Origin of the sequence: Kitasatospora sp. CB02891, assembly GCF_002803145.1 — a bacterium.
GTDB lineage: Bacteria > Actinomycetota > Actinomycetes > Streptomycetales > Streptomycetaceae > Kitasatospora > Kitasatospora griseola.
Genome location: NZ_NNBO01000003.1, coordinates 402,068 through 459,738 on the forward strand (window position 1 = coordinate 402,068; position 57,671 = coordinate 459,738).

A 57,671-nucleotide genomic window follows, 5' to 3' on the forward strand; every position below is an offset into this window, starting at 1 on the left:
CATTCCCCCGCGTGCTCACCTGGAGCGCCCCCATGCGTCCACCCACGCCCCGCACCCTGCTGCACGCCCTGGCGGCGTTGTCCCTCGCGGCCTCCGGCCTCACGGCCGTCGCCGCCTCCGCCGCCTCCGCCCCCGCCGCGGCCCTCGACAACGGCCTCGCCCGCACTCCGCCCATGGGGTGGAACTCCTGGAACAGCCTGGGCACCGCGGTGACCCAGCAACAGGTCGTCCAGACCATCGACTTCATGTCGTCCAAGGGCCTGGTGGCGGCCGGCTACGACACCGTCACCATCGACGACGGCTGGTCGCTGTCCCACCGCGACGGCCAGACCACCGACCTCGTCAAGAACTCCTACGGCGCGATGCAGCTGTACGACGCCGACCGCAACCCCACCAGCGGTCTCGACGGCACCGGCTTCGACCTGACGACGGGCCACCTGATGCCGGACCCGGCCCACTTCCCGGCGCACACCGTCAACGGGCAGACCCTCAACGGCATCCAGTACCTGTCGTGGTACGCCCACAGCAAGGGCATGAAGTTCGGCCTCTACGCCACCGACACCTACACCACCTGCCAGGGGCACCCGGGCAGTCTCGGGCACGAGTCGACCGACGCCGCCGACTTCGTCGCCTGGGGTGTCGACTTCGTCAAGTACGACGACTGCCCCTACGGCCCGCCGATCACCGGTCCGGACGGGTACAACTACGGAACCCAGGGCGAGGGGCGGGAGTTGACCCGCTCCATCTACGCCCGCACCCAGGACTTCCAGCGTGCTCTGGACGCCGCCTCGGCCGCCCGGGGCCGACCGCGCGTCGTGCTGAGCGTGTCCGCCCAGCCCGTGCACACCGGTCTCCCGTACCTGCTGGCCGGTGACGACCCCGCCCGCACCGACCCGGTGGTCGTCGCGGCCGGCACCCCTGCCCGGCAGGCCCCCGGCTACGCGCCGACCGGCGTCTGGTGCGGTCAGGTCGCGAACCTCTGCCGGATCGGCGGCGACCGCGGCCCGGACCTGGAAGGCGTGCTCTACAACGGCCAGTTGCAGACTGCGCTGCAGTACCCGGGCAATGTCCGGCCGGGCAGCTGGAACGACATGGACATGATGTTCGCCGGCTGGCTCGATCCGTACGGCCTCTACGGCACCACCGACACCTGCACCTGCCACAAGCCGATGAACGACACCGAATCGCGCAGCGAGATGTCGATCCTCGCCATGACGGCCGCCCCGCTGATCTCCGGCGCCGACCTGCGCACCGCCGCCGACTCCCAGCACAGCGACAGCGGTTACACCTGGTCCACGGGTATCAGCGACTCCGCGCTCGCCGTCTACAAGAACGCCGACGTCATCGCCGTCGACCAGGACGGCCTCGCCAAGCCCGCCACCCTGGTCGGCGACCCGCCGAACAGCCCCACCGCCCCGCTGGTCCTCAAGCGGCAGCTGGCGAACGGCGACACCGCCGTCCTGCTGGTCAACCAGGACCCGAATTCCGCCCGGACCGTCTCCACCACCCTGAGCGCGCTGGGACTGACCGGCCCCGGCTACTCCTCCAAGGAGCTGTGGACCGGCGCCACCGGCGACGTCACCGGCACGCTCGGCGCCTCGGTCGCCCCGCACGGCGTGGCCATGTACCGGCTCAAGGCCCTGCCCGTCACCGTCCCCGCGACGGTGATCGGCGACGGCCGCTACCACGGCATCAGCGCCGGCGGCACCGGCGGCCAGGTCCTGGAGGTCCGGGGCACGTGCAGCGCCCCCGACGGCTCGACCACCGACGTCAACACCTGGTGGGACTGGCACACCTCGGAGCGGTGGCGCTTCGACGCCAACGGCGACGGCACGGTGCACATCACCGACGACTGCTTCACCGACACCCAGGTCCACGGCACCCTGACCGGACCGGCCGCGCCCGGCGGCCCGGCGTGGGTCCTCAACAGCTACGACCCCAACAGCCCGTACCAGAAGTGGCGCGTCGTCCAGAACACCGCCACCGGTGCGCTGACCGTCACCAACGTGGCCACCGGCCTCGCCCTGGACGCCCCGCAGTCCACGCCCACGTCCGCCGTCGTCCTCAGCCGGCCCGACGGATCGGCCGCAGGCCAGTCCTGGAGCCCGGTGTCCTGACGCGGCGGACCCATCAGCCCGGAGAGTGCGGGGCGGCGCCGCCTTGGGCCCCCGCACCCTCCGTCGAGGAGCCGCCCGACTCCGCCCGCTCCGCGCCACGGTGTCGGCGGACCGTGCGACGGCTCCTCCTCGACCCGCGTCTCCGTGCGGTCGACTTCCGCATGTCCCGTTCCCGGGGAGGAACCTTGCAGTCCTTACGCGCGAAGCTGTCCCGCCGCGTCAGTGCGGCGTTGACATCCCTCACCCTGCTGGCCGGCGGCGGCGCGCTCGCCGTCGGCACCCAACTCGCCACCGCCCCACCGGCGTCGGCGCTCGACAACGGCATCAACCTGACGCCCCAGATGGGCTTCAACAACTGGAACACCACCTGGTGCGGGTCCCAGTTCAACGAGGACCTGGTCAAGGGCATGGCCGACCTGTTCGTCAGCAAGGGCCTCAAGGCGGCCGGCTACCAGTACGTCAACCTCGACGACTGTTGGGTGCTGCCCGCCCGGGACCTGTCCGGCAACCTGGTGCCCGACCCGGTCCGGTTCCCGCACGGCATCAAGGCGCTCGCGGACTACGTCCACGCCAAGGGCCTGAAGTTCGGCCTCTACTCGAGCGCCGGCACCCACACCTGCGACGTCCAGGGCTTCCCCGGCGGCCTCGGCCACGAGCAGCAGGACGCCGACCTGTGGGCCTCCTGGGGCGTCGACTACCTCAAGTACGACAACTGCAACAACATGGGCGTCGACGCGCAGACCCGCTACAAGACCATGGGCGACGCGCTGAAGAAGACCGGCCGACCGATCCTCTACAGCATCTGCGACTGGGGCTCCAGCGGCCCGTGGAACTGGGCGCAGCCGGTCGGCAACTCCTGGCGCACCACCGGCGACATCAGCGACACCTGGCAGAGCATGATCTCCATCGCGCACGCCAACCAGGGACTGTCCGCCTACGCCAAGGCCGGCGCCTTCAACGACCCGGACATGCTGGAGGTCGGCAACGGCGGCATGACCGGCACCGAGTACCGCACGCACTTCAGTCTCTGGGCCGAGATGGCCGCACCACTGCTGATCGGCGCCGACCTGCGCACCGCCCAGCAGGAGACGTTCGACATCCTCACCAACGCCGACGTCATCGCGATCGACCAGGACCCGCTGGGCAAGCAGGGCTCGGTGGTCTCCAGCGACAACGGCCTGGTCGTCATGTCGAAGCCGCTGGCCGACGGCAGCCGTGCGGTCACCCTCACCAACGAGGGCTCCTACGACGCCGCCATCACCACCACCGTGCAGGCCGTCGGCATCGCCGGCGCGCCCTCGTACACGGTCAAGGACCTGTGGTCGAAGAAGACCATCACCAGCACCGGGGCGATCAGCGCCACCGTCCCCGGCCACGGCACCGCGATGTTCCGGGTCACCCCGAGCACGCCCGTCCCGCCGCCCACCGGCATGAGCCACCTGAGCGACCTGCCGTTCCTCGCCCAGACCAACGGCTGGGGCCCGGCCGAGCGCGACCACAGCAACGGCGACTGGGCAGCCGGCGACGGCCGCACCCTGGCCATCCGCGGCACCACGTACGCGAAGGGCATCGGCACCAACGCCCCCAGTGACATCAGCTTCAACCTCGGCGGCACCTGCAAGAACCTGGTGACCAGCGTCGGGATCGACGACGAGACGTCCGGCAACGGCTCCGCCGTCTTCCAGGTGTTCAAGGACGGGACTCTCGCCGCCGACAGCGGAAGGCTCACCGGCAGGGACGCGGCCAAGAAGCTCACCGTCGACCTCACGGGCGCCGCCGTGCTGCGCCTGGTGGTCACCGACGGCGGCGACGGCACCAGCTGGGACCACGCCGACTGGGCCGGAGCCAGGATCGCCTGCGGCAACGGCCCCGCCGCCGGCGCCCACCAGCTCTCCGACCTCACCTGGACCTCCGCGAGCAACGGCTGGGGCCAGGTCGAGAAGGACATGAGCAACGGCGACAACCAGTCCGGCGACGGACGCACCATCACCATCAACGGCGCGACCTACGCCAAGGGCCTGGGCACCAATGCGTTCAGCGAGATCGTCTACTACCTCGGCGGCGCCTGCACCTCGCTGACCACCGATGTCGGCGTCGACGCCGAGGCCATGGGCCGCGGCACCGTCGCCTTCCAGATCTGGAAGGACGACACCAAGGTCGCCGACAGCGGCGTGCTGAACGCCGCCGCCGGCGTCAAGCACCTCACCGCCGACCTCACCGGCGCCGACGAGCTGCACCTCGTCGTCACCGACGGCGGCGACGGCAACAACAGTGACCACGCGGACTGGGCGGGTCCGGTCCTCACCTGCTGACCGGTCCTCCACAGCCGTGCGGTGCCGGACGATCCGTCCGGCACCGCACGCCCGTTCGGAGCGGCGGGCGCCGGTGCGCCTCAGGGCAGGCGGGAGTGCGGGGGCCAGGCGCCGTCCGGCGCGTCGTAGTCGCTGGAGACCAGGAGGAGGACGGTCGCGCGCGTGGTTCCCAGGGAGCGGAGTCGGTGCGGCGTGGTGGCCTTGAAGTAGGCGCAGTCGCCCGGGTCGAGCGTGATCGCGCGCGAGGGGAGGACCAGTTCGACCCGTCCCGCGTGGACGAAGACGAACTCCTCGCCGGGGTGGTCCCGGAAGGCGGCGGGGCCGTCGTCGAGCGGCGGGTAGAGCATGAACGGGGTCATGCCCTTGGCGCCGGCGCCGAGCGCCATGCCCTCGTAGCGGGTGCCGGGCTCGTCCGGGGAGGTCAGGGCCTGGCGTTCCGCGGCCCGGGTGACGGTGACCTCGCTCAGTTCGTCGGCGTCGGCGAACAGGCTGTCCAGGGGGACTTCGAGGGCCTTGGCCAGGGAGGCGCACACGGCGATCGAGGGAACGCTCTGCCCGCGTTCGACCTTCGACAGGTAGCTCTTGGTGACGCCGGACCGCTCGGCCAGCGCCTCCAGGGTCATCAGCCGTTCCTTGCGCAGCCGGCGTACCCGGTTGATCACTGGCGTCTTCCTCTCCCGTGCCCCTGAACCGACGGGGCCGTGCGGTGCCGAGCGCGTCCGCTCCTGATGACACCTCGTGTCCTATGGCGAACAAATGCTACGCCGCGGCGCGACCGGCAGGCCCGGGAGGTGTGGCCCGCCGGCGCCTGTCGCGGACTTCCCCTCGGTGCGCCGGGGCTGCGGACGTCCGCCTCGGGGCTCTTGCGACAGGAAACCTTGTGTCCTATGGTGAACAATGTTTCCTCCGGGGCTGCGGCTCCGGACGCAGGCCGTGCCGCCGGGGCAGGGTCGGAGAGCGGGAGCAGAGACACATGGCGAAAACACTGCAGGACTCGAAGGACGTCCTCGTCGACCGCGCCGAGCGGCAGATGGACCGGCACTTCGGGGACTCGAAACTGACCACGCGCCAGAAGCTGGCGCTCACCTGCCGGATCGCCTACGACGGCGGCCACGACTCGGGCCTCGCCGGGCAGATCAGCTTCCGCGGTCGGGAGCCGGGCACCTACTACACCCAGCGCCTCGGGCTGGGCTTCGACGAGATCACCGAGGACAACCTGCTGCTGGTGAACGAGGACCTGGAAGTCCTGGAGGGGGAGGGCATGCCCAACCCCGCCAACCGCTTCCACTCCTGGATCTACCGGGAGCGCGCGGACGTCAACTGCATCATCCACACGCACCCGTTGCACACGGCCGCCCTCGCCATGCTGGAAGTGCCGCTGGTGGTCTCCCAGATGGACACGACGCCGCTGTACGACGACTGCGCCTTCCTCAAGGACTGGCCGGGCGTGCCGGTGGGCAACGAGGAGGGCCGGATCATCTCCGCCGCCCTCGGCGACAAGCGGGCCATCCTGCTGGCCCACCACGGCCAGCTGGTGACGGGCTCCACCATCGAGGAGGCGTGCACCCTGGCGCTGCTCATCGAACGGGCCGCCCGCCTGCAACTGCTGGCGATGTCGGCGGGGACCATCCAGCCCCTGGACCCGGCGCTGGCCCGCGAGGCCCACGACTGGACCTCCACCGACCGGCGCAGCAGGGCGAACTTCGAGTACTACGCGCGCAAGGCGCTGCGCAATCACCCCGACTGTGTGACCGGACAGGTGGAACTCTGATGGCCAACCCGCCCCTGAAGGGCATCATCTCCTACCCGGTCACCCCCTTCGACGCCGTCACCGGCGAGGTCGACCTGCCCGCGCTGCGAAGCCTCACCGGCGACCTCGTCGCCGCCGGCAGCCACGCCGTCGCTCCGCTGGGCAGCACCGGTGAGAGCGCCTACCTGACGGACCGGGAGTGGGACGCGGTCTGCGAGACCACCCTCGACACCGTGGCCGGCCGGGTGCCGACCCTCGTCGGCGTCTCCCACTGGAGCACCGAGGGCACGGTCCGCCGCGCCCGCGTGGCCGCCCGCCACGGTGCCACCGCGATCATGGTGCTGCCCCAGGTGTACTGGAAGCTGACCGAGGACGAACTCGCCCGCCACTACGGCGAGGTGGCCCGTGCCACCGACCTGCCGATGATGCTCTACAACAACCCCGGCACCAGCGGCGTGGACCTGCACCCCGAAGCGGTGGTCGCGCTCGCCCGGAAGATCCCCAACCTCACCATGGTCAAGGAGAGCTCGGGCGAGGTTTCGCGCTTCCGCGCCATCCGTGAGCTGTCCGACGGGGAGCTGTCCGTCTACAACGGCAGCAACCCGGTCGCCCTGGACGCCTTCCGCGCCGGAGCCGTCGGCTGGTGCACGGCCGCCCCCTGCCTCGTACCGGAGTGGGTGCTGGCGCTCCACGCCGCAGCCGTCGGCGGACACGACGACCGCGCCGACACGCTGCTGCAGGAACTGCTGCCCTTCCTGCGGTTCATCGTCGACCACGGCCTCCCCCGCGCCATCAAGGCGGGCCTCGACCTCCAGAACCGCCCCTCCGGCCCGCCGCGCCCGCCGCTGCTGCCCCTGCCCCACGACGAGACGGCCCGGCTGCGGGACCTGCTCAACCACCTCCACCCCGACCGACTCCCGCCGTCCGCCGCCTGACGGCGCGAACTCCCACACCGCCGCCCCCCGCGCCGACAACCGGCGCAAGGGCCCGGCCGCCGACCTCCGAGCGGAGGCCGACCGCCGGGCCCTTGCGGTGTCAGGTGAGCGCGCTCCGACAGCTCGTAGTTCTGATCGAACATGCCTATGACCTGCGAAAACATGGTCCGCTGGGAAGAGCGCTTCGCAGCCAGTGCACACGCGGTGCCTTCAGCAGATGAGATGCGTCGAGAAGGACTGGATGGTGAGCAGGGGGCGCATTTGCTGCTCGCCGCGGCGCGCTGCGCAGCGCTATCAAGCGTCGAACCGGCTCATGCAATCTCCAGGTCGGTCGAGTCGCGCAGTGAGCCGGTGTGCGGTTGCTCTGCTCGTAAAGATGGACGACAGCCTCAGTCGCCAGGCAGAGCCTGCACAGCATCGGCTGGGCGAGTGGTTCCGAAGTCGTTGGGTTTGCCGATTCTGCTCCAGATGCGCGGGGTGGGCGTCCACGTTGTCCCCGCCACAGCCGTCGGCGATGCCCAGCGCTACTGCACTGCCGTCCTCCCCTCACCGGGGCCACGGTTTGGCCCGCTTGATGAAGGCTGCCGCCATCCTCGCCGCCTGCGAATGCCACCCCCACATGCGCCACGTCAACGGTGCCCTCGGCCACCTCCCTGATCCACCTGGTCCAGGAGTATCAACTCGACCTCTGACCCCAGGGCCTGCGGAGACGGACGAATGTCTCCGCAGGCCTCGTCACGGGGTCAGGAGTCGTCCACTCCGAGGGTGAAGGTGTACGCGGCACGCTCGTCCATGCCGATGGCCCGCATCAGCTCGAGGGTGGGTACCCGGTACTTGTTGCCGATCCGCAGGATCTTGCAGGGGAAGACGTCCTCGCGGGCGAGCCGGTACGCGGTGGTCAGGCAGATGCCCAGCGCCCTGGCCGCCGTCGGGACGTTGACCACGACCGGGAGGTCGAACGCCTCCATGAAGCTCAACGGGGTCCGGTCATCCGAGCTCATCGGCGCACCACCCTGCGGGGCGGGCGTCCGCCCGTCAGGTGGCGCCCATGGTCGGTGTCCTGGGCCCGACGGAGGCTTCCTTGTTGTCCGGTCGTCTCCTCGAGCGCACTCAGGGCTTGGTACCCCGCGCTGCCGGGAGAGACGGTGAAGCGAAGTTCGGCCCGCAACCCGTCGGTGTGTCCGTGCCGGGTGACCTCCATCCGGAGGGGCTGGGCCGGGTCGGACTCGCGCGGGTCCTCGTCCGGTGCCACCAGGTCGTCCGCCCGGTTTTCCAAGGCGGCGGATGCGGTCTCCCTGATTCCGGCCCGGGCGTGATTCCATGCCCGGGTGCGCGCGGCCTTGAGCAGGTCGTCGACCGACCCGTCCTCATCGGTCTGCAGGCCCTCCAGCAGACCGAGCACCATCTCCGCCTCCAGGTCGGCTCGGTCGGCTCGCAGGCGGCGGCAGATGCGGAAGACGGTGCCGATCAGCCTCGGCGTGGCCAGCCAGACGAGCAGCAGCTGCCACTGTTCGGCGGACGCTTGCATGCTCCGGGCGGCATGCAGCGTCGCTCGCCAGACAGGGGCGGTGAGGGCGGGGTCGGGGGTCGGCCCGTAGAGGGCCTCCCATGCCTGTGCGGGCGTCAGCAGCACCGGCACCTGGTTGTCCGGGTGGACGCTCAGGTGGAGCGCCTCCGTGGTCCGGGGGTCGTCGAAGTATCGTGCTACGGCGTTGAACACGCTGCTGGTAGTCGCAACGGTCAAGGTGCAGTCCTCTCTTGGCGTCCGTCCGGACGCTGAACTGGTGAGGAGTGGTACCGCGTATCACGCAGTGGTACTGCGTGCCGTCCCGTGAACTTGGGGAACCGGAACGGCAGAAGGACGAGGTCCTTCCGGAGGGTGCCCACCTGTTGGTGGGCACCCGTTTTGGTATGGCCGCCGGGTCTAGACCGAGGGCGGTGCCGGGTTGTCCGGGGTCGGGTCGGGCAGGGCGGCCGGCGCCGGCGGCACGTCCTTCTCACGGATCCGGCGCTTGCTGGTCGGCGGGAACCCGCCGGAGGTCCGCTTGGTGCGGCCCCCTCGGCGGGCGGGCATGCGGTTGCTCATGGATTCGTCCTTTCTCGTTCCTGGCATTCCGTGGTCGAGCTGTCGCAGCCGGTCCGGCAGGCGACTGACTTGATGCTGCCTGAGGGAAGGGGGGGCCGTCGGGGGTGGAACTGAGGGATTTCTGAGGCGCATCTGAGGGGCGCATAGGAGCACGCCGGTGTAAACAGTGGGCCGGCTACGTACAGATCTCTGTGTCCAAGGCCCGGCCGAAAGGGTCGCTGCGGAGCGGAGGAAATCGAACATGGATGGACGTGTGCTCGGAGTGGTGGCGGTCAAGCCCTCGGCGCTGTCCGACGGTCCGGTGGTCAGAGGTACCAAGAAAGCAGCCGCGTTGTTCGCCCTGATGGTGACCTCGCCTCACAGACAGTGCCGCGCTGACGAGCTGTTCCACTGCCTCTGGCCCGAAGAGGAGTTCTCATCCGGCAGGCTCTACCGAGCCATGTCGGATCTGCGCCCGGCCATGGGAGGTAGGGAATTCCTGACCTATGAATCGGGAATTTGTTCCATTCATGCGCCGAGGGATCAGATCGATCTCTACCGTTTCCGGGATCTGCTGATCAGCGCTCAGAGTCAGTTCGGGAAGGACCGGTTCGGAACCATCACTGCGGCGTTGGCGGAGTGGCCCGAAGCGGGGGAGGCATTGAGCGGCCTGACGGGTACCTGGGCCGAACTGCGCCGAGGGGAGTTGCGGGCCGAGTGGCTGAAGGCACTGCGGGCCCAGTTCGAAGCTGCGCAAGGTGCGGGGCTCGAAGAGTGGCTCCAGACCGAGTCGGACCGGTGGCACGGCGAGTTTCCGAAGGAGCCCTGGTTGTTCCGGCACTACCTGCAGCAGCACGTGGGCAGGCTGCCGTTGGCAGAACGGGAGCGTGCGATCAAGCGATTGATGAAGAAATTCCTCGGGCGGACGGATGACGTCCTGCAGGACACCATCGACCGGTTGTGCGGGAGGCTCGTCCTTCCGCGACCCGCCTCGACCTCCGTCCCGAACCAGTTGCCACCACGCGGGCGTGCGGCGCTCGGCAGGGAGGAGATGATCCGCGACGTGGTGGAGACGGTGCGACGACAGGAGCCGGGTAGGCCCGCCTTGGCCGCGATCAGTGGCATGCGGGGTATTGGTACCAGCCTGGCAGGCAATCATGTCGCTCACCAGTTACGGCCTTACTTTCCGGACGGGGCGCTCTACGCCGACTTTGGCGGTCCCGAGGGGAAGGAGGAGCAGTGCGCCGACCCCGAGTACGTCATCGACCGGTTCCTGGCCGAGTTCCCGCTGCCCACTTCGCCGTCCGGACTCGCAGAGAAGAGCGCGGCACTGCGGTCGGTCCTGGCGAACCGGTCGGTGCTCATCCTGCTGGACAACGTCTGGGATGCCGCCCAGGTGCTGCCGTTGCTCCCCGGCACGGGTAGCAGCGCGGTGCTGATCACCAGTCACCGGCGGATGGAGGACCTGCAGACCCGGCATGAGGTGGCAACCTGGACGCTGGGCACGCTGGACGATCGGACCGCCACAGCCTTGCTCCAGGAGTACATCCCCGAGGCCGACCACCGGAAGTCCAGCCAGGAGGTCAAGGCCCTCGTCGAGTTCTGCGGCGGCCATCCGCTGGCGCTGACCATCGCCGTCCAGCGGTTCAAGGGGCATCCGGTTGCGGCCATCCAGGATCTGCGTCGTCAGCTCAAGGAGGAGGAGAAGCGACTCGACGCACTGGAGCATCTTCCGACGCAGCTGTCAGTACGCGCCGCCTTCGCCTGCTCGGTAAACGCCCTGTCCGAGGCGGCCAGGTGTCTGCTCTGGCAACTGGCCCTGCACCCCGGCCCCTTGATCAGCCGAGCCGCACTGCTGGATCTCGGCCGGGCAGCCGAAGGCGCGCACCCCGACCGGGCGGCGGAGGAACTGCTGGACCTCCACCTGGTGGAGGTGGAGTCGGATCGCTACCGCATTCACAGTCTGCTGCGGACCTTCGCCCGCCAGCGGGTGCACCCCGAAGCATTGGTTCCGGGCTCCGGTTTCGAGGAGGCCACGGTCCGTCAGGTTCTGGAGCACCAGTTGCAGAATGCCTGGGCCTGCGACCAGTGGCTCGACGGGCAGAGGTGGTTGCCGGTCGGTGAGCCGCAGGGCGTCATGGTGGATCCACCCGCGGATCTCGGTCAGGCCCTGGAAGTGCTCGACCAGGACTACGACACCCTCGTCCGCGGCATCGAAATGGCGGTCGACCGCGCGTGCTCGCGTTACACCTGGCTGCTGCCGATGGTGCTGGTCACCTACCAGTGGCGACGCCATCGGTTCGCCGATGCCCAGCGCTTCCTGGGCCTGGCCGCCGACGCCGCCGAGAGATGCGAGGCGGATCCGGTCGACCAGGCCATGATCTGCCGGATGCGCGCCGGGACCTGCTGGTACCAGCGAGACTTCTTCCGGGCGGTCGGCCATCTCCTGCGTGCGGTCATGCTGAGCGAGCAAGACGACAGTGCGCGGGGGCGGTTGAGTCTCGCCAGGTCCCAGCACACGCTGGCCCTCACCTGGCGCAAACAGGAGCGGGAGGTAGATGCGCAGCGAGCCCACCGGTCGGCCCTGGAGCTGTACCGGGGACTCGGTGACGACGCGGGAGCGGCCGCGGCGTTGAACGGCCTGGGGACGATCCATCAGGACCGCGGCGAACACCTCGAAGCCCTCCAGCTCTGCACCAAGGCGTTCGAGTTGGTCCGTGAGACGGTGGACCGCAGTGGAACAGCCGATGTGCTACGCACCCTCGCCGGTATTCGATTCTCCCTGGGTGAGTGGGAGTTGGCGCCGCTGCTGTATGAGGAGGCGGTCGGGATCTACCGGGAGCTGGGTTCGTGGATCGACGAGGCCCGGGCGCTGTGGCTCCTGGCCGACGTCCTGGTGCCGCTCGGCCGGACCTCGGAGGCGGTGGTGGCGCTGGAACGAGTGGTGGTGCTCCGGGAGCGGATGGGGGCCGAGGACCTCGCCGATGCGTGCGTCCGGTTGGAGTCACTGCGGTGACCCCCGCGTCACCAACGGTGGGGGTGGGTCCGGTAGTACTCCGTCGGATCGGCCGCTTTGAGCGGCTTCAGCGGTGGGCGGCCTCCGACCTGGGGCAGCAGGTCGCGGAGACCGTCGTAGACCTCGCGCATCGAACCGGGGCGCCTCTCCGGGTCGAGTTCCACCATGGAGAGGGCGAGCTCCGCGAACGGGGGTGGCAGGAGGTCGAGCTTGTCCTGCGGAAGGACGACCGGGTGCTCGCAGGTCATGCCCTCCCGGCACCCGTCGTAGGGAAGGGCGATGACGGTCATCTCCAGGAGCAGGCAGCCCAGAGCGAAGATGTCGGCCCGGGCCGACACACCGTTCGGGGCCGCGCCGAGCTGTTCGGGAGGGGCGTAGCCGATCGTCCCGCAGCCGCGGGGCGTGCGCTTTCCCACGCCGATGGTGAGCCCCAGATCGAGCAGCCGTACCCGCCCATCCGGTTCGAGCATGATGTTCTCGGGCTTCACGTCCCGGTGGACGAAGCCGCGGTCGTGCATGTCGTCCAGGGCTTCGCAGAGTTGGCCGATGATCGAGGCGACGGTCTGCTCCTCCCTGATCGGCCGGTCCTCGTTGATCACGTCCCACATCAGGGCACCGTCGACGTATTCCAGGATGATGCACCGGTGGCCTCGGTAGTTGCCCGCTCCGAACAGCCGCAAGGTGGCACAGGGGCCTGCTGAGATGAGGCGCTGGTAGGTCCGGCCCTCCCGGCTGATGGTGCGCGCCAGGCTGGCGAAGGTCCGTGCTGACTCGAACTCCCGCTCCCGCTGCACTTTGACGGCCACCCACTCCCCGGTCTCCCGGTCCCGGCCGAGGCGGAGGTCCGCCTGGGCACCGTGGCCGATGTGGTCGAGCACCTCGTAGTGGTCCTCGACGTCGCCGAACTCCCTGATCTTCCGCGTCATGTTCTTCTTTCCGTTCCCAGAGACATGGAGTCACTATGTCCGATTCATGGCTTCCCCCGGACGGTGTCGTCCGGGTGTCCCCCCGCATCAAGGTTTCGATCGGCATGTTCAAGGGCAGTGAGTTCCGCTGCCCGGCAGCGGACGCGCTCAAGGCACGTGACTACCGGCCGGCGATGTCTGTCCATCAACCCCAGGAGAAAATGGAGCAGTTCGCCTTCGGTCCGTTCATGGCCGCCTGCGACGCCCGGAGCGGGAAAGTGAGTGGCTCGGCCGGCCGGACGTCGCCTGGGCGGCCAGGCCATGACGGCTTGAGGCAGTGGACGGCACATGCGTTGAGCACCTACGCCGCGGCCTTCCCGGAGGACCCGGACTCCCCGATGACGGAGGTCAGTACCCCTTGGTGCTACAGCCACGCGGTGGCGGAGGCCGACTCCCGAGGGGCCGGCGAGTACCAACTGACCGTCTGGGGCCGCTGCTTGCGGTCCCTGGATGGAACGGTGCGTGAACTGCGGCTTCCTGTGAACCGGTTGGGAGAGTTGCCGCCGCCGACCGGTTTCGCAGCCGCTGCCGCGCTGGTGCTCGCCGAGGGAGCCCCAGGGCCCCGGCCCCGGCACGTCCGGATCGTCGAGTTCGCCCTGCTGGACGGGCGGGTCCGTACGGTCTTCGAAGGGAGTCGGGACGAAGCACTGGCCCTCTACCGGCTGCACGGTCGCACGGCGCTGGCCGAGCTGCTGGACGGTCGGCAGTACCGTCCCGGTGCGGTCTGTGCCAGCTGCCCGTACACAGCCGCCTGCCCGGTGCTGCGGAGGGCCCCCGGTTTGCTGGAGGCCGCCCGCCCCGGGCGGACCAGGCGCTGGTGGTCTGTCACCAACGGCCGTAACCACCGGGCATGTCCGGCCCGCGACCAGATGCGTCGGCTCCACCTTCCGACGGAGGACGGGATCGACCGTTCTGCTGCCGCTGAGCGTGGTCGCGCCCTGCACGCCTACCTTGCCGAGCGCCACGGGGGCGGCGGGCTGCGCCCGTGCACCGTGAGGGTCCCCGAACAGTGGGTGCCCGAGGGATTCCACCTGCCGGAGCAGGAGCGGGCCCTCGGAGCGGCGTTGCTGCGCGGCCATGCTGCGGTCTGCCCGATGCGGCTGGTGCGGGACGCCAGCGATGTCCGCAACGAGCCGCGAGTGGTGCGGTACGACACCGAGGCCGAGGTGGTGGTGGTCGCCAGGCCCGACCTGCTATACCGGGATGACGGGGTCTGGGTGTGGCGCGAGACCAAGAGCACGACCCGGGACCGGGGTGCCCGGTCCCTGCTGGAGCACTATCCGCAACTGGCCCTGGCCGTTCTGCTGCTGGCCCGCGGAGACCTGGGTGGCAGGCCGGGCGGGGCACGGGTCGAACTCGAGGTGCTCCGGCCGAGCGGGGCCGACCTTGAACTCATCGACCCGTTCGATCCTGCGATCCGGGCCCAAGCAGGGCGGGTGGTGAAGGAGTTGGTGGATCCGTGGATCGGGGATGAGGACTACCCTCCACGCCCCGGAACGGCCTGCACCCGGTGTGAGACCGCGCGCTGGTGCTCCAGCGGACCGGCCTCACCGGTGACCCGATGACGCCGGACGGGCCTGAGCTGTTCCGTGAACTCGCTGTGGTCGTCAGTGTTTTGGGAGAGCGCTCTGGAATCGGTTCGTTCCGACTGCCCTACCCGTACGCAGCCCAGCGCGTGCTGGACCGGACAGTGTTGCACTGCATCGGCCGCGGCCTGGAGCCTCCGAAGGGCCTGCCGGAGTTGCTTGAGTGGTGCCGCTCCCGGCCGGCGGCCGACCAGCTCTTCGGCGTCCCACCGACGCTGGTGTCACCGGACGCGACCCTGGTCCACCCCATCGGGTTGATGCCCACCCGTACGTGTCTGGAGCTCTCCTCCGACGGGATGGAGCACGGGCCGGAAGGGGCTACCCGCAGGCTACTGGCGGAGCTGGCGGGCCGCTGTGGCCCGACGGACCGGTTTCACCGGAGCCGGCGGTTCTTGGCACTCAATCCGATGGTCCGCCAGGGCGATCGGTGCCGCGGCGGTTGGAGCAGGGAGGTCTGGTCCAGGGTCAGAGATCTCTACCACCCAGTGCCGGAGTACTTGACGGTCGGCGGCACCCTGCTTCGCTGCGGCACCTGCGGACTCCCGGCCCTGCTGGGCGGCGGTCGGACGCCGGACCGGGCGACGGCGGTTTCCGGGCCGGACACCTGGTGTGAGGGTGAGACCTGTCCGGATGGGGTCCAGATGGAGTTGATCCGCAAGCCGGGGAAGGTCCAGCTGTTGCGGCGACCGCTGAGAATCTTCTTCTCGCTTCCGTCCCGGTTGGAGCAGGAGGTCCTGGCCGGTCTGGCTCGCGAGGCCGTTGACCACGAGGCCGTGCAGGGGGAGGTCGGCGCGTACCGGATCCGGAACGCCGGGTTGACGGCCGGTCACTTGTATGTCTGTGACTGGATTCAGCCCGCGCTGCTGGCCCGTCGATTGAGCAATCTGACGGAACCGGCCCTGGTGGTGGTGCCGGAGGGGATCGCCGGGTCGGCTCGGTACCGGACCGCCTTCACCCGGGCACTGCCTGATCCGGAACTGGTCGCACTGACCGGGCCGGACGGACTGGTGGTCCACTTGCGCGGTGGACGCGCTTTTGAGGAGACAGAGCGGAAAGGGAGAGGTCAATGCGTACTCTGACACCGGTCCTGCAGGAGACGATCCAGGATCTTCAGCGCCACGCCAAGGGACAATTTCCCGGAAGAACAGCGGAGTTCTTCTGTCAGGTCGAACTGGGACTGTATCTGCAGCGCCAGCTGATGCCGGGAGCCCCGGCGAATCAAGCATGGGTGTTGTTCGGCGGGTACGGGTTCGCTCAAGCCTATCGAGTGCCGCTGCCACCGGGCACCGACGAGATGCTCAGGACGGCCAGGTACTCGCTCTGGACCCTGGCGCGGGGCAGGGCCTGGGAAGTGGCGCTGGAGCGCTACCAGCGGATGGACCCGGTGCTGCGTGGATACGACGTGGCGTCCGTCGGTGCCCCTGCCGTCCGTCAGGAGATCTCCGTCGGTACGGGGCGGTGGTCGGCCTACGACAGACTGCTTTCGGCAGCACCGCCGTTGGCGGGTCGACGGCCTCGGGTGGCTGGCCCGGGGCCGCATGCCTTCCCGGTCGGCCGTTCGCTGGCGGTGGTGGACCTGCCGGTGGTATCTTCGACGCCCCTTGTGTCCCACGACCTTCACCTGCGGCCTGCGGGCGAGGGGGAGGCACTCACCTTCCGGCTGGCGGAGTTGGCCCGGACCGCGGCTGCGATGGACGCCGTGGACCGGCTCCACGGTGAGGTGAGCGAATCGACCTGGGTGGGGCGGCTCCGTGCGTTCGAGATGTCCACGGCGGAGTGCGGCGCCTTCCGGAAGTCGGACGAGTTCACCGTGGAAGGAATCCAGCATCTGCTCGGTATCGTGGGAGCGGGCAAGAGCACGCTGCGGGACATCATCGCGGTCCACCTGGCCGGGAAGGGACGGCGGACCACTGTGGTGGTCCCTGACGTGGCCGAGGTCCTGAAGCTGGTCGAGCTCTACAACCGGTACACCGGCGACGCGGCCGCACCTGTCCTCGGGGCGTCCGGGCGGGAGCGTCACGCTCAGCGGTTGCACCGCAGGCTGGCCGGTCGCGGAGAACATCGGTTGCTGGCCCACGACGACCCGGCTTTCGCCTACCTGGGGACCTCCTGTGTGTTGAACCTCCGACTGCGCGGCGGCGACCAGCCCGCTTTCGGAGAAGCGCCGTGCAGCCGACTGCGTCCGCCAGTCGATCCACAGCGGAGGACCAATCGCCCCAGGTCCTCCGAGTGGCAGAAGCAGGGCCTGGCTTGTCCCTACTGGTCCGCCTGCCCCAGGCACCATGCTTCGCGGGCCTTGGTCGGTGCGGACATCTGGGTCGCCACGCTGCCGAGCCTGATTGACTCGGCACCACCGAAGCCGCAGAACGGCGAAAGCATCCGTTACCTGGAACTGGCGTGTCGGCGTAGTGATTTGGTGGTCATTGACGAGGCCGACCGGGTCCAGATGCACCTCGATCAGATCTTCGCCCCCGCAGTGCTGCTGGCCGCCGACGAGGAGCGGGGGCTGATCGACTGGCTGAGCCGGCACAAGGTCCGCGAACTCGCCGCGAGCGGCCGTACCCAGCTGTCGGACCGTGATGTGGCGGTCTTCTGCGCAGCGCTCAACACCGCAGTGACGGCGACCGATCTGCTGCACGCCATGCTGGTCGTCCAGTACCCACTGCGCCGGTGGGTGGGGCGTGGCTACTTCAGCGCGTGGACACTCCAGGCGGACATCCTGGACGAGCGCTTCCCGGTGCCCGAAGACGCGGCGGACTGCCATCCGCACCGTGGCCTGTCCGAGCAACGGCAGCGCATGTTGGAGGCGTTCCGCGACGATCCGTTCGCCGATCGCGGGAAGCATGCTGAGGTGGACTTCTCACACCTCACCGTGCTGCTCAACGAGTTGCTGCACACTGGGAATCCGGAGCGGACCCGGAACCGGCTGCTGGCGGTCGTCGACTCCCTGCTGCTGCTTGACGCGGCATTCATGGCCCAGAAGCAGGAGGAGTACCAGGAACGCTTCGCCTCTTGGCAGTTGAATGAGAGGAAACGGCTGAAACGACAGCGTGACGGCAAGCGGACCGGGAAGCAGGTCCCGCCGCCGCAGACCCCCGGCGAGTGGCGCGAGAGCGTGGCCGACCGCTTCGAGCTGACCCTTCTGCTGAGTGCCCTGGAGCCGCGCCTGGCCCTGATCAACGCCATGTGGCCCAGGGTGGAGTCCGCTCTGGGCCTCGGCTTCAGCGAGATGTACCGGCGGCCGAACGACTACGCCCCGATGGTGCCGGAGGCACCGATGGGCAATGTGCTCGGCTTCCAGTTCGTGGTCCGCGGAGACGACGGTGAAGGCGTTCGCAATGGTGAGCTGACCTTCTTCCGGTGCACAGGAGTGGGACGCGAACTGCTGCGAGCCATGCCCGGTTTGGCTGCGGTGGACGGCCGGCCAGGTGCCCATGTACTGCTGTTGTCGGGCAGCAGTTGGGCGGGGGAGTCCAGTCGTTACCACGTCCAGGTGCCGGTTGGCGTGGTGATCGAACCGCCCCCGGAGGTGACGGAGCGGATCGCCATCGAGAGCGAGATGCGCTTCGAGTTCGTCCCTGACGAGCCGGGGAGCCTGCGCGTGTCGGGCAGCGACATGGACGAACGGCCGGAGAAGCTGCGCCGCATTGCGACCTGGCTCGGCGCTGGAGCGGAGGATGCCGAGGATGGCGGGCCACTGGAACGGGAGCTGCTGGCCCTCCCGCAGGGGCGTGATCAGATTTTGTTGCTGGTGGGTAGTTACCGCGAAGCACGGCTGGTGGCGGACACCCTTCACAACCTGAACGAGCGCTGGCGCGACAGGGTGCTCTGCCTCGTCTCAGACGACGAGGTGATCGAGGAAGCGGAGGAGAGCTCGTCCACGCTACGCGCCCGGACGCTGCGCCGGGGCGACGTCGAACGCCTGCGGGACCTCCGCGCGGACATCCTGGTGGCCCCGCTCCTCTCGGTGGAACGGGGCCACAACATCCTCAACCGCCGGGACGAGGCGGCCATTGGGTCGGTCTACTTCCTCGTTCGTCCGAATCCGCACCCGGACGACCTGTCACTTGCAGTGCACGCGGTCAATGACTGGATTGTCAGAGCCCAGGACGACGACCGATTCGGGTCCTGGGTACGCAGCGGAAGCAGCCTGGAGGAAGGCGTCGAGACGGTCCGCCGGAGGGCCAGGTCTTACTGGTACCACGTGGTACGACGATCCACGGCGTGGAGCCGGCTCGGGGCGGACCGCACGCAGGTCACCTGGGACCTCCTAGTGCTGATCTGGCAGGTCATCGGCCGGCTCGTGCGCGGCGGTGTCCCGGCCCGGGTGGTCTTCGTCGACGCAGCCTTCGCACCGAAGCGCACCTCCTGCCCGTCGGCGGAGGACACCGTCGAGTCCAGCCTGCTGCACAGCATCCTCGGGGTCCTCGCACCGTACTTCCGGGATGGTGCGACGCCGGCCGACGAGGAGTTCATCGTCCGGGCTCTGTACGGGCCGCTGTGGCACATGCTCGGTCGATGCTTGGCCCAGCCACTGCCCGCTGCCTGAGGGGCAGTCCGCCGGCTAACCCGCTTCCCTTTCCCAGCAGAGGAGTACTGCCGTGTATCACGCCATCCGCCCCGTGGCCTACGAGCCCGATCCGAGGCACGGTTCCTGGGGGCAGGACCTGCACGTCCTGCGACTTGGTGAGGACCTGCAGAAGGAGTTGACGCGCCGACAGGGCGAGGCGCGCGGTGCCCACCGGCCGCACCTTCCGACGCGACGGCTCCACGCGCTGCTCCGGGCCTTGGCACCGGGTGTCCTGGCGACCGGCCGCAGTGCCGGAGCCGACGGTCTCCTTCCCTGGCTCTACGCCCGTGAGCCCGTTCCGAGGGAGGTGCTCGCACCGTTGATTGGCACCTGGGCCGCGGCCCTCTCCGGCGACGAGGACGGCGCGGTAGACCTGGAGCAGCTGTTGCTGGCGGACGGCGAGCCCGAGGCCCCGGCCTTGCCGGAGTGGGAGGCCGAGCGCGTCGACCTCACCGAGACGGTCGTGTCTTGCGGTGGCACTGCTGAGCCTGCAGCCAGGCTGTACCACCTGCTCCCCGAGGCCGTGGCCTTCCGGCTGGCCGGTACGCCGTTCCGGGCCGGCGGCAGTGTCCTGCGCTTCCGGGTCGTAAGTTCCGGGACTGGTGGGGTTGACCTGGTCTCCTGGCCGCCCCTGCGGTACGAGCAGCGGAGGCAGACCTGGTACTACTCGGCTCACCTGACCGTCACCGTACACACCGCGCCGTTCGGCGAGCGGTTCCGGGTTCACGTGGCCACAGGGGTACGTCGCTGGGCCACCCGGCTCGACCTTCCCCGGTGGCAGCTGGGCGGGGCCACTGTTTTGCTCGACACTCCGCTCCCGTGGTCCGAAGGGCCGGATCGGGGCTACCGTCTGATGGTCAACACCCTCGGGTACGACCGGAGTTCGAAGGAGATCGGCTGGAAGCGGCGCAGCCCCGCACTGCTCCTGCCCGATCTGGACCTGACCTCGCGGTTCCCGGAGCCGGAGGATCTGTTCACCTTTCCGGAGAAGTGGCTCAACAGCCGACAGGACGTGGCTGCCGGAATCGTCCACCACCCCGTCCTCGGTCCGCACGGGGTCGGGGCCGGTCTGATGCCCCGTGAGCGAGCCGGATTGGACGGCTGGATCGAACAGGTGCTGAGCCCGGTCCTGCGTCGGGTGCCGGACCTCGCCCGAGTCACCCGCCGGAACACACCTGCACTATTGCCCCGGTCAGCGAGGGCCGGGGAGCGGGGAACCAGGGAGGCGCAGCAGGCCCTGGGCCGCCGGGCCGCGCTGGGCCGGGCCCTCGGCGGCCGACCCTTGGACGTGGAAGTCCTCTGGCAGTCACCGCAGACCAGGGACGCCCTGCTTGCAGCCCTCCCGAAGGTCATCGGCCTCGCACCGGGGTGCCGGACGGATGAGGGTGACACGACCGGATGGACCGCCGATGGCGTCAGGATCAGGATCAGGGCGAGGCAGGCGGGGGTGCTGGCGAGTGCCCTGGCGCCCTCCGGTGACCGTAGACGCCCGGCGGCCGTACGCCTGGCGGAGGCCGTCGAGGAGCGCTGTGCCCTGGTGATGGGGGCGGAGCTGTGGAAGGGCGACGGGGTCGGCCTGGTGATTGCCGAGATCGCAGGGAAGGAGATCTTCGCCTCGACCTCCGACTCAGATCCCAAGCACGCGCTGCGCGTGGCCCACGCTCGCCAGGGGCGCCTCACCCAGTTCATCAACCTGCCGGGGCCAGGGACTGCCGACCTGGAGCACAGGGCCAACTGGGCCTGGCTGGACGCCTTCCGGCAACTCGGTGCGGTCGGCCCGCCCGCCCATCGGGCGGGCGACGACATCCCGGACAACCTACAGTACGTCGCGCTCTGGCTGGTCCGCTGCACGAAGGACGGACCCACCCGGAGCCCGGCCCGTCGTCTGGTCGCGGTCCGAGTGCGCACGGACGCCGGCACGGGAGCGGTCGAGGGCTGGGACGCCGCGCAGGCCGACTGGGTGCCCTACCCGAGCATGCTGCTCTCCCTCGCGGGGACGGCTGAGAACCCCTCCGCAGACCTGGAACGCGAGATCCGTACGGTGCTCTTCCGGCTGCGTGACCGGCCGACCCTATTGTTGGCCAACTCGGGCAACCTCAGGCAGTGCTGGCCGCAGCTGCGCAACGGTGGGCTCCGTCGGGACCTGCTCGCCTTCGGCTCCGGGCCGGCACAGCGACTCTCGCTCTACGGCGAGGATCTGCGGATGGTCCTGGTTCGGGACGACAACGGCCGGGACGAAGTACCCGAGTGGTATGCCCACGACGGCGCGGCCGGGATCGGCTTCTCGGAAGGCGTCTGGGCGGCGTCGGACGATCCGAACAACCGCGTCTTCGCCAGTACGACCGGTACTCCGCCCAGTGCGGCAAGGCCCAAGGGCCTGGTGAAGCTCACTCCAGCCCCAGGAGTCCGGACCGCGCCCGGAGCGACGGCCTGGAACCCTAAGCTCCTGGAAGTCACGGTCCTCGGCTGTTGCGCTTCGTCCGGACAATCAGACAATCCCATCGACTGGGCCACCCTCACCCACCAACTCCGTTACCACGACGACTATCCGCCGCTGGGCTACCCTCTTCCGCTGCACCTCGCACGCTTGGCGAAGGAATACGTTCTCCCGCTCGCAGCGGTGAGTGTGCCGGCTGCCGATTCCGGTGGTTCCTGCATGCTGAACCGATCCAACCCGCCTGGAAACTTTAGGTCCTGACGGATAAACAACGGGTGCTGACTCTGGCGTTCGGATCTAAAGTTCGCAGTTCTGGCAAGTGGGCCACGCCCCCCTCGCGACTGACGGCCTGCCAGGGCTGCCCCGAAATCACTGTTCGGAACCAGACCTCACGTTGTGGCGACCATAAGTGTCAGGGGAGGCCTCTACGGCGCTGATGAAACGTCAACCAAGGTGGCACATTCATGACTCCACCGAAGAGGCTGCGGCGCAACTACAGCAGCGGCACTGTCGCCGGGCTTCTCACTCTGGCCCGTGACGGCTGCTACTAGCCCGGCTGCAAGGAGCCCACCTCCGCATGGTTGAGGGCGATCCCGTCCAGAACCTGCAGATCGCCCACATTTGCGCCCTGGAGGACAATGGCCCCCCCCGCCGAACCGACTTAGCCGGAAATCGAGCGCAATCACTTCTCCAACCTGATCCTGCTCTGCACCGTCCATCACAAGGTGATCGACGTGCCCCGGAGCAAGGAGTTCTCGATGAACTGCTTATCGACTGGAAGATGGCCCGCGAAGCCGACGGAGTCGATGCCCTCGAAGGCCTCGGGGACCTCAGCAAGGCAGACCTCGGGGGGCTCATCCGTGAGGCCCAGGCCGAGTTCGTCGACCGCCTCGGCCCGGCCCTCGACGAGTTCGCGAAGTCAGCCCCGGAACTCGCCTCCCTTTTCAAGCTCGCCACCTCTGAGGCCGCGGACCTTTGCCGCCACCGAGGTGGTGTCTCCGAAGACGATGCCACGCTTCTGAGCGATGCCGCCCGCTCGCTGCGTGGGCTGGAAGACAATGCCAACACACTCAGTCTGCCGGCACACGATCTGAGAGGTTTGACGGATAGCCGCCAACACGCTGGCGGATGCCGCAGATGATCTGCGGGGGCTGCATGGCGAAGCGACGGCCATCACGTCCGCGGTCCAACGGTTGCATGACCTGGAAGGCATCGCGAAGACATTCGTGGATGCCGTGAACAAGCTGGGTAACCTGGAGGGCCAGTCATTGAACTCAGGGAAGCGGCCCAGGAGGTTCTCCGGGCGGCCGACGTGCTGAACGCTGCTCGGCGCAACTGGTGACGAAGGATGTCGCCGCACACGCCGCCCAGTCCGCCAACGCGAGCCGCGAGGGCCAGGCTGAACTCCACGACGGGCGCGCCACAGAGGTCGAGCTGAGATCGAACTCAGTGCACTCCCATTTCACATCGTGAGCACCAGCGCCTTCAACGAGAGTCAGCGACATGATGTTTCCGCAGGTCAGCACTTCACTGACCTGCGGAAACATCGGGCGTCAGACCTACGTTTCCACAGGCCGGAGGTGTTCCTACAGGTCGTAGTACAGCTCGAACTCGTGCGGGTGTGGGCGCAGGGCGATCGGGGCGATTTCCTGGGTGCGCTTGTAGTCGATCCAGGTGTCGATGAGGTCGGTGGTGAAGACGCCGCCGGCCAGCAGGTATTCGTGGTCGGCCTCCAGAGCGTCGAGGACGGCGGGGAGGGAGGCGGGGACCTGGGGGACTGCGGCGTGCTCGTCGGGGGCGAGTTCGTAGAGGTCCTTGTCGACGGGCTCGGCGGGTTCGATCTTGTTCTTGATGCCGTCGAGGCCGGCCATCAGCATGGCGGAGAAGGCGAGGTAGGGGTTGGAGGCCGGGTCGGGGGCGCGGAACTCGATGCGCTTGGCCTTGGCGTTGGAGCCGGTGATCGGGATCCGGATCGCGGCGGAGCGGTTGCGCTGCGAGTAGACCAGGTTGACGGGCGCCTCGAAGCCGGGGACCAGCCGGTGGTACGAGTTGACCGACGGGTTGGTGAAGGCGAGCAGGGACGGGGCGTGCCGGAGGATGCCGCCGATGTAGTAGCGGGCGGTGTCGGAGAGGCCCGCGTACCCCTGCTCGTCGTAGAACAGCGGGTTGCCGTTGGTCCACAGCGACTGGTGGACGTGCATGCCGGAGCCGTTGTCGCCGAAGATCGGCTTGGGCATGAAGGTGGCGGTCTTGCCGGCCCGCCAGGCGACGTTCTTGATGATGTATTTGAACAGCATCAGGTCGTCCGCGGCGTGCAGCAGGGTGTTGAACCTGTAGTTGATCTCGGCCTGCCCGGCGGTGCCGACCTCGTGGTGCTGGCGCTCCACCGTCAGACCGGCGCGGCCGAGTTCGAGGGACATCTCGGCGCGCAGGTCGGCGAAGTGGTCGACCGGCGGGACGGGGAAGTACCCGCCCTTGTACTTGACCTTGTAGCCACGGACGTCGCCCTCGGCGGAGCCGGTGTTCCAGGCGCCGGCCACCGAGTCGATGTGGTAGTAGGACGCGTTGGCGCTGGTCTCGAAGCGCACCGAGTCGAAGACGTAGAACTCGGCCTCGGGCCCGAAGTACGCGGTGTCGGCGATGCCGGAGGAGGCGAGGTAGGCCTCGGCCTTGCGGGCCACGTTGCGCGGGTCGCGGCTGTAGGCCTCGCCGGTGATCGGGTCCTGGATGAAGAAGTTGATGTTGAGGTGCTTCTCGGTGCGGAACGGGTCCAGCCGGGCGGTGGCGAAGTCCGGGACGAGGGCCATGTCGGACTCGTGGATGGCCTGGAAGCCGCGGATCGAGGAGCCGTCGAACATCAGTGTCTCGGTCGGGTCGAAGGTGTCGGCCGGGACCGCGAGGTGTTGCAGCACGCCCGGCAGATCGCAGAACCGGACGTCGACGAACTTGATGTCGTTCTCCGCGATGTACTGCTTCACCTCGTCGGCGTTGGTGAACATCCGTACTCCTCCTCGGCGTGCGCTCTGAGCCTCCGTCAGGGGCGACGGGGGCCCGGTGCAGGGGTTCACGATAGGAATGGGCCGTTTCCGGATCGTGACCCGACTGTTTCCCACATGTTAACCAGGCCGTTCCGGCGGGTGGCAAAGCGGTACGGCCCCGGGCAAATCGCCTGTCCTGCGGGTGACGTGTACCCAGGGTGGTTCAGACCATTCGTGGCAGTCGGAGGAATTCGGTTCACCCTCGGGGGATCCCGGCCCGGCGCGTCCCGTCCGCGGGCCCGCCACCGGATCCGCGGGTAAGCCCGGTTAGGGTGGGTCCGTGGACACCAGAGAAGCACTCGGATCGTGGATCGACGGCCCGAAGGCGGCCGCCGAGAAGATGGGCGCCGACTTCGGCTACCGCGGCGAGCGCCTCGGCCTGCCGCGTTCCGGCCCCGGCTCGATCGCCGGCCCCGGCCGCCGGATCGGTGCCCTGTTCGTGGACGGCTGGCTGGTCAGCCTGGTCGCCTACGGCCTGCTCGCCCAAGGCGACAAGAGCGCAGCCAACCTGTGGACGACGCCGCTGTTCTACGCCGTCAGCGTGCTGTTCCTGGCCACCACCGGCACCACCGTCGGCAAGCGCCTGTTCGGCCTGCGGGTGGTCCGGCTGGACGGCAGCCGCGCCACCATCCCGCAGGTGCTGCTGCGTACCTTCCTGCTCTGCCTGGTCATCCCGGCCGCCGTCTGGGACCGCGACACCCGCGGCCTGCACGACAAGGCCGTCGGCACCGTCGAGGTCCGGATCTGACCCTGCCGGAGCCCGGGAGCCGATCCCGGGCGCCGAAACCCGGGAACCGAACCCGGGCGCCGAAGCCCAGGAGCTGATCCCGGGAACCGAACCCGGGAAACGGAAGCCCAGGAGCCGAACCCGGAAGCCCGGAACCCGAAGCCCGGAAACGTCGAACGGCCCCGCTCGCGGAGAGGAATCTCGCGAGCGGGGCCGTGGTGTCCTACGGGGGAGTGGGCGCCTAGCGTGCGCCGCCCTTGGGCATCCGGGCGCCCTTCGGCATCGGGCCCTTGGGGATCGGCGCCTTCGACAGCAGGTCGCCGAGCGCCCGCAGCCGGTCGTTGGTCTCGGTGACCTGGGCGGCCGTGATCGCCCGCGGCAGCCGCATCAGGTGGATCTGCAGCTTCTTCAGCGGGATCTCGCCCTCGCCGTTGCCGACCATGATGTCGTGCACCGGCACGTCGCCGACGACGCGGGCCATCTTCTTCTTCTCGGACGCCAGCAGCGGACGCACCCGGTTCGGGTTGCCCTCGCCGATCAGCGCGATGCCGGCCCGGCCGACCGCGCGGTAGACCGCGTCCTGGTTACGGGTGACCGCCACCGGAGTCTGGTTGGCACTCCAGCCGCGGCGGATGTTGCCCAGCACCGCGGCGACTGCGCCCGGCTGGCCTTCCATCTGCCCGAACGCGGCCCGCTCGGCCCGACGGCCGAACACGATCGCGACCGCCAGCACTGCCACCACGAAACCGAGAATGCCCAGGTAGACCGGGTGGTCCAGGGCGAAGCCGATGGCGAGGAACACGCCGAAGGTCAGCAGGCCGACGCCGGCGATGATCAGGCCGATTTTGGAGTCGACCTGCTTGGTCATGACATATGCCTGGCGGATCTGTGCGAGCCGCCCAGGGGTATCGGATTTTTGCCTCGCCATACTGCTCATGGTACGGGGCGGGGGTGGCGATCATCCAAGGCGGTGCCGGTTCGGCGACCCTGGACTTTCCCGGATCCCGGCCCGGAGGCCACCGGGAGTTCAGGCGCTGCGCTCGGGCACCCGTTCGGGCTGCTCGCGTTCGCCCGCCAGCCGGCGGTTCTCGCACACCGCCGCCCACGCGTTGCGGCGCGCGCCGCGGATCAGCAACAGCGTTTCGGCCCGCCGCAGGGCGGTCCTGAGTCCGGTACGCATGACCACACCAACTCCTCGACCCGGGTACCGCTTCAGCGTCCCGGACGCCCGTTACCGTACGGTGACCCGACCCTCAATGCCACGTGAAACGTCGGCGGTTAGCCCGGACAGCTCCCCGTACGCGAGGAGGGCGGGCCCGATCGGGCCCGCCCTCCTCACGCACAGCGTCACAGCGTCACGGAGCTGCTCAGACCGCCGCCTGCGCGCGGCGCTCCAGCGCCTGCCGGTACAGCCGGCCGGCCCGGTACGAGGAACGCACCAGCGGGCCGGACATCACACCGGCGTAGCCCAGCTCCTCGGCCTCCTGCTGGAGCTCGACGAACTCCTGCGGCTTCACCCAGCGCTCCACCGGGTGGTGGCGCAGCGAGGGCCGCAGGTACTGGGTGATGGTGATCAGCTCGCAGCCGGCGTCGACCAGGTCGGCCAGCGCCTCGCTGACCTCCTCGCGGGTCTCGCCCATGCCCAGGATCAGGTTCGACTTGGTGACCAGCCCGGCCGCCCGGGCCTGGGTGATCACGTCGAGCGACCGCTCGTAGCGGAACGCCGGACGGATCCGCTTGAAGATCCGCGGCACCGTCTCGACGTTGTGCGCGAGCACCTCGGGACGGGACGAGAACACCTCGGCGAGCTGCTCCGGGACGGCGTTGAAGTCCGGGATCAGCAGCTCGACGCCGGTACGGCCGGCCTCACGGGCCGCCGTCATCGCGTGCACCTGGCGGACCGTCTCGGCGTACAGCCACGCGCCGCCGTCCGCCAGGTCGTCACGGGCGACACCGGTGATGGTGGCGTAGTTCAGGTCCATCGTGACGATGGACTCGGCGACCCGGCGCGGCTCGTCCCGGTCGAACTCGGCGGGCTTGCCGGTGTCGATCTGGCAGAAGTCGCAGCGGCGGGTGCACTGGTCGCCGCCGATCAGGAAGGTCGCCTCGCGGTCTTCCCAGCACTCGAAGATGTTGGGGCAGCCCGCCTCCTGGCAGACCGTGTGCAGCCCTTCCTTCTTCACCAGGGACTGCAGGGCGTTGTACTCCGGCCCCATCTTCGCCCTGGTCTTGATCCACTCGGGCTTCCGCTCGATGGGGGTCTCGCTGTTGCGGACCTCCAGGCGGAGAAGCTTCCTGCCGTCGGGTGCGACAGCGGACACGTGCGACTCCTAGAACTAGACGGGGTACCCCAAAGAGTACGCCGTTGCTTCGATGGCCTGCTCCGGGCCCCGGGCCTTCGTTCGGAAGGCAACACCGGGCACGGCGCGCCGATTCCGCGACCGCGCGGATCAGACTGCGACGATCCGCGCGGATCAGACCGCGACGGCCGGTTCGGGCAGCTCGGCGAACACCTCGCGCAGCGTGCGCTCCACCGTCCCCACGGCGTCCGACACCGAGAACGGCCGGGCCAGCTCACCGCTCAGCGACGCCACCCCGGCGTCCCGGATGCCGCACGGGACGATCTTGTCGAAGTACGTCATCTCCGGGTCGCAGTTCAGCGCGAAGCCGTGCATGGTCACGCCGCGCGCCACCCGCACCCCGATCGCCGCGAGCTTGCGGTCGTCGCCGCGCTGGCCCGCGTTGGACGGGGCGTACTCCGGGCCCGCGAGACGCGGGTCGATGCCCAGCGGCAGGCCCATCCGCAGCGTCAGCTTGCCGATCTCCACCACCTTCGACGGGTCCACCACCGCGCCCGGGATCGCCGCGCCCAGCTTCCACACCCCGCTGCGGCCCTCCACCCGGGCGGTCTCCACCCCGAACTCGGTGCACGCCCGGATCAGCGACTCCTCCAGCCGCCGCACGTACGCCACCACGTCGATCGGATCCGGCAGCTTCACGATCGGGTACCCCACCAGCTGCCCCGGGCCGTGCCAGGTGATCTCCCCGCCCCGGTTCACCTCCACCACCGGCGTCCCGTCCAGCGGCAGGTCCTCCGGGTTGGTGCGCTTGCCCATCGTGTACACCGGGTCGTGCTCCAACAGCAGCACCGTGTCCGGAATCTCGTCCGCGACCCGCAACGCGTGCAGCCGCTGCTGCTCCGCCCACGCCTCCTGGTAGGGGACGGTCCGTTCGCCTATCCCCATCCGGACGAACCGCACGTTCTCGCTCACCACACGCTCCTGCCTGTCGGCCGGCTCAGCTCAACCTCGCCACTGTACGCCCGTGCCCGGGCGCACCCTTCCGGCACGGCTGATCGCTCGCCCGCGCCCCCGGTGCCGCGCCCGCCCGCGTCTCTCATCCCGTGGCCAGCAGCAGGAGCCTCAGCGCCAGCTGCAGCTCCAGCGCCCGCTCCGGCTGGTTCCAGTCGCGGCCGAGGAGGACCTCGACCCGGTCCAGCCGCTGCACCACGGTGTTGACGTGGACGTGCAGCAGGTCCTTGGCCCGGGTCAGGCTGCCGCCGCAGTCGAAGTAGGCGCGCAGGGTGCGGACCAGTTCGGTGCCGCGCTTGGCGTCGTAGTCGAGCAGGGGGCCGAGGGTGGCGCGGACGAAGCCCTCGACGTCGTGGCCGTCGCCGAGCAGGACGCCGAGGAAGCCGAGGTCGGTCGCGCACGCGCCGTCGCCCTCGCGGCCGAGCACGTGCAGGGCCCGGACGCACCGCACGCCCTCCGCGTAGGCCGCGGCCAGCGGGACGGGCCCGCTCGCGGCGCGGCCGGTGCCGACGGTGACGGGCGCCCCGACCAGCCGGGCGAGGCGTTCCGCGGCGAGTGCGGCGACCGCGCCGTCGCCGGTGCCGTCGTGCGGGACGAGCAGGACGACGCCGTCGCCGAACTCGGCGCTGATCCCGCGCGAGCCGAACAGGTACCGGGCCGCCGCGCCCGCGAGCCGTTCCCGGGCGGTGGCGTCGGCGGAGACGGCGACCAGGACCAGGTGGGGGCGGCCCAGGTCGACGCCGAGGCGGCGGCCGCGGGCGGTGAGGCCGGCGGGGTCGCGGTCGGGGGCGGTGAGCAGGTCGGCCAGCAGTTCGCCGCGGACGCGGTTCTCGGTCTCGGCGACCGAGCGCCGCAGCAGGAGCAGCAGCGCGGTGACCACGCTCGCGCGTTCGAACACCCGCCGGTCGGCGTCGTCCAGCTCGGGTCTGCCGTGCAGCACGAGCGAGCCGAGCAGTTCCTGGCCGGCCAGGACGGCGCAGACCCACTCGGCGCCGTGCCGCACGGCGTGGCCGCCGGCGCGGGAGGCGGCGACGGCGTCGGCGAGGCCGTCGGGGGCGCCGCCGGGGCCGGTGAGCGGGGCGCCCTCCGCGTCGTGGACGGAGGCCTCGCCGTCGAGCAGCGCGGCGACCTCCGCGGCCACGTCGGCGACCTCCGCGCCGCGCAGGACCAGGTCGGTGAGCCGGTCGTGGGCCTGTTCGGCGCGCTGGACGGAGCCCGCGTGGGCGCGGATGACGGCGTTGGCGGTGGCGAGTTCGGCGAGCGCGGCGCGGGTGTCGGCGAGCGACTTGGCGGTGTCCAGGGCGATCGCGGCGTGCGCGGCGAGGGTGCACAGCAGCGCGACCTCGTCGGGGGAGAAGGCGCGCGGGGTGCGGTCGGCGGCGAACAGCACGCCGATCACGGTGCCGCCGAGCAGCAGCGGCACGCCGATGATGGCGACCAGGCCCTCGTCGAGCACACCGGCGTCGATCTTGCCGGTGTGCCGGAAGCGCTCGTCGACCCGGTAGTCGTGGGTGGCGTAGGGGCGGGCGGTCTGCGCGACCAGGCCGCCGAGGCCGTCGCCGAGGCTGAGCCGCAGGGTCTGGAAGATCGGTGAGACGGAGCCGTCGGTGACCCGCATGTAGGTGTCGCCGGCCCGCTCGTCCGGGAGGGTGAGGTACGCGGTGTCGGTGCCGAGCAGCATGCGGGCGCGGCGGACGATGGCCTGCAGCACGGCGTCGAGGTCGCGGGAGGCGGCGAGGTCTCCGGCGGTGTCGAACAGGGCCGTCAGCTCGGCTTCGCGGCGGCGGTGCTGACGCATCGTCCGGTGCACCCGCAGGGCTTGCCAGGTGGCGTCGTCGATCTCGGTCAGGACCTGGGCGGGTGCGCCCTGCCGGCGGGCTTCGGCGAGGACTTCGCCGAAGTCCTCGGTGGCGGCGCCGGTCGCCAGCAGGTCGAGGAGTCGGCGCAGCGCCGGTGCGGCGGTGGTGTGGCGGTCCATTCGGTCTTCCCTGTCACTCGTGCCCCCCGTGGCCCCGTCGCCCGCGGCCCGTCGCACTGGGGCCTGTCCGGTCGATCCTGCCGGGCGCGCGACGCCGGATCATCCCGGCTGGGAGCACGCTGATCCGACGAGACCGACCGGACAGGCCCCGGACGGGCCGGGGCCGCGCCGCCGGGCGGGTGCCCGGTGACGCGGCCCTGATTTTGTCGGAATCGGTCAGACCGTCGTAGCGGCCTTCACGGAGTCCCCCCGAGCGGCGCCCGCCTCGGCGAGGTCCGTGCCGCGGGTCTCCCGGCCGCACAGCACGGCGAGGACGGTGATCGCGGCGGCGATCGCCACGTACACGGCGATCGGGGTGGCGCTGCCGTAGTCCTTGAGCAGCGCGGTGGCGATCAGCGGCGCGGGGGCGCCGGCCGCGACGGAGGAGAACTGGGCGCCGATGGACGCCCCCGAGTAGCGGGTGCGGGTGGCGAACAGCTCCGAGAAGAACGCGGCCTGCGGGGCGTACATCATGCTGTGGAAGAACAGGCCGACGGTGACGGCGGTGACCAGGGAGGTGAAGTCCTTGGTGTCCACCAGGCCGAAGAACACGAACGCCCAGACGCCGACGCCGACCGCGCCGACCAGGTACACCGGTTTGCGGCCGACCCGGTCGGAGAGCGCCCCGAACAGCGGTATCAGCGCGAACTGGACGGCCGAGCCGATCAGGACGGCGTTCAGCGCGGTCTGCTTGGGCAGGTGGGTGTGGCCGACGGCGTACGCCAGCACGAAGGTGGTCATCACGTAGTACGAGATGTTCTCCGCCATCCGCGCGCCCATCGCCACCAGCACGTCCCGCCAGTGGTCGCGCAGCACCGCCACCAGCGGCGGCTTCTGCTGCTCCGTGCGCTCCTCGGCGGCCGCCAGCGCCGCCTTGAACAGCGGCGACTCGTCCACCGCCAGCCGGATCCACAGCCCGACCATGACCAGCACCGCCGACAGCAGGAACGGCACCCGCCAGCCCCAGGACAGGAACGCCGCGTCCGACTGGACGGCCGTCATCAGCGACAGCACACCGGCCGCCAGCAGGTTGCCCGCCGGCGCACCGCCCTGCGGCCAGGACGCCCAGAAGCCGCGCCGCCGCTGGTCGCCGTGCTCGGAGACCAGCAGCACCGCCCCGCCCCACTCGCCGCCCAGCGCGAAGCCCTGCACCAGCCGGAGCACCGTCAGCATGACCGGCGCCGCCACGCCGACCTGGTCGTACGTCGGCAGGCAGCCGATCAGGGTGGTCGCCCCGCCCATCAGCAGCAAGGACAGCACCAGCAGCTTCTTGCGGCCGATCCGGTCGCCGAAGTGCCCGAACACCAGCGCGCCCAGCGGCCGGGCGGCGAACCCGATCGCGTAGGTCAGGAAGGACAGCAGAGTGCCCGTCAGCGGGTCCGACTTCGGGAAGAAGACGTGCCCGAAGACCAGCGCCGCCGCCGATCCGTACAAGAAGTAGTCGTACCACTCGATGGTGGTGCCGATCAGTGAGGCGGCCACCACCCGGGGAAGGGAGGCGGGTTTCGCGAGTTCGGGAGGGGCAGCCATCAGGAACTCCCTGGCGTGAGATGGGGGGTGAGGGAGGTTCAGGACCTTATCGGCCCGCGGCGGCCGCGCTCAGTGCGCGGTCCAGCCGCCGTCCACCGGCAGGCTCGCGCCGGTGATGTAGGAGGCGCTCGGCGAGCACAGCCACACCGCCAGCTGCGCCACCTCGTCCGGTTCGATCAGTCGCTTCACGGCGGTCCGGTCGAGCATGATCTGCTCGACCACCTCGTCCTCGGGGATGCCGTGCGCCAGCGCCTGCGCGGCGATCTGCTTCTCCACCAGCGCGGTGCGGACGTACCCCGGGTTGATGCAGTTGCTGGTCACCCCGTGCGGGGCGCCCTCCAGGGCGACGGTCTTGCTCAGGCCCTCCATCGCGTGCTTGGCCGTCACGTACGCCGACTTGAAGGCGCTGGCGCGCAGGCCGTGCACCGAGGAGATGTTGACCACCCGGCCCCACTCGCGCTCGTACATGTGCGGCAGGGTGCGGCGGAGGATCCGGAACGGGGCCTCCACCATGACCCGCTGGATCAGCGTGAACCGCTCCATCGGGAACTCGTGCACCGGCGCGACGTGCTGCAGGCCGGCGTTGTTGACCACGATGTCCGCGTCGGTCGGCAGCGCCTCCACCGCGTCCGGGTCGGACAGGTCGGCGACGTGCGCGACCCCGCCGATCCGCTCCGCCAGCTCCTCGGCGGGCGCGGCGGCCAGGTCGACGACGTACACGCGCGCGCCGGCCGCGGCGAACGCCTCCGCGCAGGCCCTGCCGATGCCGGAGGCGGCGCCGGTGACCAGTGCGGTGCGGCCGTGCAGGGAGGGTCGGAGGAGCGGGTCAGAAGTGGTGTCCATGGCCGAGAACGGTAGGAATCCGCGGGCCCCGCAACGATGTGGGCGGACACCACAGCATCCCCATCCCGCATGGTGCCGCCCGCCATGCCGCCGGAAGGCGGGCAAGGGCCCCCGAACTCAAACACGCGGTGCCCGGGCTTCCTCAGAACGGGCGGGCCTGGTTCACCCGTTCGGAGGACGGGTGGGCCGAATCCACCCATAGCGTCCCAATGCTCGCTACATTCGCGCCGATTCCCGATCAGGGGGCGCTGTACCGGGCAGGAGGGGCCGGATCGGCGCCTGAGAGGTGTGGACTGCTATGCCCCAACGGCCCGTAATCGACAGCCCGGCGTACCGACCGCTCGACCCGCTCGGCCCGCGCCAAACCGGAGCGGACGAGACCCCTCCGCGCGCCGCCGAGCCGGCCGACCCACCGTCCGGCGGGCGCGCCCAGAACCCCCAACTCGCGGCACTCATCGAGGAATCCGGCTTCTCGCACGCCGGCCTCGCCCGCCGGGTCGACCAGCTCGGCCTGGAACACGGCCTCGACCTGCGCTACGACAAGACCTCCGTCACCCGCTGGCTGCGCGGCCAACAGCCGCGCGGCGCCACCCCGGCGCTGATCGCCGAAGTCTTCACCCGCCGCCTCGGCCGCCGCCTCACCGCCCAGGACGTCGGCCTGGACGCCTGCGCGCCCGTCTACGCCGGGCTGGAGTTCGCCGAGACCCCGCAGGAGGCCGTCGACATCGTCGCCTCCATGTGGCGCAAGGACAACGGCCCCTACGCGGAACTGCGCAAGATCGCCTTCACCCCCGCCGGACTGGTCGTCCCCAGCCGCGACTGGCTGATCGGCCGCACCGACGAACGCGTCGCCCGGGACGGCACCACCCTCACCCCCGAGGAACTCCGCACACCCCCGCCCGGCGCCGCCGCCCGGGTCCCCCCGCAGGGCTCGCGCCGCCCCGGCGGCAGCGCCCTCGAACCCGCCGCCGCGGACGCCCGGGAGACCCGTCCCCCGGTCCGGGTCGGCCGCGGCGACATCGCCGCGATCCGCGCCGTCGGAGACCTCTTCCGGGCCCTCGACCACGCCTACGGCGGCGGCCACGCCCGGCAGGCGCTGGTCCGCTACCTGGAGAGCGAAGCCGAACCGATGCTCCGCGGCCGCTACGGCGAACAGATCGGCCGGGCCCTGTTCGGCGCCGTCGCCGACCTCACCCGACTGGCCGGCTGGACGTCCTTCGACATCGCCGCGCACGGCCTCGCCCAGCGCTACTTCGTGCAGGCGCTGCGACTCTCCCAGGCGGCCGGCGACCGGGTCCTCGGCGGCTTCGTGCTGACCACCATGAGCCAACAGGCCGTCCACCTCGGGCACGCCCGCGAGGCCATCCAGCTCGCCCGGGTCGCCCAGCAGGGCGTCGGCACCACCGCCGCGCCCGTCGTCCAGGCCCTGATGCACGCCGCCGAGGCCCGCGGCCACGCCCTGGCGGGCGACGTCCGCGCCTGCACCACCGCCCTGGTCCGCTGCGAACGCGCCCTGGCCACCGCCCGCAGCGGCGACGACGTCCCGTCCTGGGCCCGCTACTTCGACGACGCCCAACTCGCCGACGAGTTCGCCCACTGCTACCGCGACCTCCAGCAGTGGCGCCCCGCCGCCCAGCACGCCGAGAAGTCGCTGCGCCTGCGCGCCCCCGCGTACGCCCGCAGCCGCATCCTGTGCCGCCTCGTCCTCGCCTCCGCCCGCCTCGGCATGGGCGACGTCGACGAGTCCTGCTCGATGGCCACCGACAGCCTCCGGGCGGCCGGCGAGATGCGCTCCGCCCGCACCGTCGAGTACCTCCGCGACTTCCACCGCCGCCTCGCCCCGTACCGAACCACGCCTGCGGCGCGCGCCTTCGAGGAGGCGACCCGGCAGGCAGGGGTGATCTAGATCCCGGGGGCCCGGGAACGGCGAGGCCGTGTCTGCCGGCGAGCAACGGGGCGCCGGGCGTTCCGCCGTTTCCGGTCCCCGTCCTGGGGACCGGAAACGGGGACCCTCTCGCGCCCCGCTGAGCACCGGCGAACTCGGCCCGCCGTTCCCCGGGCCCCTGCGCCCTCAGGCCGCCGCCTCGACGACCTCCGGTTCCGTTCGTACCCCCAGGTCGCGCAGGGCGGCGCTCGCGGCCCGCCGGCCCGAGGCGATCGCGCCGTGGAGGGTGCCGGTGTCGCGGTGGTCGCCGCAGACGTAGAGGCCGGCCAGGAGGCGGACGGACCGGCGGAAGTGGTGCGGCGGGGGCATCGTGACGACCGCGTCGGGGGCGTGGCGGACCGTCAGGAACTCCCAGGGGGCGGTGGAGGTGCCGTACAGCTCGGACAGGCGGCGTCGGACGACGGGTTCGTCGCCGGCCGGGCCGCCGGAGTCGAAGGCGCGGCGGCCGAGCACGGTGGTGGCGATCAGGGCGCGGCCGTCGGCGGCGTAGGACGGGTCGGCGTCGCTGAGCACCAGGGAGTGCGAGATGCCGGTGCGCTCGGCGTCCAGGAGCAGCACGGGTTCGCCCAGCGGCGAGCGGTTGGCGGCGTGGTAGTAGGTGGTGACGGGGTGGAACCCGGGCTGCCGGAGGCCGGGGAGCAGGGCGGCAGCCGTCGCGGCGTCGGTGGCGACGATCACCGCGCGGGCCCGGATCGGGCCGTGCGCGGCGGTCTCCACACCGTCGGTGCCGACCGCGGTGACGTCCACGCCCGGGCGGAGCGTGCCGTCCGGCAGCCCGGCGGCCAGCTGGGCGGGGACGGCGCCGATCCCGGCGGCGGGGACGCACAGCCGGCCGCGGGCGTAGTCGCGCAGGGCCAGGTCGGCGACCCGGCTGGAGGTGCCGAGTGCCGGGTCGGAGAGCAGCGCGGCGAGCAGGGGGCGCAGGAAGCCGTCCACGGTGCGACCGGGCAGGCCGCGGTCGGCCAGGGCGCGGGCGGCGGTGGTCTCCTGACGGGCCAGCAGCCGGGCGGTGGGGGTGGCGGCCAGCCGGGACAGGGTGCCGGCGAGCCGGGCCCGGTCCAGTGGGGTGCCGAGCGGGCTGCGGGTGGCGGCCTGCCGGGCGGGGGTGAGCTGCGGGTCGCCGACCCGGTAGGTGCGGCCGCTGCTGTGCACCAGGACGCCGGGGGCGAGCGGACGCAGGTCCAGCCGGTCCAGGTCGAGGTGGCGGACGAGTTCGGGGTCGGCGGTGTTCAGCAGGTGGCCGCCGAGGTCGAGGCGGAAGCCGTCGAGTTCCCGGGTGGCCATGCGGCCGCCGACGCGTTCGGTGCCCTCCAGGACCTGGACGTGCAGGCCCTGGGCGGTGAGCGCGGCGGCGGCGGTCAGCCCGGCGACGCCGGCGCCGACCACGATCGCGTCGGGGTCGGTGGCGTGAACACGGCTGATGAAGTCATGTGCGGGCACGAGTGGGTGCTCCCTCCCTGGCGGAGCCCTCCGCTGCCGCCGCGCGCGGCAGTGCCCGCGAATGAGCGGGGGGTGCCGGGGCGGGCAGCGGGGGCGAGGACAACACGGTCCGTCGAAGGTGATGCCCCGTCACCCGGCCACCCAGACCGCCGGCCGCCACTCAATCGGTTCAGACCACTGGCGGAGGAGACACAGCGGGGCGGCTCCGTCACCCACCGTGCGCCAAACGGGGCGCGCGAGGCAGGTGCGGGCGCGCACCGTCACCGTCCACGCCCCGTGCGCCGCCCCCATGCACCCGTGCGCCCCCTGACGTTCCGTCAGTTCCCGGGTCGCCCGAGCGCCGCCGCCACGATCGACTCCAGGTCCGGGTGGAGGAACTCGAACCCCGCCTCCACCAGGGCTTTCGGTACCACCCGGTGACTGCCGACCACCTCTACGGCCATCTCCCCGAGCACCGCGCGCAGGGTCCACTCCGGCACCGCGAACACCGCCGGCCGCCCCAGTTGCCGGGCCAGCTCGGCGGTCAGCTCGCCGTTGGTGACGGGCGCGGGCCCGGCCAGGTTGACGGGGCCGCTGAGGTCCTGGCAGTCGATCAGGAAACGCAGCGCGGCCACCTCGTCGGCCAGTGAGATCAGGCTCCAGTACTGCTTGCCGTTGCCGAGCCGCCCGCCCAGTCCGAGCTTGAACAGCGGCAGCAGCCGGGCCCCCGCGCCGCCCTTGGGGTCGAGCACCAGGCCGGTGCGCGGGTGCACCACCCGGATCCCGGCGGCCGCGGCGGGCTGTGCGGCCCGCTCCCACTCCTGGCACACCTCGGACAGGAAGTCGCTGCCGCTGGGCGCCCGTTCGTCGATCAGCTGGTCCCCGGTCTGCCCGTACCAGCCGACCGCCGAGGCGCTGACCAGGACCTTCGGCGGGCTCTTCAGCCGGGTCAGCGCGGCCGCCAGGGTCTCGGTGCCGAGCACCCGGCTGTCCCGGATCTCCCGCCGGTAGGCGTCCGACCAGCGCCGGTCGCCGACGCCCGCCCCGGCCAGGTGCACCACCGCGTCGACGCCCTCCAGCGCGGCGCCGTCGATCTGCATCAGGAGCGGGTTCCACCCCACCCCGACCGTCCCGTCCGGCTGCGGGCCGGTGCGCGAGCGCTGCCGCACCAGCCGCAGCACCTCGTGCCCGTCCCCGACCAGGGAGTCCACCAGCGCGGACCCGATCAATCCCGTGGAACCTGTCACCGCGATACGCATACCGGCCATCCTCGCAGCCCTTACCGGCCCGCCCGGGCAGCCGGGCCGCCCGCCCGCTCACGGGGCGACAATTCCCGGCAAGATCCACAGCGGAGCGCCTAGCATGGCCGCCATGCCATCGACCGATCCGATCATCCGACCCGCCGTGGAGCAGGACGAGCAGGCGATCCGCGCCGTCGACCACGCCATCTGGTCCACGCTCAGCGAGGTCTCCCCGAAGGGCGCCGCCGACGCGCCGGTCTTCGACCCGCAGCACCGGCCCGAGCAGTACCTGGTGGCCGAGCTCGACGGCCGGGTCGTCGGCTACATCCGCCAGTTGCAGGAGATCCCGCTGGAGTCCGCCGCCCACGTCCGGCAGATCCAGGGCCTGGGCGTGCTCCCGCAGGCCCGCGGCCGGGGCCTCGGCGACGCCCTGATCACCGCCGCCTGCGACGCCGCCCGCGCCGTCGGCGCCCGCCGGATGACCCTGCGGGTGCTCGGCCACAACACGCCCGCCCGCCGCCTGTACGAGCGCAACGGCTTCCAGGTGCTCGGCGTGCTCCCCGAGCACTTCCTGCTGGACGGCGCCTACGTGGACGACGTCTGGATGGGCCGCGCCCTGGACTGACCGGACCGTCGGTGGCGGCCCGCACCCGGTCGGCCGCCACCCGGACGCCACCCGCCCCGGTCGACGGGTCGTCAGTCCCCGTACAGCTCCCACAGCTGCGGGTAGCGGGCGGCCATCGCCGTCCGGTCCGCGAAGTCGAACCAGGCACCCTGCGGCGCGCGCGGTTGAGGCACCCCCAGGTCCGGCAGCGGCAGGCCGGTCAACCGCTCGTACGCCTCGTCGGCGGCGTACCCGAGCTCCTCCGCGTCGCCGTCCTCCTCCTCGTCGAAGTCGGGCAGCAGCTCGGCGAGTTGGTCTGGGTCGTGCACCCCGCCCTCGAACACCTCCCGGCCCTGGGCGATCAGCCAGCAGCGGAAGTAGTCGAAGCTGTCCTCGGAGGCCCCGCCGAGCAGCAGGTACGCGGCGCCCCACACGTCCACCGTGTACGCCCGTTGGAACCGCGCCTCGAACTGCCGGGCGAAGTCCAGCACGTCGTCGGGGGTCAGCCCCATCAGCCGCTCCACCAGGCCCTGTGCCTGCTCGTCCGGATCACCCCCGGCCGCGTCCCGGGAGTCGTCGATCAGCTGCCAGAATGCCGTCTCGTCCATCACCGCTCCAGCATCCACAATCCGCACCGCGCCCGCACCCGATCGCACCGCTGACGGCACAGCCCGACAAGTGCCCGGACACGCACGAGCCCCGCACCGTCCGGGGACGGTGCGGGGCTTCCGGGCGGAACCGGGGCGCCTTACAGGCCGAGCTCGACCTCGAACTCGCCGGCCTCCAGGATCTCCTTGACCGCGACCAGGTAGCGGGCGGCGTCCGCGCCGTCCACCAGGCGGTGGTCGTAGGAGAGCGACAGGTAGGTCATGTCGCGGATGCCGATGGCGGTGCCGCCGTCGGCCTCGATCACCACGGGACGCTTCACGGTCGCGCCGATGCCCAGGATGGCGGCCTGGTTCGGCGGGACGATGACGGTGTCGAACAGCGCACCGCGCGAACCGGTGTTGGAGATGGTGAAGGTCGCACCGGACAGCTCGTCCGGGGTGATCTTGCTGTCGCGGACCTTCGACGCCAGCTCCGCGGTCTTCTTCGAGATGCCGGCGATGTTCAGGTCGCCCGCACCCTTGATGACCGGGGTCATCAGACCCTTCTCGGAGTCCACCGCGATACCGATGTTCTCGGTGTCGAAGTAGGTGATGGTGCCCTCGGCGTCGTTGATCCGGGCGTTGACGACCGCGTGGGCCTTCAGCGCCTGGGCGGCGGCCTTCACGAAGAACGGCATCGGGGACAGCTTCACGCCCTCGCGGGCCAGGAAGGAGTCCTTCGCCTTCGCGCGCAGCGACATGATCCGGGTGACGTCCACCTCGACCACGCTGGTCAGCTGCGCCTGCTCGTGCAGGGCCTTCATCATGTTGTCGCCGATGACCTTGCGCATGCGGGTCATCTTGACGGTCTGGCCACGCAGCGCGGACGGCGCGGCGGCGGCCTTCGCCGGGGCGGCGGCAGAGGCGGCGACCGGAGCCGGCGCGGCCTTCGCGGCCTCGGCGGCGGCCTTCGCGGCCTCGGCCGCGGCGACCACGTCCTGCTTGCGGATGCGGCCGCCGACGCCGGTACCGGCGACGGAGGACAGCGCGACACCGTGCTCGGCGGCGAGCTTGCGCACCAGCGGGGTGACGTAGGCGTCACCGGCATCCGCGTCCGCGACCGGAGCGGCAGCGGCCGGAGCGGCGGCGACCGGGGCCGGGGCGGCGACCGGAGCGGCCGGGGCCACCGGAGCCGGGGCGGCGACCGGGGCGGCGGGCGCGACCGGCGCGGGGGCCGGAGCGGCGACCGGAGCCGGAGCAGCGGCCACCGGGGCCGGAGCGGCCGGAGCGGCGGGGGCAGCCGGGGCGGCGACCGGGGCCGGGGCGGCGGCGACCGCGCCCGCGGCGCCGATCAGCGCCAGCTGGGCGCCGACCTCGGCGGTCTCGTCCTCGCCGACCAGGATCTTCACCAGGGTGCCCGCCACGGGGGAGGGGATCTCGGTGTCGACCTTGTCGGTGGAGACCTCGAGCAGCGGCTCGTCGACCTCGACGGTGTCGCCCTCGGCCTTCAGCCAGCGGGTGACGGTGCCCTCGGTGACCGACTCGCCCAGCGCGGGCAGCACCACCGGGGTGGCGTCGGCGGCCGGAGCGGCGGCGGCAGCCGGAGCCTCGGCGACCGGAGCGGCGGCCGCGGGGGCCTCCGCAACCGGGGCGGCCGGAGCCTCGGCGACCGGGGCCGGAGCAGCCTCGGCGGCGGGCGCCGGTGCGGCGGCCGGGGCGCCGGAGCCGTCGTCGATGATCGCCAGCTCGGCGCCCACCTCGACGGTCTCGTCCTCGCCGACCTTGATCGAGGCCAGGATGCCGGAGGCCGGCGCCGGGATCTCGGTGTCGACCTTGTCGGTGGAGACCTCGAGCAGGGGCTCGTCCATCTCCACGCGCTCACCCTCGGCCTTCAGCCAGCGGGTGACGGTGCCTTCGGTCACGCTCTCGCCCAGCGCGGGCAGTGTTACTGAGACCGCCATGGTTTCAGCGACTCCTATCAAGTCTTGCGTTCAGGAATGAAAGGGACGGGGGCGCGATCAGTCGTGCGCGTGCAGCGGCTTGCCGGCCAGCGCGAGGTGGGCCTCGCCGAGGGCCTCGGACTGGCTCGGGTGCGCGTGGATCAGCTGCGCGACCTCGGCGGGCAGGGCCTCCCAGTTGTAGATCAGCTGGGCCTCGCCGACCTGCTCGCCCATGCGGGCGCCGACCATGTGGACACCCACGACGGCGCCGTCCTTGACCTGGACCAGCTTGATCTCGCCGGCGGTCTTGAGGATCTTGCTCTTGCCGTTGCCGGCCAGGTTGTACTTGAGGGTGACGACCTTCTCCTTGCCGTACTGCTCGACGGCCTTGGCCTCGGTCAGGCCGACGGAGGCGACCTCCGGGTTGGAGTACGTCACCCGCGGGATGCCGTCGTAGTCGATCGGGACGACCTTCAGGCCGGCGATCCGCTCGGCCACCAGGATGCCCTCGGCGAAGCCGACGTGGGCGAGCTGCAGGGTCGGGACCAGGTCGCCGACGGCGGAGATGGTCGGCACGTTGGTGCGCAGGTACTCGTCGACCAGGACGTAGCCGCGGTCCATCGCGACGCCCTGCTCCTCGTAGCCCAGGCCGGTCGAGACCGGGCCGCGGCCGATGGCGACGAGCAGCACGTCGGCCTCGATGGACTTGCCGTTCTCGGTGGAGACCCGGACGCCCTCGGCGGTGTACTCCACGCCGGAGAAGCGGGACTTCAGCTCGAACTTGATGCCGCGCTTGCGGAACGCGCGCTCCAGCAGCTTGGAGGAGTTCTCGTCCTCCAGCGGCACCAGGTGCGGCAGGCCCTCGACGATGGTGACGTCGACGCCGAACGACTTCCAGACCGAGGCGAACTCGCAGCCGATGACGCCGCCGCCGAGGATGATCGCCGACTTCGGGATGTAGTCCAGCTTCAGCGCGTGGTCGGAGGAGATGATCCGGTCGCCGTCGATGTCCAGGCCCGGGATCGAGCGCGGCACGGAGCCGGTGGCGAGGACGATGTGGCGGCCCTCGATGCGCTGGCCGTTGACGTCCACCGAGGTCTGCGAGGACAGCCGGCCCTCGCCCTGGATGAAGGTGACCTTGCGGGAGGCGACCAGGCCCTGCAGGCCCTTGTACAGGCCGGCGACGACGTCGTCCTTGTACTTGTGGACGCCCTTGATGTCGATGCCCTGGAAGGTGGCCAGGACGCCGAAGTCGGCGGCTTCGCGGGTCTCGTCGGCGACCTCGGCGGCGTGCAGCAGCGCCTTGGTCGGGATGCAGCCGCGGTGCAGGCAGGTGCCGCCCAGCTCACCCTTCTCGATCAGCGCGACGCTCAGGCCCAGCTGAGCGCCACGGAGGGCCGCGGCGTAGCCGCCGCTTCCGCCTCCGAGAATGACTACGTCGAAAACGGTGCTGGCGTCGTTCGCCACGTCACGTCCTCCATGCAAAAGGTGCGGATCGCCGGGCCGGTCGCGGTCCGGTGGGTGAGAGCCCTTGTAAGGCGCCCAGTCGTGCCGGAAATACATCTTTGCACTTGTTGGCGGCGGGTGGCGTCGGAGGGTGCCCCGGCCCGGCCCCGGTGCGACCCGCGAAGCGGTGGGGTGACCCGGTCCCGGAGGTATCGTCCCAGCTCACGGCCGGGAAATCGGCATTCGGAGGTACTCCGTCCGGGGGGCTTCGCCGTAGCAGTTCCGCCCTGCGGAATCAATTTTCGCCGGAGGCGAACAGTCGGGTGGATTGGCACCGGTTGCTACTGGCTGGTAATGCGTGTGGGGCCCGACACCATCGGTGCCGGGCCCCACGCGTCGATCAACGGGTCACTTGCCCGCGGCGGTGTCCTCCGCGAAGCGGACCAGGGTGCGCACCGCGCTGGCGGTGCCGCCCTTCGGGGTGTAGCCGAACGGGCCGCCCTCGTGGAACGCCGGGCCGGCGATGTCGATGTGCGCCCAGTCGATGCCCTCGGCGACGAACTCCTGCAGGAACAGGCCGGCCACCAGGCCGCCGCCCATCCGCTCGCCCATGTTCGCCAGGTCGGCGACGGTCGACTCGACCATGCCCTTGCGCAGGTCGGCCGGCAGCGGCATCGGCCAGGACGGCTCGCCGACCGCGCCCGCGGTCTCGTGCAGCTGGGTGCGCAGCGCGTCGTCGTTGGCCATCACACCGAAGGTGCGGTTGCCGAGCGCCAGCACCATCGCGCCGGTCAGGGTCGCCACGTCGACGATCACGTCGGGCTTCTCCTCGCCGGCCCGGACGATCGCGTCGGCCAGCACCAGCCGGCCCTCGGCGTCGGTGTTCAGCACCTCGACGGTCTTGCCGCCGTACATCCGCAGCACGTCGCCGGGGCGGGTCGCCGAACCGGACGGCATGTTCTCCGCCAGCGCCAGCCACGCCGTCACGTTGACCTGCAGACCCAGGCGCTTGGCGGCGACCACGGCGGCGAACACCGCGGCGGCGCCGGCCATGTCGCACTTCATGGTCTCGTTGTGACCGGCCGGCTTCAGCGAGATGCCGCCCGAGTCGTAGGTGATGCCCTTGCCGACGAACGCCAGCGACGCCTTCGCCTTCGGGTGGGTGTACGCCACCTTCACCAGCCGCGGCGGGTTGGTCGAGCCGACGCCGACGCCGAGGATGCCGCCGAAGCCGCCCTTGGCCAGCGCCTTCTCGTCCAGGACCTCGACCTTCAGGCCGTGCTCCTTGCCGGCCGCCTGCGCGATCGCGGCGAACGACTTCGGGTTCAGGTCGTTCGGCGCGGTGTTGACCAGGTCACGGGCCCGGTTCATCTCCTCGCCGATCGCCGTGGCGCGCTCGACGGCCGCCTTGGCGTCCTTCGAGCCCTTGCGGTCGGTCAGCACGACCAGCTCGGCGACGGGGGCCTTCGCCACGTCGGCCTTGTAGGCGCCGAACGCGTACGAGCCGAGCAGGGCGCCCAGCGCGACGGCCTCGACGTCCTCGGCGGAGCCGGTCGGCAGCGCCAGCGCGACCTTCTTCGCACCGGCCAGGGTGCGGGCGGCCACACCGGCGGCCCGGCGCAGGTCCTCGGCGCCGAACGGGCCGTCAACGGCCTCGCCCAGGCCGACGGCCAGCACCAGCGGCGCCTTCAGCCCGGCCGGCGCGGGAAGCTTGACCGCCTCACCCTCGGCACCGGTGGCGCCCAGGGTGGTGAGGACCTCGGCCAGCTTGCCCTCGAACGCCTCGACGACCGCCTCGGCACCGGCCGCCACGACCAGGCCCTTGGGGCCCTTCGCCACGCCGATCACCAGGGCATCCGCACGCAGGCTCGCGGCGGAGGAGGTGCTCACAGACAGTGCAGTCACGACAAATGCGTCCTGTTCTTTCGCGGTCCACAGCCGGTGACGGCTCCGTTGCCGACCGGCAAACCCAGGCAGACTCCGCGGCAAAACGGGGCTCGGGGCCAGGGTGCTCACCGCATGGTAGTCCGCATATTGGGATCTCGCCGCCCCGCCTGCCCCCGTGCACGAACCGGCGCAACTCGTGACGGTGCGTGAGTTCTCGCGCGGGTGCGCCGTCATGTCAGCGCGAGCGCCACCAGGGTCGCCGTCGCCGAAGTCTCCACCAGCGCCCCCAGCACGTCCCCCGTCACCCCGCCGAAGCGCCGCACGCACCGCCGCAGCACGCCTGCGGCGACCGCCACCCCGACCAGCACGGCCACCCCGCCCTGCCACCGCAACGCCGCCGCCGCGCCGACCACCAGCAACGTCACCGCCACCGCCGCCGCCGGACGCACCGTCCCCGCCACCATCGCCCCCAACCCCCCGGGCCGGGCGGCCGGCACCGACCGCAGACAGCCCCACAGCAGCGCGGTACGGCCGGCGGTCGCCGCGACGGCCGCGGCGAGCGCCCCGCGCCAGAGCGACTCTCCGAACTGACCTGCCAGTACGGTGATCTGACCGAGCATCAGCAGAACGAGCGTCAGCACGCCGAACGGGCCGATGTCCGACTGCTTCATGATCCGCAACGCGTCCTCGGCGGGCTTGCCGCTGCCCAGCCCGTCCGCGACGTCCGCGACCCCGTCCAGGTGCAGCCCCCGGGTCACCATCGCCCCGACCGCCACCACCGCGACCGCGCCCAGCAGCGCCCCACCCCGCCACGCGACCAGCGCCCCCACCGCCCCGGCCAGCACCCCCACCACGACCCCGACCACCGGGGCCACCACCATCGCCGCCCCACCGGCGGCCCGGTCCCACCGGTGCACCCGCACCCGAAAGACCGTCAGCGTCCCGAAAGCGAAGCGCAGAGCGTCTGTCAACCGAGGCGCCGGCGGGCACGGAACCGACGACGCAGAGCCCCCCGCCGAGAGACTCTCCGCGTGCTCGGCCCCGGGCCGGACGTTCTCGTTGCTCACCGGCCAGGGCCTCTCACGTGCAAGTTCTCATCGTCGGAGGGCTCTACGGCAGCTCTCTTCCGCTTCGCGCAGTTCCCTGCGCCCACCAGCGCCCGGTCAGTAACGACCCAGCAGCTCCGCGGCCGTCGGCAGCTTCGCCGGCGCCCGCGGCGGCAGCGGCTTCGCGCTCGGCACCGCCGCCGGTTCGGCGAGGGTGTCCGTCGCGGCCTGGAGGAGCGGCAGGGCCAGGACCGCGGAGACGCCTTCGCCCATGGTGGCGCCGATCTCCTGGAGCGGGGTCAGGGTGAGGCGGTCGTACGCCTTGGCCTGGGCGGGTTCGCCGGTGAGGGCGGCGGCCCGCCACCACTCGGGGGCGCGGAAGGCGATCCGCTGGGCGACCAGCGCGCAGGCCGCGGATACCACGCCGTCGAGGACGACGGGGAGCCTGCGGACGGCGGCCTGCAGCAGGAAGCCGGTGATCGCCGCGAAGTCCGCGCCGCCGGTCGCGGCGAGCAGCGCGAGCTGGTCGCCGAGCACGGGGCGGGCCCGGCGCAGCGCGTCGCGGATGGTGGCGCACTTGACCATCCAGACCCGGTCGTCGACGCCGGAGCCGCGGCCGGTGACGGCGGCGGCGTCGGTGCCGCACAGCGCGCCGATCAGGACGGCGGCGACGGTGGTGGAGCCGACGCCCAGGTCGCCGAGCAGGACGAGGTCGGTGCCGGCGTCGGCCTCCTCGTCCGCGACGGCCATGCCGGCCCGGAAGGCCCGGGTGGCTTCGTCGAGGGTCAGCGCGTTCTCGACGTCGATCCGGCCGGAGCCGCGCCGGACACGGTGACGGACGACCTCGTCGGGGAACTCGGCGGGGTCGGCGTCCACCGCGATGTCGACCACCCGGACGTCCGCGCCGTAGCGGCGGGCCAGCACGGCGACCGGCGCGGTGCCGTCGAGGACGGCGCGGACCCGGTCGGCGGTGCCGCCGCGGGCGTCGAGGGTGGAGATGCCGAGCGTGGCGACGCCGTGGTCGGCGGCGAACAGCAGGACCTTGCTGGCGTGCAGCGGGCGGGTCGGCGCCTCGCCCTGCGCGGACGCCAGCCAGGCCGCCAACTCCTGGAGCCGGCCCAGGCCGCCGCGCGGCACGGCCAACTGCTGCCAGCGCTCCTCGGCGCCGCGGCGCGCACTCTCGTCAGGCCGTTCGACGAGCGAGGAGAAAGTGTCGAGATCCACGGTGGTGTCCATCGCTCGGCAATCTACACGGCCGTCGCTTTGATGGTCAGCACCTGTCCCGCGACCACCAGCAGCACCTGCTCGGAGGCGTCGGCGACGGCCATGTTGAGCCGCCCGAGGGTGTCCCGGAAGCGCCGCCCGGAGGCGGTGGCGGGGACCACGCCCATGCCGACCTCGTTGGAGACCGCCACGACCGTTCGCCGGGTGCCGGCCCAGGCCGCGGCCAGTGCCGCGCAGCGCGCCTCGACGGCCTCCTGGCCGCCGTCCAGCCACTGCTCGTCGTCCCAGGCCCGGTGCTCGTCCATCACGGCGGTCAGCCACAGCGCCAGACAGTCGATCAGCACCGGCGCCGGGTCGCTGTCGTCGGCGAGCACGGCCTCCAGCTCGCAGGTCTCCGCGGTGCGCCAGCGGGCCGGCCGGCGGGCCCGGTGCAGTTCGACGCGGTGCGCCCAGTCGGTGTCGCCGTCGCGGGTGCCCGAGGTGGCGACGTACAGGACGTCGGGGAACGGGGCGAGCAGCTGTTCGGCGCGGGTGGACTTGCCGGAGCGGGCGCCGCCGAGCAGCAGGGTGCGGGGGAGTGCCATGCGATCATCCTGCCGGACGGCGCATGCCCGCCTGCGGGGTGGGCACGCTACTGTCGCAACCCTTCAGCAGCAGTGTTCGACCCGGAGGAGCCCGGCATGGTGTGGACCTGGCGGTACGAGAAGAACGACGGCAGCGTGGTGAGCCCGGCCGGCGACGCCGAGGAGTTCTCCAGCCAGGGCGACGCCGAGACCTGGATCGGCGAGGAGTGGAAGACGCTGCTGGACGACGGCGTCGACCGGGTGGTGCTGGTCGAGGACGGCCGCGACATCTACCCGATGAGCCTGCACGAGGGCTGACGCCCCGTCACTTCGCGCAGACCACGTGCAGCAGCGCGGCGACGTGCCGGTACGGGTCCTGCTTGCCGGCCCGTTCCTCGGCGTCCAGCAGCTGGCCGAGCTGACGGCCGTCCACCGGGGCGGCCTCGTCCGGCATGGTGTCGGTGAACACCCGTACCCCGTACCAGTGGCGCACGGGGACGGCGAACCCGGCGAGGGTGCCGGAGAGTTCGGCGAGCCGGTCGGCGCGGGCGGGCAGGCCGAGGCGGTTGGTGTAGCGGGTGGTGTCGAAGGCTTCCTGGCAGGCCCGCCAGTCGCCGGTCAGTCCGGCCCGCATGGCCAGCGCGTCGCCGTTGCGGACCAGCAGCGAGAGCAGCCCGCCGGGGGCCAGGATGCGGGCCACCGAGGCCAGCATCGGGTCCGGGTCGGGCAGGTACATCAGGGTGCCGTGGCAGAGCACCAGGTCGAAGCTGCGCGGTCCGAACCAGCGGCCGACCTGGTGGCCGTCGCCGGTGAGCAGCTGGACCCGGTCGCGGACCTCGGGCGGCTCGGCGGCCAGCGCCTGGTGGGCGACGGCGAGGATGCTCGGGTCCGGGTCGATCCCGGTGACGAAGTGCCCGGCGCGGGCCAGCCGCAGCGCCTGGGTGCCCTCGGCGCAGCCGACGTCCAGCACCCGCAGCGCGGTGCCGCGGGTGAGCTGCTCGGCGAGCTGCCGGGTCACCAGTTCCTGGCGGACCAGGTTGTGCAGTCCGCCGTGCCGCTCCAGCCATTCGCCGGCCCCGCTGTGGTACGGCCCGCCACGGGCCGGCAGCCGCCCGTGACGGCCGCGCGGCGCCCCGTACTGCGCCGGGACGCCCGGTGTGCCGAAGGCCCCGACCGGCTGCTGCGCCGGCGGGGCCCAGTACGGCGGAACGGCTTCCGCGGTCAGGGCCGCTCGCCCCGCTTGACCATCGGCTTGGGCATCCGCAGCCGGCGCATCTGCAGGGTGCGCAGCATGCCGTACATCACGGCGCCGCGGGTGTTCTCGTTCGGGAAGCGCGCGGCGAGGCCCTTGCGCAGCGCGAGGCCGAGCCGGACGAAGTCGAGGATCACCGTCACGAAGAACAGCATGAACAGCAGCGAGGACAGCGTCTGCAGGTAGCCGATCCGGACGATGCCGAGCACCAGCACCACGACGGCGAACGGCAGGAAGTACTCGGCCACGGCGCGGCGGGAGTCGATGAAGTCGCGGGTGTAGCGCTTGACCGGGCCCTTGTCGCGCGCCGGCAGGGCGCGCTCGTCGCCCTCGAGCATCGCGATGCGCTGCTTCTCGCGCTCGACGCGCATCCGGTCGCGGGCCTGGCGGGCGGCCTCCTTGCGGTCCTTGGGGACGGTGACCCGGGTCTTCCGGTTGGCCTCGGCCTCACTGCGCTTGGGCGTGGGCCGGCCCTTGGGGGCCTGCGGGTCGCGGGGCAGGCGCTCGTCCTCCTTGGTCATGGTGACGGTGGAGGAGGCGGCGGAGTCTTCAGAGCGGCGTCGAAACACACTCCCAGCGTACGGCGTGACCGGCCGCTTTCCGGCCCGGCCCCGGATGCGAACCGATATCGATCGTGAGGACGATGCCGAACGGCCGCTCGCTGTAGCAGCATTGTTGCTGGCCGGTGGACTGCGCCGGGGACCCCGTCGCGCATACACTCGACCTGTCACGAGACGCAAACCCAGGCCCGAAGAAGGGGGCTATCGAGGCCCATGAGCGACGGAATCATGAAGCGTATGGGGCTGATCTTCCGCTCCAAGGCGAACAAGGCCTTGGACCGGGCGGAGGACCCGCGCGAAACGCTCGACTACTCCTACCAGAAGCAGCTGGAACTGCTGCAGAAGGTGCGCAGGGGCGTCGCCGACGTGGCCACCTCCCGCAAGCGCCTGGAGCTCCAGCTGACCCAGCTGCAGCAGCAGTCCTCCAAGTACGAGGACCAGGGCCGCAAGGCGCTGTCCCTCGGCCGCGAGGACCTGGCGCGCGAGGCGCTCAGCCGCAAGGCCAACCTGCAGTCCCAGATCACCGACCTGGAGACGCAGTACCAGGCCCTGCAGGCCGAGGAGGAGAAGCTCACGCTCGCCTCCCAGCGCCTCCAGGCCAAGGTGGACGCCTTCCGCACCAAGAAGGAGACCATCAAGGCCACCTACACCGCCGCCCAGGCGCAGACCCGGATCGCCGAGTCCTTCTCCGGCATCTCGGAGGAGATGGGCGACGTCGGCCTGGCGATCCAGCGGGCCGAGGACAAGACCGCCCAGATGCAGGCCCGCGCGGGTGCGATCGACGAGCTGCTGGCCTCCGGCGCGCTCGACGACGCCAGCGGCCTGGGCCGCAAGGACGACATCGAGGCCGAGCTGGAGCGGGTGGCCGGCGGCAGCGACGTCGAGCTGGAGCTGGCCCGGATGAAGGCCGAGCTGACCGGCGGCACTCCGGCCTCGCAGCCGCACGCGATCGAGCAGGGGAAGAACGACACCCCGCCGCCCACCATCAACTACCAGAAGTAAGCCCGCGAGCAGGGGAGACGTACCAGCATGATCATGCGGGTCTTGGGTGAGGGGCAGTTCGAGGTCGCGGAGAAGGACCTGAACCGGCTGAACCAGCTGGACGACGACCTGCTCCAGGCCGTCGAGGCGGACGACGAGGAGGCCTTCAAGGCCGCCCTCGGCAGCCTGCTGGCGGCCGTCCGGGAGGTCGGCACGCCGCTGCCGCCGGAGTCGCTGGAGCCGTCGGACCTGATCCTGCCGGACGCCGAGGCGTCCCTGGACCAGGTGCGTGAGCTGCTGCGCGCCGAGGGTGACGGCCTGATCCCGGGCATCCCGGAGTAGTTCGGGCGCCGTTCGTGACGAGAGGGCGGGCATCCCCCAGGGGATGCCCGCCCTCTCGTGTGCCCGGCGCCGGTCTGCGGCGAATCGTTACGGCAGGGCCAGCATGCGGTCCAGCGCGGCCTTGGCGTACTTCTCGGTCTCCGCGTCCACCGTGATCACGTTCGGGACCCGGCCCTCGGCGAGCGACTCCAGCGCCCACACCAGGTGCGGCAGGTCGATCCGGTTCATGGTGGAGCAGAAGCACACCGTGCGGTCGAGGAAGACGACCTCCTTGTCCGGGTGCGCCTTGGCCAGGCGGCGGACCAGGTTCAGCTCGGTGCCGATGGCCCACTTGGAGCCGGGCTCGGCGGCGTCCAGCGCCTTGATGATGTACTCGGTCGAGCCGACCTGGTCGGCGGCGGTGACCACCTCGTGCCGGCACTCGGGGTGCACCAGGACGTTGACGCCGGGGATCCGCTCGCGCACCTCGTTGACCGAGTCCAGGTTGAACCGGCCGTGCACCGAGCAGTGGCCGCGCCACAGGATCATCTTCGCGTCCCGCAGCTGCTCGGCGGTCAGGCCGCCGTTCGGCTTGTGCGGGTTGTAGAGGACGCAGTCCTCCAGCGAGAAGCCCATCTCCAGCACCGCGGTGTTGCGGCCCAGGTGCTGGTCCGGCAGGAACAGCACCTTCTGCCCCTGCTCGAACGCCCACTCCAGCGCCCGCTTGGCGTTGGACGAGGTGCAGATGGTGCCGCCGTGCTTGCCGGTGAAGGCCTTGATGTCGGCGGAGGAGTTCATGTACGAGACCGGCACGGTCACGTCCGCGACACCCGCGTCGGTCAGCACGTCCCAGCACTCGGCGACCTGCTCGGCGGTGGCCATGTCGGCCATCGAGCAGCCCGCGGCGAGGTCCGGCAGCACGACCTGCTGACGCTCGGAGGTGAGGATGTCGGCCGACTCCGCCATGAAGTGCACGCCGCAGAAGACGATGTACTCGGCCTCCGGACGGGCCGCGGCGTCCCGGGCCAGCTTGAAGGAGTCGCCGGTGACATCGGCGAACTCGATGACCTCGTCACGCTGGTAGTGGTGACCCAGGATGAAGACCCGGTCCCCCAGCTTCTCCTTGGCGGCGCGAGCCCGCGCCACCAGGTCCGGGTCGGAGGCCGCAGGCAGATCGCCGGGGCACTCCACCCCGCGCTCACTGTTCGGGTCGGCCTCACGGCCGAGCAGCAGCAGGGCGAGCGGCGAGGGAGTCGGGTCGACGCCGTGCGTCTCGGTGGTGGTGGTCACGGGCGGCTGCCCTCCTGGTGCGGCCGGATCGTTCTCGACCAGCCTTCTCGTCTATCTGACGCTATCTATGATAACCGGTTGTCGTCAGCCTGACGATGGACGTCCTGTCGATGTGACCAGGGCCTCTTCAACACATGTACCAACCGTCGATCCAAGGGTCGGTGCACTACCACAGACGTGCCCGGCACGTGAGCGAGGTGGGCCTCCGCCGGCCGTGCGTCATAACGTGCGAGCGTGCAACTTCGGTACAACTTCCGGGTGTATCCGACCTCAGGTCAGCGGGTGGCGCTGGCGCGCGCGTTCGGGTGCGCACGCGTGGTGTTCAACGACGGTTTGCGGGCCCGGCAGGAGGCCCGTGCGGCAGGGCTGCCCCACATCGGGGACACGGGACCTGCAGAAGCGGGTCATCACCATGGCGAAGCGCTCTCCGGAGCGGGCATGGCTGAGCGAGGTGTCGTCGGTGGTGCTGGTGCAGTCGCTGCGTGATCTGCACACCGCCTTCCGCAACTTCTTCGCCTCCGCCGCCGGAGGGCGCAAGGGGCCGAAGGTCGAGCCGCCGCGGTTCAAGTCCAAGCGCGACGGTCGGCAGAGCATTCGGCTCACCGCCAACGGCTTCCGGCTGCGGGAATCCGGACGGTTGTACGTGGCCAAGGTCGGAGATCTGGAAGTCCGCTGGTCCCGGAGGCTTCCGGCACCGCCGACCAGTGTCACCGTCACCAAGGACGCCGTCGGCCGGTACTGGGCGTCGTTCGTCGTCGAAGCCCTGCCGGAGATCCTGCCCGAGACCGGCGTCGAAGTCGGCATCGATCTCGGGCTGACCCACTTCGCCGTGCTCTCGGACGGCCGCAAGCTCGATTCGCCGCGGTTCCTGCGCCGTGCGGAGAAGAAGCTCAAGCGTCTTCAGAAGGAACTCGGGCGATGCGAGGAGAGGTCGAAGAACCGGGCGAAGGCCCGTAGGAGGGTCGCGCGCCAGCACGCGAAGGTCGCCGACCGCCGCAGGGACTGGCATCACCAGGAATCCACGAGGATCATCCGCGACAGCCAAGCGGTGTACGTGGAGGACCTGGCGGTGTCCGCTCTCGGACGAGGGTGGCTGGCCGCCTCGGTGCACGACGCCGGGTGGTCGCGGTTCGTCGCGATGCTGGAGTACAAGGCTGCCAAGCACGGCCGTCACTTTGCTCGCATCGGACGCTTCGAACCGACCTCGCAGGTCTGTTCGGCCTGTGGTGTCAAGGACGGGCCCAAGCCCCTGGAGGTCCGCCGGTGGACCTGCGGCGCATGCGGGGTCGTCCACGACCGGGACGTGAACGCCGCGCGCAACATCCTGGCCGCCGGACGGGCGGACAGGCAGAACGCCTGTGGAGCGAGGGTAGGACCGGTGTCCGTACCGGCGCCGCGCCGAGAAGCAGGAACCCCGCTGTCGCGGTCGGCCGACCGCGACAGGAATCCAGGCCCTTCGGGGCCCGGGGGACGTCAAGAGAACCGCTCACCGGGATGGATGCTTCCGGCGCGAGAACCGGCCGTGCCCCCGGTTGGGTGGGGGGCATGAAGGCAATCGCGATCAACCGCTACGGCGGGCCCGAGGTGGTCGAGTACACCGAGCTGCCGGATCCCAAGGTCGGTCCCGACTCCGTTCTCGTCCGTACGCGGGCGGTGGGGGTCAATCCGGTCGACTGGAAGATCCGGGAAGGGCACCTCGACGGGATCCTCGACGTGTGCTTCCCGATGATCATGGGGTTCGACCTGGCCGGGGTGGTGCAGGCAGTCGGGGGGGCCGTCACCGAGTTCGTGCCGGGGGACGAGGTGATCGGGTACGTCCGCAAGGACGTCATCGGGTACGGCACCTATGCCGAACTCGTCGCCGCGCCCGTTCGGACGTTGGCCCGGAAGCCGGCGGCGCTCGACTGGGCGCAGGCCGGGGGGCTGCCCACGGCCGGGCTCACGGCGCAGCAGGCGCTGGTGAACGCGCTGCGGGTGCGGCGCGGGGAGAGCGTGCTGATCCACGCCGCGGCCGGTGGCGTCGGCTCGCTCGCGGTGCAGGTCGCCACCGCGCTCGGCGCCCGGGTGATCGGGACGGCCGGGTCGCACAACCACACCTTCCTGCGCGGGCTCGGCGCGGAGCCCGTCGAGTACGGCCAGGGCCTGGCGGAGCGGGTGCGGGCGCTCGCCCCGGAGGGGGTGGACGCGGTGCTCGACCTGGTCGGCGGGGAGGCGCTCGACGTGTCCACCGCCCTGGTCAAGGACCCGACCCGGATCGCCTCCGCCGTCGACTACCGGGTGAGCGGGCTGGGCGGTCACTACATCTGGACCCGGCCCGACCCCGAGGACCTGGCCGCCGTCGCCCGGCTCGCCGACGACGGGCTGCTCACCGTGCCGGTCGCCTCCACCTTCCCGCTCGGCCAGGCCGCGTCCGCGCAGGCCCTGAACGCCGAAGGGCGCACCCGCGGCAAGATCGTCCTGCTGGTGGACTGATCGGACGCCCGGCGTCGGCAAGAATGGGCCCCGCAGAGTCCGCCCCTGTGCGGGGGCCGCGGCTCGCCACACCCTCACCCGTACCACCCGTGGAGCCCCGCCATGAGCACCCACCGGCCGCCCGACCTCGGCCAGGCGGTGACCGGACAGGCCCTGGACGACACCGACCGCCTGCTGCTGGAGCACCTCAGCCGGGACGGCCGGGCCTCGTACGCCGAGATCGGGCTGCTCACCAACCTGTCCGCCACCGCCGTCCGCCGCCGGATCGACCGGCTGCGGGCGCGCGGCGTGGTCCGCGGCTTCACGGTGGTGCTCGACCCCGCGCTGCTCGGCTGGGGCACCGAGGCGTTCGTCGAGGTCTACTGCCGGGCCCGCACCTCGCCGGAGGAGCTGCTCGCCTCGCTGCGCCAGTTCCCCGAGGTGGCCGCCGCCTGGACGGTCACCGGCGACCCGGACGCGCTGGTCCACCTGCGGGCCGCCGACACCCGTCACCTGGAAGCCGTCATCGAGCGCATCCGCAAGGAGCCCGGCGTCCAGCGCAGTCGTTCCTCGGTGGTGCTCTCCCAGCTCATCTGACGCAGGAATCCTGCGCAGCACCCCCCGAACACGCACGAAACCGGCCCTGACCGGCCCCGTTCCGACGCGCGCCCGCACCGCGCCGCTGCCTACGCTGATCATGACCCCACGCACCGCAGCAGCGAAGAGGACACCCGTGTACGCAGCCCCCGACCGCATGCACAAGCCGGACAGCGAACTCGTCGACCTGGTCTTCGACTACATGCGCGAACGGCTGCAGTACGACCCCGTTCCGCTCGACCACCCCGGCGACGGCGCCCACCTGCGGGAGGTGCTCGCCGGGCTGCTGAACGAGCACGGCAACAACCCGGCCGACGTGCTCAAGCTGTACGACCACGAGCTGTCCCGCGCCGTCATCTCCGCCGACAGCCCGCGCTACCTGTCCTTCATCCCGTGCGCCCCCACCAAGGCCGCGCTGCTGTTCGACATGGTGGTCTCCTGCGCCTCCCTGCAGGGCATCTCCTGGCTGGAGGCGGCCGGCGCGATCGCCGCCGAGAACCAGGTGCTGCGGCTGATAGCCGACCGCGCCGGACTGCCCGCCACGGCCGGCGGCGTCTTCGTCTCCGGCGGCTCGGCCGGCAACCTGTCCGCGCTGGTGGTCGCCCGCGACACCGCCCGGCGCCGGCTGAACGTCGGCCCCGAGGCCCGGCTGCGGATCGCCGTCGCCGACCAGGTGCACTCCTCGGTCAAGAACACCTTCAACATCATCGGCGTCGAGGCCTTCCCCGTCCCCGCCGTCGACCGCCGCCTCACCGGCGCGGCCCTGCGCGCCGCCCTCGCCGCCGACCCGCACCCCGAGACCGTCATCGCCGTGGTCGGCACCGCCGGCACCACCAACGAAGGCATCATCGACGACCTCGCGGGCATCGCCGAGGTCGCCCGCGAACGCGGGCTCTGGTTCCACGTGGACGGCGCGTACGGCGGCGCCGGACTGTTCGCCCCCTCGGTGCGCGAGCGCTACAACGGCATCGAGCACGCCGACTCCTTCGTGGTCGACCCGCACAAGTGGCTGTTCGCCCCGTTCGACTGCGCCGCGCTGCTCTACCGCGACCCGCGCCTGGCCCGCGCCGTGCACACCCAGGACGCCGGCTACCTGGACGTCCTGCACACCGAGGGCGACGAGTGGAACCCCACCGACTACGCGTACCACCTCACCCGGCGCGCCCGCGGCCTCCCGCTCTGGTTCTCGCTCGCCGTCCACGGCGTCCAGGCGTACACCGACGCCATCGAGACCGGCCTGCGGCTGGCCGAGGACACCGCGCAGCTGATCCGCGACACCGAGCACCTCGAACTGCTCCACGACCCGCAGCTGTCCGCGGTCTGCTTCCGCCGCACCGGCTGGACCCACGACGACTACTACCGCTGGTCCCGGCAGCTGCTCGCCGACCAGGTCGGCTTCGTCACCCCGACCGGCTGGGACGGCGAGACCGTCGCCCGGTTCGCGTTCCTGCACCCCGGCACCACCATGGAGATGGTCCAGGAGATCCTCGACACCATGCGGTGACGTGCCGTCCCGAACGGCGGCTACAGGTAGCCGCCGTTCGGCACGTACGGGGTCGGCGGGCGCATCCCGCGGACCGCCAGGTAGCCGCGGGTGGTCAGCGACAGGCCCAGCTCCAGGCCCACGTCGACCGCCCACTCCTGCTCCGCCGTCAGGAACTCCACGTCCGCGTCTACGCCCTCCGGCACCCGGGCCAGCGCCTCGCGCAGCAGCCGGGTGGCGATCCGCTTCGAGGTGGCGGCGACCAGCTGGACGGCGCCGCCGTCCCGGTAGCAGTAGCCGGTGCCGGCCAGGGTGTCCGCGATCAGCAGCTCCTCGAAGTGCGCCAGCATGAACGGGTGGTCGGGGCCGTGCGCCGCGCCCCGCAGCCGCCGGTCCACCGAGTCCAGCAGGTGCAGGTGCGAGGCGTTGCCGGTGTGCACCGGGATGTCCCCCGGGTCCAGCAGCCGCTCCCGGTCGACCCGGCCGGTCAGCCGCATCGTCGGGTGCAGGGTGAACCCGGCCGCCCGGTAGCGGCGCGCCGCCGCCGGCGACGACGAGGCGCACAGCATGCCGCGCAGACAGCCCCGCCCGTACGCGGCGGCCCGCTCCAGCAGCAGCCGGCCCACCCCCCGGCCCTGCGCGGACGGCAGCACCACGAACAGCGCCAGCACCCACACGCCCTCGCGGCGCAGCGACAGCGCCGCCCCCACCGCCTCGCCGTCCTGCTCGGCGATCCAGCACCCCTGCGGGTCGGTGACGGCCAGGTGGCGGGAGCGGGCGAGCCGGCGGATCCGGGACGGCGCGTCCGCCGCCTCCGGCTCGGCGTCCGTCGGCCGGCCGTCCAGGTCGCGGAACGCCGCCCGGGAGACGCGGTTCACGGCCTCGGCGTCCTCCGCGGTGTCTCTCAGCTGACGAATGATCACCGTCACATCCTGCTGTGCCCGGGTGTGCGGGCGGTAGCGGTTTGCCCAACTGGGCGGTGACCGCCTGCGCCCGGTGTGCGAGCATGGGGTGCGTGGGGGAGTGGGCGACGAAAAAAGTCCCCCGAACGCACCACCTCCCGGAAATGAATCCGGGAGGCCGCTGGTTGGCACTGGCGGATCACAGTCGTCACAGACCGGGAGTAAGCATGACCGTCCAGGACGAGACCACCGTCGAGAGTGGCATTCTCCTCACCGATGCCGCTGCGGCCAAGGTCAAGGGCCTGCTGGAGCAGGAGGGCCGCGAGGACCTGTCGCTGCGCGTCGCCGTGCAGCCCGGCGGCTGCTCGGGCCTGCGCTACCAGCTGTTCTTCGACGAGCGTTCGCTGGACGGCGACGTCGTCAAGGACTTCAACGGTGTCAAGGTCGTCACCGACCGGATGAGCGCCCCGTACCTGGGCGGCGCCACCGTCGACTTCGTCGACACCATCGAGAAGCAGGGCTTCACCATCGACAACCCGAACGCCACCGGCTCCTGCGCCTGCGGCGACTCGTTCAGCTAAGCCTCCAGGACGGCGCGAACGAAGAGGGCGGCTCCCCGGTCGGGGAGCCGCCCTCGGGGCTTTCCGGGGTCAGCGCGGGCCGCCGACGCCCACCCCGTCGGTCTGCAGCGGCACCTGGTCGCCGGTCGCGGT

46 protein-coding genes and 2 pseudogenes (1 of these 48 cut by a window edge) are annotated in these 57,671 nt (G+C 71.2%); 21 read left to right on the plus strand and 27 right to left on the minus strand.

The features are described from left to right. The first annotated feature begins 32 nt into the window (after positions 1-32). Positions 33-2,117: an alpha-galactosidase gene (locus tag CG736_RS36075; RefSeq protein ID WP_198520429.1), complete on the plus strand. Its 2,085-nt coding sequence runs from the start codon at positions 33-35 to the stop codon at positions 2,115-2,117. A gap of 185 nt (positions 2,118-2,302) precedes the next feature. Beyond that, a complete protein-coding gene (locus CG736_RS10595) occupies positions 2,303-4,429 on the plus strand; it encodes an NPCBM/NEW2 domain-containing protein (RefSeq protein WP_232733910.1) in 2,127 nt (708 codons plus the stop codon). A gap of 80 nt (positions 4,430-4,509) precedes the next feature. Here CG736_RS10595 and CG736_RS10600 read toward each other — a convergent pair whose 3' ends face one another. After that, entirely contained in the window at positions 4,510-5,091 is a 582-nt protein-coding gene (locus CG736_RS10600) for a helix-turn-helix domain-containing protein (protein WP_100585920.1), read from the minus strand. 311 nt (positions 5,092-5,402) lie between these two features. Between CG736_RS10600 and CG736_RS10605 the strand changes: the two genes are divergently transcribed. Both CG736_RS10605 and CG736_RS10610 read left to right on the plus strand, forming a co-directional pair. After that, the gene (locus CG736_RS10605; RefSeq protein WP_043913598.1) at positions 5,403-6,200 is read left to right on the plus strand and encodes an aldolase; all 798 of its coding nucleotides are present in this window, start codon (positions 5,403-5,405) and stop codon (positions 6,198-6,200) included. Continuing rightward, positions 6,200-7,114: a dihydrodipicolinate synthase family protein gene (locus tag CG736_RS10610; RefSeq protein ID WP_100585921.1), complete on the plus strand. Its 915-nt coding sequence runs from the start codon at positions 6,200-6,202 to the stop codon at positions 7,112-7,114. The genes CG736_RS10605 and CG736_RS10610 overlap by 1 nt, the downstream gene beginning before the upstream one ends. 743 nt (positions 7,115-7,857) lie before the next feature. Here the strand turns inward: CG736_RS10610 and CG736_RS10615 are convergent. The 3 genes from CG736_RS10615 to CG736_RS36080 all read right to left on the minus strand — a co-directional run bounded on the left by CG736_RS10615 (position 7,858) and on the right by CG736_RS36080 (position 9,200). After that, complete coding sequence (locus tag CG736_RS10615; RefSeq protein WP_100585922.1) at positions 7,858-8,115, minus strand: helix-turn-helix domain-containing protein; 258 nt, start codon at positions 8,113-8,115, stop codon at positions 7,858-7,860. Next, the gene (locus CG736_RS10620; RefSeq protein ID WP_157815508.1) at positions 8,112-8,753 is read right to left on the minus strand and encodes a hypothetical protein; all 642 of its coding nucleotides are present in this window, start codon (positions 8,751-8,753) and stop codon (positions 8,112-8,114) included. Before CG736_RS10620 ends, CG736_RS10615 begins: the two co-directional genes overlap by 4 nt. A gap of 285 nt (positions 8,754-9,038) precedes the next feature. Then, positions 9,039-9,200, minus strand: a complete 162-nt coding sequence (locus CG736_RS36080) for a hypothetical protein (RefSeq protein WP_157815509.1) — start codon at positions 9,198-9,200, stop codon at positions 9,039-9,041. Positions 9,201-9,441: 241 nt separating this feature from the next. Between CG736_RS36080 and CG736_RS10625 the strand changes: the two genes are divergently transcribed. Continuing rightward, positions 9,442-12,195: a tetratricopeptide repeat protein gene (locus CG736_RS10625; RefSeq protein ID WP_100585924.1), complete on the plus strand. Its 2,754-nt coding sequence runs from the start codon at positions 9,442-9,444 to the stop codon at positions 12,193-12,195. Positions 12,196-12,203: 8 nt separating this feature from the next. Here the strand turns inward: CG736_RS10625 and CG736_RS10630 are convergent, their stop codons facing one another. Next, complete coding sequence (locus CG736_RS10630; RefSeq protein ID WP_100585925.1) at positions 12,204-13,121, minus strand: serine/threonine-protein kinase; 918 nt, start codon at positions 13,119-13,121, stop codon at positions 12,204-12,206. Positions 13,122-13,195: 74 nt separating this feature from the next. On the opposite strand from CG736_RS10630, the gene CG736_RS10635 reads away from it, so the two are divergent. The 5 genes from CG736_RS10635 (at position 13,196) to CG736_RS36085 (ending at position 22,894) form a co-directional block, all read left to right on the plus strand. Continuing rightward, positions 13,196-14,725, plus strand: a complete 1,530-nt coding sequence (locus CG736_RS10635; protein ID WP_232733911.1) for a PD-(D/E)XK nuclease family protein — start codon at positions 13,196-13,198, stop codon at positions 14,723-14,725. Further along, on the plus strand, positions 14,689-15,825 hold the full coding sequence (locus CG736_RS10640) for a hypothetical protein (protein ID WP_157815510.1): 1,137 nt from the start codon (positions 14,689-14,691) through the stop codon (positions 15,823-15,825). Before CG736_RS10635 ends, CG736_RS10640 begins: the two co-directional genes overlap by 37 nt. Next, positions 15,813-19,295 carry a hypothetical protein gene (locus tag CG736_RS10645; protein WP_100585928.1) on the plus strand — a complete coding sequence of 1,161 codons (3,483 nt, stop codon included), beginning with the start codon at positions 15,813-15,815 and terminating at the stop codon, positions 19,293-19,295. Before CG736_RS10640 ends, CG736_RS10645 begins: the two co-directional genes overlap by 13 nt. A gap of 52 nt (positions 19,296-19,347) precedes the next feature. Then, positions 19,348-22,014, plus strand: coding sequence for a pPIWI_RE module domain-containing protein (locus CG736_RS10650; protein ID WP_100585929.1), 2,667 nt, complete (start codon positions 19,348-19,350; stop codon positions 22,012-22,014). Between the two features lie 316 nt (positions 22,015-22,330). Next, positions 22,331-22,894, plus strand: a complete 564-nt coding sequence (locus CG736_RS36085; RefSeq protein WP_157815511.1) for a hypothetical protein — start codon at positions 22,331-22,333, stop codon at positions 22,892-22,894. Between the two features lie 445 nt (positions 22,895-23,339). On the opposite strand, the gene glnA is transcribed toward CG736_RS36085, so the two are convergent. Further along, complete coding sequence (gene glnA / locus CG736_RS10660) at positions 23,340-24,752, minus strand: type I glutamate--ammonia ligase (protein ID WP_043913577.1); 1,413 nt, start codon at positions 24,750-24,752, stop codon at positions 23,340-23,342. Between the two features lie 319 nt (positions 24,753-25,071). On the opposite strand from glnA, the gene CG736_RS10665 reads away from it, so the two are divergent. Beyond that, positions 25,072-25,539, plus strand: coding sequence for an RDD family protein (locus CG736_RS10665; protein ID WP_100585931.1), 468 nt, complete (start codon positions 25,072-25,074; stop codon positions 25,537-25,539). Positions 25,540-25,759: 220 nt separating this feature from the next. On the opposite strand, the gene CG736_RS10670 is transcribed toward CG736_RS10665, so the two are convergent. From CG736_RS10670 to CG736_RS10695, 7 genes are all read right to left on the minus strand, one after another. Further along, positions 25,760-26,446: a DUF4191 domain-containing protein gene (locus CG736_RS10670; protein WP_043913575.1), complete on the minus strand. Its 687-nt coding sequence runs from the start codon at positions 26,444-26,446 to the stop codon at positions 25,760-25,762. Positions 26,447-26,545: 99 nt separating this feature from the next. Next, positions 26,546-26,698 carry a hypothetical protein gene (locus tag CG736_RS37005; RefSeq protein ID WP_198520430.1) on the minus strand — a complete coding sequence of 51 codons (153 nt, stop codon included), beginning with the start codon at positions 26,696-26,698 and terminating at the stop codon, positions 26,546-26,548. A gap of 187 nt (positions 26,699-26,885) precedes the next feature. Further along, positions 26,886-27,839, minus strand: coding sequence for a lipoyl synthase (gene lipA / locus CG736_RS10675; RefSeq protein ID WP_100585932.1), 954 nt, complete (start codon positions 27,837-27,839; stop codon positions 26,886-26,888). Positions 27,840-27,992: 153 nt separating this feature from the next. Further along, positions 27,993-28,793 carry a lipoyl(octanoyl) transferase LipB gene (gene lipB, locus CG736_RS10680; protein WP_100585933.1) on the minus strand — a complete coding sequence of 267 codons (801 nt, stop codon included), beginning with the start codon at positions 28,791-28,793 and terminating at the stop codon, positions 27,993-27,995. Positions 28,794-28,914: 121 nt separating this feature from the next. Next, positions 28,915-30,807, minus strand: a complete 1,893-nt coding sequence (locus CG736_RS10685) for a GAF domain-containing protein (RefSeq protein WP_100585934.1) — start codon at positions 30,805-30,807, stop codon at positions 28,915-28,917. Between the two features lie 216 nt (positions 30,808-31,023). Further along, the gene (locus CG736_RS10690) at positions 31,024-32,376 is read right to left on the minus strand and encodes an MFS transporter (RefSeq protein ID WP_100585935.1); all 1,353 of its coding nucleotides are present in this window, start codon (positions 32,374-32,376) and stop codon (positions 31,024-31,026) included. 69 nt (positions 32,377-32,445) lie between these two features. Further along, a complete protein-coding gene (locus CG736_RS10695; RefSeq protein WP_100585936.1) occupies positions 32,446-33,219 on the minus strand; it encodes a 3-hydroxybutyrate dehydrogenase in 774 nt (257 codons plus the stop codon). Between the two features lie 298 nt (positions 33,220-33,517). On the opposite strand from CG736_RS10695, the gene CG736_RS10700 reads away from it, so the two are divergent. Continuing rightward, complete coding sequence (locus CG736_RS10700) at positions 33,518-35,125, plus strand: regulator (protein ID WP_232733912.1); 1,608 nt, start codon at positions 33,518-33,520, stop codon at positions 35,123-35,125. Between the two features lie 165 nt (positions 35,126-35,290). Here CG736_RS10700 and CG736_RS10705 read toward each other — a convergent pair whose 3' ends face one another. Then, the gene (locus CG736_RS10705) at positions 35,291-36,604 is read right to left on the minus strand and encodes an FAD-dependent oxidoreductase (RefSeq protein ID WP_100585937.1); all 1,314 of its coding nucleotides are present in this window, start codon (positions 36,602-36,604) and stop codon (positions 35,291-35,293) included. Between the two features lie 317 nt (positions 36,605-36,921). Beyond that, positions 36,922-37,851 (minus strand): TIGR01777 family oxidoreductase, encoded by a 930-nt coding sequence (locus CG736_RS10710; RefSeq protein WP_198520431.1) that lies wholly within the window; start codon positions 37,849-37,851, stop codon positions 36,922-36,924. Positions 37,852-37,945: 94 nt separating this feature from the next. On the opposite strand from CG736_RS10710, the gene CG736_RS10715 reads away from it, so the two are divergent. Further along, positions 37,946-38,449 carry a GNAT family N-acetyltransferase gene (locus CG736_RS10715; protein ID WP_100585939.1) on the plus strand — a complete coding sequence of 168 codons (504 nt, stop codon included), beginning with the start codon at positions 37,946-37,948 and terminating at the stop codon, positions 38,447-38,449. A gap of 71 nt (positions 38,450-38,520) precedes the next feature. Here the strand turns inward: CG736_RS10715 and CG736_RS10720 are convergent, their stop codons facing one another. The 7 genes and pseudogenes from CG736_RS10720 to cobU form a co-directional block, all read right to left on the minus strand. Next, positions 38,521-39,036 carry a DUF4240 domain-containing protein gene (locus CG736_RS10720; protein ID WP_100585940.1) on the minus strand — a complete coding sequence of 172 codons (516 nt, stop codon included), beginning with the start codon at positions 39,034-39,036 and terminating at the stop codon, positions 38,521-38,523. A 140-nt stretch (positions 39,037-39,176) separates the two neighbouring features. Next, entirely contained in the window at positions 39,177-40,976 is a 1,800-nt protein-coding gene (gene sucB / locus CG736_RS10725; RefSeq protein WP_100585941.1) for a 2-oxoglutarate dehydrogenase, E2 component, dihydrolipoamide succinyltransferase, read from the minus strand. A 57-nt stretch (positions 40,977-41,033) separates the two neighbouring features. After that, the gene (gene lpdA / locus CG736_RS10730) at positions 41,034-42,422 is read right to left on the minus strand and encodes a dihydrolipoyl dehydrogenase (RefSeq protein ID WP_043913562.1); all 1,389 of its coding nucleotides are present in this window, start codon (positions 42,420-42,422) and stop codon (positions 41,034-41,036) included. 387 nt (positions 42,423-42,809) lie between these two features. Then, a complete protein-coding gene (locus CG736_RS10735) occupies positions 42,810-44,306 on the minus strand; it encodes a leucyl aminopeptidase (protein ID WP_100585942.1) in 1,497 nt (498 codons plus the stop codon). Between the two features lie 212 nt (positions 44,307-44,518). Further along, positions 44,519-45,259 (minus strand): adenosylcobinamide-GDP ribazoletransferase, encoded by a 741-nt coding sequence (locus tag CG736_RS10740; RefSeq protein WP_100586028.1) that lies wholly within the window; start codon positions 45,257-45,259, stop codon positions 44,519-44,521. Positions 45,260-45,451: 192 nt separating this feature from the next. Then, entirely contained in the window at positions 45,452-46,570 is a 1,119-nt protein-coding gene (locus CG736_RS10745; protein ID WP_100585943.1) for a nicotinate-nucleotide--dimethylbenzimidazole phosphoribosyltransferase, read from the minus strand. Between the two features lie 11 nt (positions 46,571-46,581). Next, positions 46,582-47,130 (minus strand): annotated as a pseudogene (cobU, locus tag CG736_RS10750) (bifunctional adenosylcobinamide kinase/adenosylcobinamide-phosphate guanylyltransferase); the annotation flags it as partial. A 108-nt stretch (positions 47,131-47,238) separates the two neighbouring features. Between cobU and CG736_RS10755 the strand changes: the two are divergent. After that, positions 47,239-47,439 carry a hypothetical protein gene (locus tag CG736_RS10755; protein ID WP_100585945.1) on the plus strand — a complete coding sequence of 67 codons (201 nt, stop codon included), beginning with the start codon at positions 47,239-47,241 and terminating at the stop codon, positions 47,437-47,439. 7 nt (positions 47,440-47,446) lie between these two features. On the opposite strand, the gene CG736_RS10760 is transcribed toward CG736_RS10755, so the two are convergent. Next, a complete protein-coding gene (locus tag CG736_RS10760; RefSeq protein ID WP_232733913.1) occupies positions 47,447-48,139 on the minus strand; it encodes a bifunctional 2-polyprenyl-6-hydroxyphenol methylase/3-demethylubiquinol 3-O-methyltransferase UbiG in 693 nt (230 codons plus the stop codon). A gap of 203 nt (positions 48,140-48,342) precedes the next feature. Next, positions 48,343-48,894, minus strand: a complete 552-nt coding sequence (locus CG736_RS10765; RefSeq protein ID WP_198520432.1) for a DUF3043 domain-containing protein — start codon at positions 48,892-48,894, stop codon at positions 48,343-48,345. A 267-nt stretch (positions 48,895-49,161) separates the two neighbouring features. On the opposite strand from CG736_RS10765, the gene CG736_RS10770 reads away from it, so the two are divergent. Next, entirely contained in the window at positions 49,162-49,935 is a 774-nt protein-coding gene (locus tag CG736_RS10770; protein WP_043913555.1) for a PspA/IM30 family protein, read from the plus strand. Between the two features lie 33 nt (positions 49,936-49,968). Continuing rightward, positions 49,969-50,256, plus strand: a complete 288-nt coding sequence (locus CG736_RS10775; protein WP_369880082.1) for a hypothetical protein — start codon at positions 49,969-49,971, stop codon at positions 50,254-50,256. Between the two features lie 87 nt (positions 50,257-50,343). Here CG736_RS10775 and nadA read toward each other — a convergent pair whose 3' ends face one another. Continuing rightward, positions 50,344-51,525 carry a quinolinate synthase NadA gene (gene nadA / locus CG736_RS10780; protein WP_043913553.1) on the minus strand — a complete coding sequence of 394 codons (1,182 nt, stop codon included), beginning with the start codon at positions 51,523-51,525 and terminating at the stop codon, positions 50,344-50,346. A gap of 234 nt (positions 51,526-51,759) precedes the next feature. Here nadA and CG736_RS10785 point away from each other — a divergent pair. The 4 genes and pseudogenes from CG736_RS10785 to CG736_RS10800 form a co-directional block, all read left to right on the plus strand. Beyond that, positions 51,760-52,939: pseudogene (locus tag CG736_RS10785) on the plus strand (RNA-guided endonuclease InsQ/TnpB family protein); the annotation flags it as partial. A 131-nt stretch (positions 52,940-53,070) separates the two neighbouring features. Continuing rightward, complete coding sequence (locus tag CG736_RS10790; protein ID WP_100585949.1) at positions 53,071-53,997, plus strand: NADP-dependent oxidoreductase; 927 nt, start codon at positions 53,071-53,073, stop codon at positions 53,995-53,997. A 102-nt stretch (positions 53,998-54,099) separates the two neighbouring features. Beyond that, positions 54,100-54,573, plus strand: coding sequence for an Lrp/AsnC family transcriptional regulator (locus tag CG736_RS10795; RefSeq protein WP_043913551.1), 474 nt, complete (start codon positions 54,100-54,102; stop codon positions 54,571-54,573). 136 nt (positions 54,574-54,709) lie between these two features. Next, on the plus strand, positions 54,710-56,077 hold the full coding sequence (locus tag CG736_RS10800; protein WP_100585950.1) for an aminotransferase class I/II-fold pyridoxal phosphate-dependent enzyme: 1,368 nt from the start codon (positions 54,710-54,712) through the stop codon (positions 56,075-56,077). 20 nt (positions 56,078-56,097) lie between these two features. Here the strand turns inward: CG736_RS10800 and CG736_RS10805 are convergent, their stop codons facing one another. Continuing rightward, positions 56,098-56,979, minus strand: a complete 882-nt coding sequence (locus CG736_RS10805) for a GNAT family N-acetyltransferase (protein ID WP_100585951.1) — start codon at positions 56,977-56,979, stop codon at positions 56,098-56,100. Between the two features lie 206 nt (positions 56,980-57,185). Between CG736_RS10805 and erpA the strand changes: the two genes are divergently transcribed. Next, positions 57,186-57,539: an iron-sulfur cluster insertion protein ErpA gene (gene erpA, locus CG736_RS10810; protein ID WP_043913549.1), complete on the plus strand. Its 354-nt coding sequence runs from the start codon at positions 57,186-57,188 to the stop codon at positions 57,537-57,539. 69 nt (positions 57,540-57,608) lie between these two features. Here the strand turns inward: erpA and CG736_RS10815 are convergent, their stop codons facing one another. After that, positions 57,609-57,671, minus strand: partial view of a hypothetical protein gene (locus CG736_RS10815; protein WP_100585952.1) — the 3' end only. It continues 558 nt past the right edge of the window; the window shows 63 of its 621 coding nt (coding positions 559-621); its start codon lies off the right edge, out of view; its stop codon occupies positions 57,609-57,611.

Coding starts and splice junctions, on each gene's coding strand:
- CG736_RS36075 (WP_198520429.1), top strand. CDS start 33: ATGCGTCCACCCACGCCCCGCACCCTGCTGCACGCCCTGGCGGCGTTG.
- CG736_RS10605 (WP_043913598.1), top strand. CDS start 5,403: ATGGCGAAAACACTGCAGGACTCGAAGGACGTCCTCGTCGACCGCGCC.
- CG736_RS10610 (WP_100585921.1), top strand. CDS start 6,200: ATGGCCAACCCGCCCCTGAAGGGCATCATCTCCTACCCGGTCACCCCC.
- CG736_RS10615 (WP_100585922.1), bottom strand. CDS start 8,115: ATGAGCTCGGATGACCGGACCCCGTTGAGCTTCATGGAGGCGTTCGAC.
- CG736_RS36080 (WP_157815509.1), bottom strand. CDS start 9,200: ATGAGCAACCGCATGCCCGCCCGCCGAGGGGGCCGCACCAAGCGGACC.
- CG736_RS10625 (WP_100585924.1), top strand. CDS start 9,442: ATGGATGGACGTGTGCTCGGAGTGGTGGCGGTCAAGCCCTCGGCGCTG.
- CG736_RS10630 (WP_100585925.1), bottom strand. CDS start 13,121: ATGACGCGGAAGATCAGGGAGTTCGGCGACGTCGAGGACCACTACGAG.
- CG736_RS10645 (WP_100585928.1), top strand. CDS start 15,813: ATGCGTACTCTGACACCGGTCCTGCAGGAGACGATCCAGGATCTTCAG.
- CG736_RS36085 (WP_157815511.1), top strand. CDS start 22,331: ATGGTTGAGGGCGATCCCGTCCAGAACCTGCAGATCGCCCACATTTGC.
- glnA (WP_043913577.1), bottom strand. CDS start 24,752: ATGTTCACCAACGCCGACGAGGTGAAGCAGTACATCGCGGAGAACGAC.
- CG736_RS10670 (WP_043913575.1), bottom strand. CDS start 26,446: ATGGCGAGGCAAAAATCCGATACCCCTGGGCGGCTCGCACAGATCCGC.
- CG736_RS37005 (WP_198520430.1), bottom strand. CDS start 26,698: ATGCGTACCGGACTCAGGACCGCCCTGCGGCGGGCCGAAACGCTGTTG.
- CG736_RS10685 (WP_100585934.1), bottom strand. CDS start 30,807: ATGGACCGCCACACCACCGCCGCACCGGCGCTGCGCCGACTCCTCGAC.
- CG736_RS10690 (WP_100585935.1), bottom strand. CDS start 32,376: ATGGCTGCCCCTCCCGAACTCGCGAAACCCGCCTCCCTTCCCCGGGTG.
- CG736_RS10695 (WP_100585936.1), bottom strand. CDS start 33,219: ATGGACACCACTTCTGACCCGCTCCTCCGACCCTCCCTGCACGGCCGC.
- CG736_RS10700 (WP_232733912.1), top strand. CDS start 33,518: ATGCCCCAACGGCCCGTAATCGACAGCCCGGCGTACCGACCGCTCGAC.
- CG736_RS10710 (WP_198520431.1), bottom strand. CDS start 37,851: ATGGCCGGTATGCGTATCGCGGTGACAGGTTCCACGGGATTGATCGGG.
- CG736_RS10715 (WP_100585939.1), top strand. CDS start 37,946: ATGGCCGCCATGCCATCGACCGATCCGATCATCCGACCCGCCGTGGAG.
- CG736_RS10720 (WP_100585940.1), bottom strand. CDS start 39,036: ATGGACGAGACGGCATTCTGGCAGCTGATCGACGACTCCCGGGACGCG.
- sucB (WP_100585941.1), bottom strand. CDS start 40,976: ATGGCGGTCTCAGTAACACTGCCCGCGCTGGGCGAGAGCGTGACCGAA.
- CG736_RS10745 (WP_100585943.1), bottom strand. CDS start 46,570: ATGGACACCACCGTGGATCTCGACACTTTCTCCTCGCTCGTCGAACGG.
- CG736_RS10755 (WP_100585945.1), top strand. CDS start 47,239: ATGGTGTGGACCTGGCGGTACGAGAAGAACGACGGCAGCGTGGTGAGC.
- CG736_RS10765 (WP_198520432.1), bottom strand. CDS start 48,894: ATGACCAAGGAGGACGAGCGCCTGCCCCGCGACCCGCAGGCCCCCAAG.
- CG736_RS10770 (WP_043913555.1), top strand. CDS start 49,162: ATGAAGCGTATGGGGCTGATCTTCCGCTCCAAGGCGAACAAGGCCTTG.
- CG736_RS10775 (WP_369880082.1), top strand. CDS start 49,969: ATGCGGGTCTTGGGTGAGGGGCAGTTCGAGGTCGCGGAGAAGGACCTG.
- CG736_RS10790 (WP_100585949.1), top strand. CDS start 53,071: ATGAAGGCAATCGCGATCAACCGCTACGGCGGGCCCGAGGTGGTCGAG.
- CG736_RS10795 (WP_043913551.1), top strand. CDS start 54,100: ATGAGCACCCACCGGCCGCCCGACCTCGGCCAGGCGGTGACCGGACAG.
- erpA (WP_043913549.1), top strand. CDS start 57,186: ATGACCGTCCAGGACGAGACCACCGTCGAGAGTGGCATTCTCCTCACC.